This window comes from Streptomyces sp. NPDC019443 (assembly GCF_044389785.1).
Lineage (GTDB): Bacteria > Actinomycetota > Actinomycetes > Streptomycetales > Streptomycetaceae > Streptomyces.
Map to the genome: position 1 here is coordinate 54,942 of NZ_JBIRYJ010000002.1, position 57,671 is coordinate 112,612.

The 57,671-nt window shown below is 68.3% G+C and carries 44 protein-coding genes (1 of these 44 only partly in view); 24 read left to right on the plus strand and 20 right to left on the minus strand.

Translation table 11 applies throughout. The annotated features are described in order from the left end of the window. Positions 1-85 precede the first annotated feature (85 nt). Complete coding sequence (locus tag ACH492_RS06435; protein ID WP_398983453.1) at positions 86-3,292, minus strand: tetratricopeptide repeat protein; 3,207 nt, start codon at positions 3,290-3,292, stop codon at positions 86-88. 148 nt (positions 3,293-3,440) lie between these two features. On the opposite strand from ACH492_RS06435, the gene ACH492_RS06440 reads away from it, so the two are divergent. The 5 genes from ACH492_RS06440 (at position 3,441) to ACH492_RS06460 (ending at position 12,452) form a co-directional block, all read left to right on the plus strand. Then, entirely contained in the window at positions 3,441-5,492 is a 2,052-nt protein-coding gene (locus tag ACH492_RS06440; protein ID WP_398983455.1) for a thioredoxin domain-containing protein, read from the plus strand. A gap of 180 nt (positions 5,493-5,672) precedes the next feature. Beyond that, positions 5,673-6,935, plus strand: a complete 1,263-nt coding sequence (locus ACH492_RS06445; protein WP_398983457.1) for a glycosyltransferase — start codon at positions 5,673-5,675, stop codon at positions 6,933-6,935. After that, positions 6,932-8,608, plus strand: a complete 1,677-nt coding sequence (locus ACH492_RS06450; protein ID WP_398983459.1) for an ArnT family glycosyltransferase — start codon at positions 6,932-6,934, stop codon at positions 8,606-8,608. The genes ACH492_RS06445 and ACH492_RS06450 overlap by 4 nt, the downstream gene beginning before the upstream one ends. Further along, on the plus strand, positions 8,605-9,840 hold the full coding sequence (locus tag ACH492_RS06455) for a glycosyltransferase (protein WP_398983461.1): 1,236 nt from the start codon (positions 8,605-8,607) through the stop codon (positions 9,838-9,840). The genes ACH492_RS06450 and ACH492_RS06455 overlap by 4 nt, the downstream gene beginning before the upstream one ends. After that, complete coding sequence (locus ACH492_RS06460) at positions 9,840-12,452, plus strand: galactose oxidase-like domain-containing protein (protein WP_398983463.1); 2,613 nt, start codon at positions 9,840-9,842, stop codon at positions 12,450-12,452. Before ACH492_RS06455 ends, ACH492_RS06460 begins: the two co-directional genes overlap by 1 nt. A 136-nt stretch (positions 12,453-12,588) precedes the next feature. Here ACH492_RS06460 and ACH492_RS06465 read toward each other — a convergent pair whose 3' ends face one another. Beyond that, positions 12,589-13,224, minus strand: a complete 636-nt coding sequence (locus ACH492_RS06465) for a TetR/AcrR family transcriptional regulator (RefSeq protein WP_398983465.1) — start codon at positions 13,222-13,224, stop codon at positions 12,589-12,591. A gap of 85 nt (positions 13,225-13,309) precedes the next feature. Next, a complete protein-coding gene (locus ACH492_RS06470; RefSeq protein WP_398983467.1) occupies positions 13,310-13,987 on the minus strand; it encodes a hemolysin III family protein in 678 nt (225 codons plus the stop codon). Positions 13,988-14,268: 281 nt separating this feature from the next. Between ACH492_RS06470 and ACH492_RS06475 the strand changes: the two genes are divergently transcribed. The 5 genes from ACH492_RS06475 to ACH492_RS06495 all read left to right on the plus strand — a co-directional run bounded on the left by ACH492_RS06475 (position 14,269) and on the right by ACH492_RS06495 (position 29,542). Further along, a complete protein-coding gene (locus ACH492_RS06475; RefSeq protein WP_398983469.1) occupies positions 14,269-16,092 on the plus strand; it encodes a phosphoenolpyruvate carboxykinase (GTP) in 1,824 nt (607 codons plus the stop codon). A gap of 420 nt (positions 16,093-16,512) precedes the next feature. Then, complete coding sequence (locus ACH492_RS06480) at positions 16,513-18,168, plus strand: FG-GAP repeat protein (protein WP_398983471.1); 1,656 nt, start codon at positions 16,513-16,515, stop codon at positions 18,166-18,168. A 35-nt stretch (positions 18,169-18,203) separates the two neighbouring features. Further along, on the plus strand, positions 18,204-21,869 hold the full coding sequence (locus ACH492_RS06485; RefSeq protein WP_398983473.1) for a LamG domain-containing protein: 3,666 nt from the start codon (positions 18,204-18,206) through the stop codon (positions 21,867-21,869). Between the two features lie 256 nt (positions 21,870-22,125). Continuing rightward, positions 22,126-28,842, plus strand: a complete 6,717-nt coding sequence (locus ACH492_RS06490) for a polymorphic toxin-type HINT domain-containing protein (protein ID WP_398983475.1) — start codon at positions 22,126-22,128, stop codon at positions 28,840-28,842. A 115-nt stretch (positions 28,843-28,957) separates the two neighbouring features. Continuing rightward, entirely contained in the window at positions 28,958-29,542 is a 585-nt protein-coding gene (locus ACH492_RS06495; RefSeq protein WP_398983477.1) for a hypothetical protein, read from the plus strand. Between the two features lie 129 nt (positions 29,543-29,671). Here ACH492_RS06495 and ACH492_RS06500 read toward each other — a convergent pair whose 3' ends face one another. Both ACH492_RS06500 and ACH492_RS06505 read right to left on the minus strand, forming a co-directional pair. Then, positions 29,672-30,067 carry a hypothetical protein gene (locus ACH492_RS06500; protein WP_398983479.1) on the minus strand — a complete coding sequence of 132 codons (396 nt, stop codon included), beginning with the start codon at positions 30,065-30,067 and terminating at the stop codon, positions 29,672-29,674. Between the two features lie 103 nt (positions 30,068-30,170). Continuing rightward, a complete protein-coding gene (locus tag ACH492_RS06505) occupies positions 30,171-31,382 on the minus strand; it encodes a pyridoxal phosphate-dependent aminotransferase (protein ID WP_398983481.1) in 1,212 nt (403 codons plus the stop codon). A gap of 249 nt (positions 31,383-31,631) precedes the next feature. Here ACH492_RS06505 and ACH492_RS06510 point away from each other — a divergent pair, with 249 nt between their 5' ends. Continuing rightward, positions 31,632-32,423, plus strand: coding sequence for a maleylpyruvate isomerase family mycothiol-dependent enzyme (locus ACH492_RS06510; protein ID WP_398983483.1), 792 nt, complete (start codon positions 31,632-31,634; stop codon positions 32,421-32,423). A gap of 16 nt (positions 32,424-32,439) precedes the next feature. Here ACH492_RS06510 and ACH492_RS06515 read toward each other — a convergent pair whose 3' ends face one another. The 4 genes from ACH492_RS06515 to ACH492_RS06530 form a co-directional block, all read right to left on the minus strand. Continuing rightward, positions 32,440-32,871 carry a protein phosphatase gene (locus ACH492_RS06515; RefSeq protein WP_398983485.1) on the minus strand — a complete coding sequence of 144 codons (432 nt, stop codon included), beginning with the start codon at positions 32,869-32,871 and terminating at the stop codon, positions 32,440-32,442. Between the two features lie 106 nt (positions 32,872-32,977). Beyond that, positions 32,978-33,628, minus strand: a complete 651-nt coding sequence (locus ACH492_RS06520) for a DUF4360 domain-containing protein (RefSeq protein WP_398983487.1) — start codon at positions 33,626-33,628, stop codon at positions 32,978-32,980. Between the two features lie 258 nt (positions 33,629-33,886). Next, the gene (locus tag ACH492_RS06525; RefSeq protein WP_398983489.1) at positions 33,887-34,120 is read right to left on the minus strand and encodes a chaplin; all 234 of its coding nucleotides are present in this window, start codon (positions 34,118-34,120) and stop codon (positions 33,887-33,889) included. Positions 34,121-34,384: 264 nt separating this feature from the next. Then, positions 34,385-34,795 carry a rodlin gene (locus ACH492_RS06530; RefSeq protein ID WP_398983491.1) on the minus strand — a complete coding sequence of 137 codons (411 nt, stop codon included), beginning with the start codon at positions 34,793-34,795 and terminating at the stop codon, positions 34,385-34,387. 408 nt (positions 34,796-35,203) lie between these two features. Here ACH492_RS06530 and ACH492_RS06535 point away from each other — a divergent pair, with 408 nt between their 5' ends. Continuing rightward, entirely contained in the window at positions 35,204-35,839 is a 636-nt protein-coding gene (locus ACH492_RS06535; protein ID WP_398983493.1) for a vitamin K epoxide reductase family protein, read from the plus strand. 75 nt (positions 35,840-35,914) lie between these two features. Here the strand turns inward: ACH492_RS06535 and ACH492_RS06540 are convergent, their stop codons facing one another. Next, on the minus strand, positions 35,915-36,325 hold the full coding sequence (locus tag ACH492_RS06540) for a rodlin (RefSeq protein WP_398983495.1): 411 nt from the start codon (positions 36,323-36,325) through the stop codon (positions 35,915-35,917). Between the two features lie 278 nt (positions 36,326-36,603). On the opposite strand from ACH492_RS06540, the gene ACH492_RS06545 reads away from it, so the two are divergent. Continuing rightward, entirely contained in the window at positions 36,604-36,843 is a 240-nt protein-coding gene (locus tag ACH492_RS06545; RefSeq protein ID WP_356226692.1) for a chaplin, read from the plus strand. Between the two features lie 169 nt (positions 36,844-37,012). On the opposite strand, the gene ACH492_RS06550 is transcribed toward ACH492_RS06545, so the two are convergent. Both ACH492_RS06550 and ACH492_RS06555 read right to left on the minus strand, forming a co-directional pair. Further along, positions 37,013-37,207, minus strand: coding sequence for a hypothetical protein (locus tag ACH492_RS06550; protein WP_398983497.1), 195 nt, complete (start codon positions 37,205-37,207; stop codon positions 37,013-37,015). A gap of 198 nt (positions 37,208-37,405) precedes the next feature. Continuing rightward, complete coding sequence (locus tag ACH492_RS06555) at positions 37,406-37,606, minus strand: hypothetical protein (protein ID WP_398983499.1); 201 nt, start codon at positions 37,604-37,606, stop codon at positions 37,406-37,408. A gap of 249 nt (positions 37,607-37,855) precedes the next feature. On the opposite strand from ACH492_RS06555, the gene ACH492_RS06560 reads away from it, so the two are divergent. From ACH492_RS06560 to ACH492_RS06570, 3 genes are all read left to right on the plus strand, one after another. Further along, on the plus strand, positions 37,856-38,356 hold the full coding sequence (locus tag ACH492_RS06560; protein ID WP_398983501.1) for a DUF5949 family protein: 501 nt from the start codon (positions 37,856-37,858) through the stop codon (positions 38,354-38,356). Between the two features lie 134 nt (positions 38,357-38,490). Further along, the gene (locus tag ACH492_RS06565) at positions 38,491-39,354 is read left to right on the plus strand and encodes a serine protease (protein ID WP_398983503.1); all 864 of its coding nucleotides are present in this window, start codon (positions 38,491-38,493) and stop codon (positions 39,352-39,354) included. Positions 39,355-39,397: 43 nt separating this feature from the next. Beyond that, positions 39,398-40,027 carry an alpha-ketoglutarate-dependent dioxygenase AlkB gene (locus ACH492_RS06570; protein WP_398983505.1) on the plus strand — a complete coding sequence of 210 codons (630 nt, stop codon included), beginning with the start codon at positions 39,398-39,400 and terminating at the stop codon, positions 40,025-40,027. On the opposite strand, the gene ACH492_RS06575 is transcribed toward ACH492_RS06570, so the two are convergent. Both ACH492_RS06575 and ACH492_RS06580 read right to left on the minus strand, forming a co-directional pair. Beyond that, complete coding sequence (locus ACH492_RS06575) at positions 40,028-41,641, minus strand: amidohydrolase family protein (RefSeq protein WP_398983507.1); 1,614 nt, start codon at positions 41,639-41,641, stop codon at positions 40,028-40,030. 160 nt (positions 41,642-41,801) lie between these two features. Continuing rightward, positions 41,802-43,097 (minus strand): amino acid deaminase, encoded by a 1,296-nt coding sequence (locus ACH492_RS06580; protein WP_398983509.1) that lies wholly within the window; start codon positions 43,095-43,097, stop codon positions 41,802-41,804. Positions 43,098-43,240: 143 nt separating this feature from the next. Here ACH492_RS06580 and ACH492_RS06585 point away from each other — a divergent pair, with 143 nt between their 5' ends. The 4 genes from ACH492_RS06585 to ACH492_RS06600 all read left to right on the plus strand — a co-directional run bounded on the left by ACH492_RS06585 (position 43,241) and on the right by ACH492_RS06600 (position 47,195). After that, on the plus strand, positions 43,241-44,425 hold the full coding sequence (locus ACH492_RS06585) for a sugar kinase (protein ID WP_398983511.1): 1,185 nt from the start codon (positions 43,241-43,243) through the stop codon (positions 44,423-44,425). Beyond that, positions 44,422-45,204 (plus strand): IclR family transcriptional regulator, encoded by a 783-nt coding sequence (locus ACH492_RS06590; protein ID WP_398983513.1) that lies wholly within the window; start codon positions 44,422-44,424, stop codon positions 45,202-45,204. Before ACH492_RS06585 ends, ACH492_RS06590 begins: the two co-directional genes overlap by 4 nt. Continuing rightward, positions 45,201-45,611: a RidA family protein gene (locus ACH492_RS06595; RefSeq protein WP_398983515.1), complete on the plus strand. Its 411-nt coding sequence runs from the start codon at positions 45,201-45,203 to the stop codon at positions 45,609-45,611. Before ACH492_RS06590 ends, ACH492_RS06595 begins: the two co-directional genes overlap by 4 nt. A 111-nt stretch (positions 45,612-45,722) precedes the next feature. Then, the gene (locus ACH492_RS06600) at positions 45,723-47,195 is read left to right on the plus strand and encodes a GntP family permease (RefSeq protein ID WP_398983518.1); all 1,473 of its coding nucleotides are present in this window, start codon (positions 45,723-45,725) and stop codon (positions 47,193-47,195) included. Between the two features lie 63 nt (positions 47,196-47,258). On the opposite strand, the gene ACH492_RS06605 is transcribed toward ACH492_RS06600, so the two are convergent. Then, positions 47,259-48,599, minus strand: coding sequence for a M14 family metallopeptidase (locus ACH492_RS06605; protein WP_398983520.1), 1,341 nt, complete (start codon positions 48,597-48,599; stop codon positions 47,259-47,261). 315 nt (positions 48,600-48,914) lie between these two features. On the opposite strand from ACH492_RS06605, the gene ACH492_RS06610 reads away from it, so the two are divergent. Further along, a complete protein-coding gene (locus tag ACH492_RS06610) occupies positions 48,915-50,240 on the plus strand; it encodes an Nramp family divalent metal transporter (protein WP_398983522.1) in 1,326 nt (441 codons plus the stop codon). A 74-nt stretch (positions 50,241-50,314) separates the two neighbouring features. Here the strand turns inward: ACH492_RS06610 and ACH492_RS06615 are convergent, their stop codons facing one another. From ACH492_RS06615 to ACH492_RS06635, 5 genes are all read right to left on the minus strand, one after another. Next, positions 50,315-52,015 (minus strand): chitinase, encoded by a 1,701-nt coding sequence (locus ACH492_RS06615; protein ID WP_398983524.1) that lies wholly within the window; start codon positions 52,013-52,015, stop codon positions 50,315-50,317. A gap of 170 nt (positions 52,016-52,185) precedes the next feature. Continuing rightward, positions 52,186-52,644 carry a hypothetical protein gene (locus ACH492_RS06620; protein ID WP_398983526.1) on the minus strand — a complete coding sequence of 153 codons (459 nt, stop codon included), beginning with the start codon at positions 52,642-52,644 and terminating at the stop codon, positions 52,186-52,188. After that, the gene (locus tag ACH492_RS06625) at positions 52,644-53,075 is read right to left on the minus strand and encodes a DUF3592 domain-containing protein (protein ID WP_398983528.1); all 432 of its coding nucleotides are present in this window, start codon (positions 53,073-53,075) and stop codon (positions 52,644-52,646) included. The genes ACH492_RS06620 and ACH492_RS06625 overlap by 1 nt, the downstream gene beginning before the upstream one ends. A 2-nt stretch (positions 53,076-53,077) precedes the next feature. After that, a complete protein-coding gene (locus tag ACH492_RS06630) occupies positions 53,078-53,650 on the minus strand; it encodes a hypothetical protein (RefSeq protein WP_398983530.1) in 573 nt (190 codons plus the stop codon). A 23-nt stretch (positions 53,651-53,673) separates the two neighbouring features. Continuing rightward, positions 53,674-55,221, minus strand: a complete 1,548-nt coding sequence (locus ACH492_RS06635; RefSeq protein WP_398983532.1) for a Flp family type IVb pilin — start codon at positions 55,219-55,221, stop codon at positions 53,674-53,676. Positions 55,222-55,925: 704 nt separating this feature from the next. On the opposite strand from ACH492_RS06635, the gene ACH492_RS06640 reads away from it, so the two are divergent. The 3 genes from ACH492_RS06640 to ACH492_RS06650 form a co-directional block, all read left to right on the plus strand. After that, positions 55,926-56,786 carry a hypothetical protein gene (locus ACH492_RS06640; protein WP_398984782.1) on the plus strand — a complete coding sequence of 287 codons (861 nt, stop codon included), beginning with the start codon at positions 55,926-55,928 and terminating at the stop codon, positions 56,784-56,786. Between the two features lie 151 nt (positions 56,787-56,937). Next, positions 56,938-57,642, plus strand: coding sequence for a Flp pilus assembly protein CpaB (gene cpaB, locus ACH492_RS06645; RefSeq protein ID WP_398983533.1), 705 nt, complete (start codon positions 56,938-56,940; stop codon positions 57,640-57,642). A 7-nt stretch (positions 57,643-57,649) separates the two neighbouring features. Further along, positions 57,650-57,671: the 5' portion of a CpaE family protein gene (locus ACH492_RS06650; RefSeq protein ID WP_398983535.1), read on the plus strand. 1,277 nt of this gene lie beyond the right edge of the window; the window shows 22 of its 1,299 coding nt (coding positions 1-22); its start codon is at positions 57,650-57,652; its stop codon lies off the right edge, out of view.

The window sequence follows — 57,671 nt, forward strand, 5'->3', positions numbered from 1 at the left end:
GAAAATCCAGCCCGTGGGGGTCCCCCCGGACGAAGTCTGGGGGGAGTTTGAGGCGTGGGGTCCGGGGCGGAGCCCCGGCGGAAGGCTACGTCGCCGCGGGCACCGGGACGCCCATCACCTCGCGTGCGTGGCGGTTCGGGACCATCCCCAGGTGCCAGGCCTGCCAGCCGTCCTCCAAGTGAACGCCCCGTTCCAGCATCACCGCCAGCGCCTCCGCGCAGTCCTCCAGCTTGCCGTCCCGCGACGCGTGCGTCGTCCCCATCAGCTGGGCCAGTTCCTCCTGGGCCACCACCGTGCCGACCTCGATACCGCCCGGCGATGCGAACGGCAGGAGCGTGCAGCGCAGGAATCTGGCCCAGTCGGCGCCCCGGTCGTCCTGGTACGAGGCGAACAGGGCCGCCGCCTCGTCGCACAGCGCCAGCGCCTGCCCCGGGCGGTTGTTGCCCGCGTCGATCAACGCCAGCTCCAGGCAGGTCCAGGCCTCGCCATGGGCAACGCCGATGCGACGGAAGTCGGCGCGGGCGTCCACCAGGAGCTGGCGGGCGAAGCCCGAGTTGCGCAGGTTGCCGGTCTGAGCCGCCCGCTGGTCCCGGGTGACACGGCCCGAGTGGTGGCGGGCGCAGGCCAGGCCGTACACGTCGCGCATCCGGGAGAACATCGTGCGGGCCCGCTCCAGCTCCCGTACCGCCTGGTCGCGGTCGCCGCGCTCCTCCAGCGCCTGGCCCAGGTAGTACAGCGTCCATGCCTCGCCGCGCGCGTCCTCGTTGTCGCGGTGGCGGGACAGTGCCTGGCCCAGCTGGTCCACCGCGGGGGCCGGGTCGCCGTCCACCAGCCTGGCCCGGGCCAACTGCGTCAGCGCCCAGGCCTCACCGCGTCCGTCGCGGGTGCGGCCGTACAGATCGAGGGCCGCGCGCAGCTCCGACTCGGCGCGCGGGACATCGCCCATCCGCAGGCACACCTGGCCCAGTTGGAAGTGCGTCCACGCCTCGCCGTGCAGCGACTCGCCCTCCCGGTGCAGGGTCAGCGCCGTCGCCAGCAGCGTCAGCGCCTCCGCGAGATTGGCCCGGTCGCGCTCCACCGCGGCCAGCGCGTGCAGCGACCACGCCCGGTCCTCGGCCTGCTCGTCGGAGGACTGGAGCTCGATCGCCTCGTGCAGCTTCGCCGCGGCCTCGGTCAGATTGCCCTGGTGGTGCAGGGTGATGCCGAGAGAGCAGAGCGCGAGTGCGGTGCCCGAGTCGTTCTGCGCCTCGCGGTAGAGACCGACGACGGACGACAGTGTCGTACGGGCCTTGTCGAGCTCGCCGAGCTGTCGGGCCGCGATGCCGGTACGCCAGCGCACGGAACGTTCAAGCAGGCCCTGGTCCACCGCCTGCGACAGCTCGCTGATCTCGCCGAGCCGGTACAGGTCGCCGCGCAGCAGGCAGTAGTCGCACAACGCGCCCAGCAGATTGAGCACAGTCTGCTGGTTGACGCCCTCCGCGTGCCGCAAGGCCGAGGTGATGAAGCTCGACTCGTCGTCCAGCCAGCGCAGCGCCGCGTCCAGCGAGGCGAAGCCGTGCGCGCCGAACTGGCCCGCGCGCGTGGACATCTTGCCGTCGACCATGCGGATCACGGCCCCGGCCAGGTCCGCGTAGTTCTGGATGAGCCGCTCCTGCGCGGCCGTACGCTCAGCGGCCTCCTCCTCGTCGAGGAGACGGGCCCGGGCGAAGGACCGTACGACGTCGTGCAGCCGGTAGCGGCTGGCCCGCACATGGTCGATCAGTCCCGCGTCGGCCAGGCCCCTGAGCAGCCGCTGCGCCTCCTGCTCGTCCGTGGCCAGCAGCGCTGCCGCCGCCGCCGCGCCCAGCGACGCCCGCCTGGCCAGCGCGAGCCGGCGCAGCAGCCGCCGCGCCTGCTCGGACTGGTCGGTGTAGCGCAGCCACAGCGCCCGCTCGACCGGGCCCACCGGACCGTACGCGCCGAGATCGGCCGCCAGCTGATGCGCGGTCCGCGGGCCCAGCGAGGAGCCGGCGATACGCAGCGCGAGCGGCAGCCCGCCGCACAGCTCCCGTACCTCGTCGGCCGATTGGGCGTCATACGGCCCGGACAGGGGCTCCTCGGCCGAGGCCCGCAGCAGCTCCTCCGCCCCCGCCGCGTCCAGGGCGTCGACCGGCAGCTGGTGCACCCACGCCGGAATGTCCGCCGGCAGGTCGAGCCGCTCGCGCGCGGTCACCAGCACCAGGCTGTCCGAACGCTCCGGCACCAGGGTGCGCACCTGCGCCGGGTCGCTCGCGTCGTCCAGCACCACCGTCACCGGCAGCCCGGTCAGATGCTGGTGGTACAGCTCGCCCAGCCGCCGCACCTGCTGATCGGCCGACGAACGCTCCCGGAACAGCAGCTGTTCGCGCGGTGCGCCCAGCCGGTTCAGCAGGTGCAGCAGCGCATCGCGCGTGGAGAGCGGATGCTCGCTGTCGCCGCGCAGATCGACCACGCACGCGCCGCGGAACTGATCCTTGAGATGGTGCGAGGCCCGCACGGCGAGGGTCGTGCGCCCCGATCCCGGCGCGCCGTACAGCACCACGACCGTCGGCCGGGTCTGCGTCGACGCGCGGGCGGCGTGCACCCACTGCGAAATCTGCGTCATCGCGTCCCGGCGGCCCGCGAACGGCCCCTCCGGCTCCGGCAGATGCCCGAAGGACTGCTCCAGCACCGACCGACTGCGCGCCGCCGCGCTCCGGTCCGCGCCGCGCAGCTGCGGCACCACGGTGGTCTTCTTCGCGGTACGGGTGGAGGAGACCAGCATCCGCTGCTGGTCCAGGAACGGGCGGATGCCCCGCACCTCCAGCGCCGTCAGCCACTGCAACCGCAGCTGCTCGGTCCCGCCCGGCTGCCCCAGCGCCCCGGCTCTGCGGTGGGCGGCCGGCCAGTGCGAGGCGGTCACCTTGGCGACGGTGGTCGCAGCCCCGGCGACGGCGACGACAGCCCCGGCGCCGAGCGCGGTACCTGTCGCCGTTCCCAGCGCGACGTCCGCACCGATCGCCGCGGCCGCGGCAATGGCCGTGACCAGAAAGGGAGTTGAGAAGTTCTGTCGGCTGAACTGCGCGGACAGCGGCTGCTGCCCGGCCTCCGCGTCCACCAGAGCCTGCTCGTACGCGGCGTACTCCTCGCCCGCATTCGCCGCCATGCTGTCCAGGGCGGCCCGAGCGCGTGCCAACAGCACGCCCGAGTCCGACCGCCCGCCCGAGCGCCGTACCTCTTCCTCCACGGCGCGTACCAACAGCCGCTCGGCTTCCGCCCGATGGCTGTCCCGCATATGGGTCCCCCTCCGAGAGCCTTCCGGTTCCGTTCCGGTTCCGGTCCCGTCTCCGGTTCCGGTTCCGTTCCGGCGACAAGTGTCCTGCGTGCGGCGCGTCAGCGCGAGAGAGTCTGACGATCATCCGCACCTGAGAGAGGATGGGACTATGCCGAACCGCCTCGCCCATGAGACTTCCCCCTACCTCCTCCAGCACGCCGACAACCCGGTCGACTGGTGGCCGTGGTCGGGCGAGGCCTTCGACGAGGCAAGCAGGCGCGGGGTACCCGTGCTGCTCAGCGTCGGCTATTCGAGTTGCCACTGGTGCCATGTTCTAGCGGTCGAAAGTTTCGAAGATGAACAAACTGCCGCCTTCATGAACGAGCACTTCGTCAACATCAAGGTCGACCGCGAGGAGCGGCCCGACGTCGACGCGGTCTATATGGAGGCCGTGCAGGCCGCCACCGGGCAGGGTGGCTGGCCCATGACCGTCTTCCTCACGGCGGACGGCGAGCCCTTCTACTTCGGTACGTACTTCCCGCCCGAGCCCCGGCACGGAATGGCCTCCTTCCGGCAGGTCCTCGAAGGGGTCGCGGCCGCCTGGGCCGACCGGCGGGACGAGGTCGACGAGGTCGCGGGGAAGATCGTCCGGGATCTGGCCGGGCGCTCGCTCGCGTACGGCGGTGAGGGAGTGCCGGGCGAGGAGGAGCTGGCGCAGGCGCTGCTCGGGCTGAGCAGGGAGTACGACGAGCGGCACGGCGGCTTCGGCGGCGCGCCGAAGTTCCCGCCGTCGATGGTCGTCGAGTTCCTGCTGCGGCACTACGCCCGGACCGGGGCCGAGGGTGCACTGGAGATGGCCGTGGAAACGTGTGGGGCGATGGCCCGCGGCGGGATGTACGACCAGCTCGGCGGCGGCTTCGCGCGGTACTCGGTGGACCGCGAGTGGGTGGTGCCGCACTTCGAGAAGATGCTCTACGACAACGCCCTGCTCTGCCGGGTGTACGCGCATCTGTGGCGGGCGACCGGTTCCGAGCTGGCCCGGCGGGTGGCGCTGGAGACCGCGGACTTCATGGTGCGGGAGCTGCGCACGGCCGAGGGAGGGTTCGCCTCGGCGCTCGACGCGGACAGCGCCGTCGGAGACGGATGGGGGCACCCCCAGGCCGAAGGCTCTGGGGGAGGTACGGGCAAGCATGTCGAAGGCGCGTTCTATGTGTGGACGCCGGAGCAGTTGCGCGAGGTGCTGGGGGACGAGGACGGGCGGCGGGCCGCCGAGCTGTTCGGGGTGACGGAGGAGGGCACATTCGAGGAGGGTGCCTCTGTCCTTCAACTCCCGGACGGGGAGGTCGAATCGTCGATCAGGGAGCGGCTGCTTGCGGCACGGGCGCAGCGGCCGCGACCCGAGCGGGACGACAAGGTGGTCGCCGCCTGGAACGGCCTCGCGATCGCGGCGCTCGCTGAGGTCGGCGCGTACTTTGAGCGGCCGGATCTCGTCGAGCGGGCCACCGAGGCCGCCGATCTGCTGGTGCGGCTGCACATGGACAGCGGGGCGCGCCTCGCCCGTACCTCCAAGGATGGCCAAGTCGGTGCGAATTCAGGGGTGTTGGAGGACTACGCGAATGTCGCGGAGGGTTTCCTGGCGCTCGCGGGCGTGACGGGCGAAGGCGTTTGGCTGGATTTCGCCGGCTTTCTGCTGGACATCGTCATCGACCAGTTCGTGGCCGAGGGCGGGGCGCTGTACGACACCGCGCACGACGCCGAGCGGCTGATCCGCCGCCCGCAGGACCCGACGGACAGCGCGACCCCGTCCGGCTGGACGGCGGCGGCCGGGGCGCTGCTTTCGTATGCAGCCCACACCGGCTCCGAGGCCCATCGCACCGCCGCGGAGGGCGCGTTGGGTGTGGTGAAGGCGCTCGGGCCGCGGGCGCCGCGTTTCATCGGCTGGGGGCTCGCGGTCGCGGAGGCGCTGCTGGACGGGCCGCGCGAGGTGGCGGTGGTCGGCCCTCAGGACGACGAGGCGACACGGGAGTTGCACCGTACGGCGCTATTGTCGCAGGCCCCGGGCGCGGTGGTCGCGGTCGGCGAACCGGACAGCGAGGAGTTCCCGCTGATTGGGGACCGCCCTCTGGTGGACGGCAGCCCCGCCGCGTACGTGTGCAAGCACTTCGTTTGTGACGCCCCTACCGCGGACGCATCCGCACTTGCCCGAAAACTCGCCAATTGACGGCTCAACTTCAGTTTTTATCAGGCAAGCACCGGACTTTAACCTTCCGCCTATAGGGTCCTCGGCACGAGGAGTGGCCGAGGGTGCGCACTGGGGAGTGCCGCACCGAGGCTGACAAAGGTGTGTCGCCGGCCAGGGGGGTCCTGGTGCCGGGGCGCAGGTCCAAGGGGGGACCTTTCGGTGCTCATATCGGTGTTCGTTGTTGCCATTTCCGTGGCGCTGTTCTGGATGGCGGCTTTCACGCTGTGGTGGCAAATGCATGCCTGGCGTACGCCCGAGATACTCGCGGCGACCCGGTTCGACCGGCCCGACGGCGGCGTCGGGCTCTCTTTCTCCCTGCTTCTGCCGGCCCGCCACGAGCAGGCCGTGCTCGAGCACACCATCGAGCGGCTGCTGGAATCCAGCCACTCCAACTTCGAGATCATCGTGATCGTCGGCCACGACGACCCGGAGACCGCGGCGGTCGCCGAGCGTTCGGCCGCGCGCGATCCGGTGCGGGTGCGGGTCATCACCGACACGCATGAGGTGAAGAACAAGCCCAAAGCCCTCAACACCGCGCTGCCGCACTGCCGCGGCGACATCGTGGGCGTCTTCGACGCCGAGGACCAGGTCCACCCCGAGCTGCTCGCCCACGTCGACCACGCCTTCACCTCCACCGGCGCGGACGTCGTCCAGGGCGGCGTACAGCTGATCAACTTCCACTCCAGCTGGTACAGCCTGCGCAACTGCCTGGAGTACTTCTTCTGGTTCCGCAGCCGCCTGCATCTGCACGCACAGAAGGGCTTCATCCCGCTCGGCGGCAACACCGTCTTCGTCCGTACGGCTGTGCTGCGCGAAGCGGACGGCTGGGACCCCAACTGCCTTGCCGAGGACTGTGACCTGGGCGTGCGGCTCTCGTCCGTCGGCAAGAAGGTCGTCGTCGCGTACGACAGCGACATGGTCACCCGCGAGGAGACCCCCGGCACGCTGATGAGCCTGCTCAAGCAGCGCACCCGCTGGAACCAGGGCTTCCTGCAGGTCTACCGGAAGAAGGACTGGAAACAGCTCCCGGGCTTCGGACAGCGGTGGCTCGCCCGCTACACCCTGATGACGCCATTCCTGCAGGCCTTCTCCGGCGTGATCATCCCGATCAACGTGGCCATCGCGCTCTTCCTCGACGTCCCTGTCGGGATCGCCATCGTGACCTTCCTGCCGCTGATCACGGCCATGGTCACGGTCGTCTTCGAGATCGTCGGACTGCACGACTTCGGCAAGCAGTACGGCCTTCGCGTCCGGACCGTCCACTACCTCAAGCTCATCGTCGGCGGCCCCTTCTACCAGGTCCTCCTGGCCGGCGCCGCGATACGCGCCGTCTGGCGGGAGCAGCGGGGACGCAACGAGTGGGAGCTGACCAGTCATGTCGGCGCGCATCTCACCGAGACCCGAGAGGACGCCCACCGGTGACCACAACCCTGCCTCCGGCTCCTGACACCGCCACTCCGGCCGCTGCCGCGAAGCCCCGGCCGACGGTGCCCGTTCATATCCGGCCCGTCATACGCTTCCGCAGCTCGCGGCCCGATCTGCTGCTGTGCTTCGGGCTGCTGGCCGTGATCCTGCTCGTCCAGGGCTGGAACATCACGCACTTCCCGACTCTCAGCGACGACGAAGGCACCTATCTCGCCCAGGCCTGGGCGGTCCAGCAGGGCGACGGGCTCGCGCACTACACGTACTGGTACGACCATCCGCCGCTCGGCTGGATCCAGATAGCCGCGCTCACCTGGATTCCGTCGCTGATCGCGCCCGAGACAATGACCGTGGCGACGATGCGGTTCGCGATGCTGCTGGTCAGCGCGGCGTGTGCGGTGCTGTTGTACGTGCTGGCGCGCCGGCTGTTCCTGCCGCGCTGGGCCGCCGGACTTGCCATGCTGCTCTTCGGGCTCTCCCCGCTCTCCGTGGTCCTGCAGCGCGAGATCTTCCTGGACAACATCGCGGTGATGTGGATGCTGCTGGCGTTCTGCCTGGCCGCGTCCCCCAGCCGCCATCTGTGGCACCACTTCGCCGCCGGGCTCGCCGCAGCGACCTCGGTGCTCACCAAAGAGACGATGCTGGTGGTGCTGCCCGCGCTGCTGGTGACGATGTGGCGGCACAGCCACCGGGACACCCGTAAGTTCGCGGTGACCGGCGCGATCACCGCATGTGCGCTGATCGGGCTCGCGTATCCGCTCTTCGCGCTGCTCAACAATGAACTGTTCCCCGGGCCCGGCCATGTGTCGCTGATCGACGGGATCACGTACCAGATGGGCCGCGAGGGCTCGGGCTCCATCTTCGATTCGGGCTCGGGCTCGCACGGCGTCTTCAGGTCCTGGCTCTACTACGACCGGGTACTGCCGCTCGGCGGACTCGCCGGGGCGGCTCTGCTGCTCGTGACCCTGCGCTGGTCGGTCACCGCCCGCGCGCTCGCCGGACCGGCGCTGGTGGTGGCGATCCTCGCGCTCGTAGCGATGAGGCCCTCCGGCTATCTGCCCGCGATGTACGTCATCCAGGCGCTGCCGTTCCTGGCGCTGGTGCTGGCGGGCGGCGCGGCGAGCGTGGCGCACGCGGTGCTGCGGCGGCGGCTGGAGGCTTCGCCCCCAGACCCCCACTCCCGCCAGGGCGCAGGGGGAGGGGTCCGGGGCGGAGCTCCGGCGGTACGGCGGACGGTCGCCGCCGCCCTCGCCCTTGCCGCCGCCGCATACGTCGTGCCGAGCTGGTACGCCGGAAACCGCGACGCCCTGACCGTAGACGCCAACGCCCCCTACCGGGCGGCCGCCTCCTGGATGCAGAACGAGGTCGCCGACCCCGCCTCCACCCGGGTCCTGGTCGACGACGCGCTCTGGCTGGACCTTGTGCACGACGGGTTCGAGCCCGGCACCGGCGCGATCTGGTTCTACAAGGCCGACCTCGACCCCGCGGTGACGAAGACGATGCCGCGCGGCTGGCGGGATCTCGACTATGTCGTCTCGTCGCCGACCGTCCGCCGCGACGCCGTCGACCTGCCCAACGTCAAGGCAGCACTTGAACATTCGAAGCCGGTCGCCGTCTTCGGCGACGGCGAGGACCGGATCGAGATCCGCCGGATCACCGGAGGCGAGCGATGACCACCACACCCCGTACGGGCGCCGAGGAACTCGGCGATCCGGAGCTCGGTGCCGCCCAGCTCGCCGAGCCCGGCGCTGTCACGGTCATCATCCCGACCTTCAACGAGTCCGAGAACATAAGGGAGTTGCTCCGCCAGCTCACCGAGTCAGTGCCGTCCCGGGTGCCCTGCGAGGTCGTCTTCGTCGACGACTCCACGGACGACACTCCGGATGTGATCCGCAGCGCCGCGCAGGACTGCCCGTTCCCGGTCGCCGTGTTGCACCGCGACGTCCCGACCGGCGGGCTCGGCGGCGCGGTCGTCGAGGGTCTGAGGGGCGCGGGCTCCGACTGGATCGTCGTCATGGACGCCGACCTCCAGCACCCGCCCGAGCTCGTGCCGGAACTCGTCGCGGCGGGGGAGCGGTCGGGCGCCGATCTCGTCGTCGCCAGCCGCTACATCCGCGGCGGCAGCCGCGCGGGCCTCGCCGGCGGCTACCGTATCGCCGTCTCGCGCGGGGCGACCTGGCTGACGAAGGCACTCTTCCCGCGCAGGCTGCGTGGCATCAGCGACCCGATGAGCGGCTTCTTCGCGATCCGGCGCAGCGCGGTGACGGCCGAGGCGCTGAAGCCGCTCGGATACAAGATCCTGCTGGAGCTGGCGGTGCGCTGCCGCCCCGAGACGGTCGCCGAGGTGCCGTTCGTCTTCCAGGAGAGGTTCGCCGGAGAGTCCAAGTCGACGGCGAAGGAAGGGATGCGCTTCCTGGGGCATCTCGTCGCGCTGCGTACGGCATCGCCGGCGGCCCGGATGGTGGCCTTCGGCCTGATCGGCCTCACCGGCTTTCTGCCGAACCTGCTCGGGCTGCATGTCCTGACCGCAGCCGGAATGCACTATCTGCCGGCCGAGATCGTCGCCAACCAGTTCGGCGTGATCTGGAACTTCCTCCTCATCGAGGTGCTGCTGTTCCGGGACCGCCGCAGGCACCGGCACTGGGCGGACCGGGTGGGCCGGTTCGCGCTGCTCGCCAACGCCGATCTGCTGCTGCGCATCCCGCTGATCGCGCTGTTCGTGGGCCGGATGGAGATGGCGGTGCTGCCCGCCACCACGCTGGCGCTGCTGACCACGTTCGTCCTGCGGTTCGCGGCGACGGAGGCGCTTGTCTATCTGCCGCGCAGTGGTGGGCGTCACCGGGACGAGGGAGGCGGCCGCAACAGCCGCGGCAGTCGAGGGAGCCGCAAGGAAAGGACCGTGTAATGCCGACCGAGTCAGCCACATCCGGGCCCTCGGGGCCAGAGACCGGCGCGTCCGAGCCGCGCATGCTGCGGATGCCGCGCGTCCGCGCTCCGCGCCGCATGCGAGCGGCGGCCGCCGCGCTGCGAAGCGGGAGACGCCGCACTGCGCCGCAAGGCGCGAGAAGCCGCGTCGCGCTGCAAGGCAGGAGACGCCGCGTCGCGCTGCAAAGCAGGAGACGCCGCGTCGCGCTGCTCGCCGTCGCCGCGCTCACCGGGGGGCTGCTGGTATCCGCCCCGCAGCAGGCTTCCGCCGGCCCGCCCAACCTGATCACCAATCCGGGCTTCGAGACGGCCGGCGTTGCCGACATGCCCGCCTGCTGGGAGAAGTCCGGCTGGGGCGACAACGACTTCACCTTCGAGACCGTCGCCGATGCCCACTCGGGCAGCAAGGCCATGAAGGTCTCGCTGAGCCGCCGGGTCGACGGCGACCGCAAGGCCCTGATCACCGAGGACGCGGTCTGCGCGCCCAAGGTGAAGCCGGACAGTCAGTACGACCTCTCCCTCTGGTACAAGAGCACCACCCCCGACACCGCCGTCACGCTCTTCCGGCACGACGTGACGGGCGGCTGGCAGTACTGGACGGACCTCAAGACCCTTCCGATGAGCGCTGGTTACGAGCGGGTCGAGGTCCGCACCCCGGCCGTCCCGCCCGGCACCGACCAGATCACCTGGGGCGTGTCCGTGTACGGCACGGGCTCGGTCACCACTGACGACTACGTCATGGAGGAAGTGACCGTACCCGCCCCCGACCCCGTCTGCACGGGGACGCCGGAGGAGTGCGCCAAGGGCCGCTGGGACGTCCTGCCGGTCCAGAACCCGGTGCGTTCCATGCATTCCGTGGTTCTGCACAACGGGAAGGTCCTGGTCATCGCGGGCTCCGGCAACGACGAGGCGCAGTTCCAGGCGGGCACCTTCACCTCCGCCGTCTATGACCCGGCCACCGGCGACTTCCGGACCATCCCCACCCCCGTGGACATGTTCTGCGCCGGCCATGTGCAGCTCCAGGACGGCAAGGTCCTGGTGATGAGCGGCAACAAGGGTTATCCGTCGGCCGACGGCACGATCGGCTACCAGGGGCTGAAGGACTCGTACATCTTCGACCCGGCGACCGAGACGTATACGAAGACGAACGACATGAACGGCGGCCACTGGTATCCGTCGGCGACGATCCTCGGCAACGGCGACGTCATCTCCTTCGGCGGTCTCAAGGAGGACTCGACGGGCAATGTGACGGCCGAGAAGTTCTCGGCGGCCCAGAACAAGTGGTTGCCGATGAACGAGGTCAACCAGACCTGGTCGTACTGGGGTCTGTATCCGTCGATGATCCTGATGCAGGACGGACGGCTCTTCTACTCCGGCAGCCATGTCTTCGGCAACGGCACCCAGGGCTCCGGCGCCTCCATCTACGACTACACCGCCAACACCATCACCGATGTGCCCGGTCTGCAGAACAAGGACCAGCGGGACGAGTCGGCGAGCGTGCTGCTGCCGCCCGCCCAGGACCAGCGGGTGCTGACGATCGGCGGCGGCAACAACGAGACCAACCCGGCCGCCAACCGCTTCACCGACATCATCGACCTCAAGGAGCCCAACCCGGTCTATACGCACGGTCCGTTGCTGCCGCAGGGCCAGGTCGACCAGGGGCAGGGCAAGCGGCCGCAGACCGGCGCCGAGGGCAAGATGTTCGTCTCTGCCGTGTTGCTGCCCGACGGGAAGGTCTTCGAGACGGGCGGCGGGCTGCACGACCGGGCCGACCCGGTGTACGAGGCGTCGTTCTTCGACCCGGCGACCAATACGTACGAGGAGGGTCTCGCGACGGACCCGATCCCGCGGACGTACCACTCCTCGGCCTTTCTGCTGCCGGACGGGCGGGTGATGGCGGTGGGCGACAACCCGGGCAACGGCACGTACAACCACAATGTGTCCGTCTACACGCCGCCGTATCTGCTCAAGGGCGCCAGGCCGGAGATCACTTCGGTGATCGACGGGCAGTGGACGTACGGCGACACCCAGCGGATCACGGTCGACCGGCCCATCGCCAAGGCGGAGTTGATCCGCCCGGCCGCGGTCACGCACTCCTCCGACCCCAACCAGCGGTTCCTGGATCTGCCGATGACGGTGGACGGCAACAACATCGACCTCAATGTCACCAGCAACCCCAATATGGCGCCGCCCGGCTGGTACATGCTCTTCGCGGTCGACGCGAACGGGATCCCGTCGGTGGCCGAGTGGGTGCATCTCGGGGGACCGGCGGCGATGGCGGCCGATGCCCCGTCCGCGCATGTCCATGATTTCGCGGACGCTCCGGCGAAGGCGCCGAAGAAGGCGCAGAAGAAGCGGAGTTCGGCGCCGGTGAGCCCGCAGATCGCGGGCTGCGACCGGCACTACGGCGCGGCCGGGGTCTGTGTCCCCACGGTGTTCCCACGGGAGGTGAAGGCGACGACGGCGGCGCGGTGCGGGTGGCTGGCGGCGCATGAGTACGGACGGCTGAAGGTGAACGGGAAGGACGACCCCTTGCGGCTCGACCCGAACAGGGACGGGGTTGCGTGCGGGAAGGGAGACGGGGCGAGGTAGCCCCGGGCGGATCGGGCACGCCCTTCGGGGCGTGCCCGAGGGGTCCGGGACGGAGCCCCGAATTCAGCCTCGTGGGGGTCCCCCCGGACGAAGTCCGGGGGAGTTTGAGGCGCGGGGCCCGGGACGGAGCCCCGGGTCAGAGCTTCAGCCCGCCCCGCATCGTCGTCAGCGCGCGGTCCACCAGCTCGACCAGATCGTCCTGGTGGTCCCGCGCCGCCCAGTACAGCATCACCTCGCGCAGCGCCCCGAGCACCGCCGCGGTGAAGACCCGTACGTCCAGGTCGTCGTGGTCCCGGCCGGTGCGGTCGGCGAGTGCGTGGACCAGCAGCTCGGACGTGGTGTCCATGGCCTCGGTCATCCTGGCCCGGACCGCCGGGACCTCCACCAGCAGCTTGCTGCGCTGCATGACCTCCTCGCGCTCGGCCTGGACGAAGGTCGACAGGCGGTGCGTGATCACATGCCGGATCGAGTCCAGCGGGTCCTCGTCGGCCGGACGCGCCCGCAGTTCCGCTTCCATGACCGGGTCGTATTCGTCGGTGAGAACGATGTCTTCCTTGGTCGGGAAGTAGCGGAAGACCGTGGACGGGGAGACCTCCGCGGCCTCCGCGATCTGCTCGATGGTGGTCGCCTCGTACCCCTGCTCCGAGATGAGCCGGTACGTCGCCCGGCGGATCGCGATCCGCGTCTTGAGTTTCTTGCGCTCGCGCAGGCCGAGCTGTGGCTGCGCTTCGGCGGGGGAATCGCGCGCGGGGCTACGTGTGGTGGCGGCCATGTCCGTCATTGTCCTGCATTGCGGCGGCGAGACATGGCGGCCAACCCGAGAGCCAATGTCAAATGACCGCAACTCTCAAAAGATGTCATGAGTGCTGGTAGGCGACCAGCGAGATGCCCACGTAGTGCACGATGAACGCCGCGAGCGTGAGCGAGTGGAAGACCTCGTGGAAGCCGAACCACCGCGGTGACGGATTCGGTCGCTTCATTCCGTAGATCACGCCGCCCGCGCTGTAGAGCAGCCCGCCGACGATCACGCAGACGAGCACCGCGATCCCGCCGGCGCGCATGAAGTCGGGCAGGAAGAAGACCGCCGCCCAGCCCATCGCGATGTAGCAGGGCGTGTAGAGCCAGCGCGGGGCGCCGACCCAGAAGACCCGGAAACCGATGCCCGCCACGGCCGCGGCCCAGACTGCCCACAGCAGTGCCTGCCCGGAGGAATCGGGGAGCAGCAGCATCGTCAGCGGGGTGTACGTGCCCGCGATGATCAGGAAGATATTGGCGTGGTCGAGCCTGCGCAGCACGGCTTCGCCGCGCGGGCCCCAGTTGCCGCGGTGGTAGAGGGCGCTCACGCCGAAGAGCAGGCACGCGGTGAAGACGTAGATCGCGCAGGCCACCCGGGCCCGCGTGGAATCGGCGAGTGCCGTGAGCACCAGTCCCGCGACCAGGACGGCGGGAAACATCCCCGCATGCAGCCAGCCGCGCAGCCTCGGCTTCACAGGGAGTGGCTCTATGTCGGTCACTTCGGGCGCGGCAGCATTCATGACGAGGATGGTACCTACGCAACCGTAGGTAACAGATGGGCCCGTGCCCCCTCGCCGAGTCATTCCTGCTGGCCTGCCCGAGCGGCCTTCAAGATGCGGATCGGGCTTCGAGTGGCGATGCTCACGTGAGAGGTCCTCTGGACATATGCGCATACTGCACGGATGATCAGATGAGTGCGGTCGGCACCGGATGAGCGCCAAGAAGCAACAAAGGGACCGAAGCATCCGGGTCGCAGCCCCCACGGGGCAACAACCTTCGAACCCCTCACTTAGGAGCGATCGTGGCGCGCGACATCGCGGCTCCCAGCACCGTCCCCACCAACCACCAGGAGCTCGTCTCCTGGGTCGACGAGATCGCAGCAATCACGCAGCCGGACAGCGTCGTCTGGTGTGACGGATCCGAAGCCGAGTACGAGCGCCTGTGTGAGGAGCTCGTCGCCAAGGGCACCTTCAAAAAGCTGGACCCGATCAAGCGACCGAACTCCTACTACGCCGCGTCCGACCCGAGCGACGTCGCCCGCGTCGAGGACCGCACCTTCATCTGCTCCGAGAAGGAGGAGGACGCGGGCCCGACGAACCACTGGAAGGCCCCGGCCGAGATGAAGGACATCTTCGCCGGTGAGGAGGGCATCTTCCGCGGCTCGATGCGTGGCCGGACCATGTACGTGGTGCCGTTCTGCATGGGTCCGCTGGGCTCGCCGCTGTCCGCCATCGGCGTCGAGATCACCGACTCCGCCTACGTCGCCGTCTCCATGCGCACCATGACCCGCATGGGACAGCCCGTCCTCGAGGAGCTCGGCTCGGACGGCTTCTTCGTCAAGGCCGTGCACACCCTCGGTGCCCCGCTGGAGCCGGGCCAGAAGGATGTCCCCTGGCCCTGCAACACGACCAAGTACATCTCGCACTTCCCCGAGACCCGCGAGATCTGGTCGTACGGATCGGGCTACGGCGGCAACGCTCTGCTCGGCAAGAAGTGCTACGCCCTGCGCATCGCGTCCGTCATGGCGCGCGACGAGGGCTGGCTCGCCGAGCACATGCTGATCCTCAAGCTCACCCCGCCGCAGGGCGAGTCCAAGTACGTCGCCGCCGCCTTCCCGAGCGCCTGCGGCAAGACCAACCTCGCCATGCTGGAGCCCACCATCTCCGGCTGGACCGTGGAGACCATCGGCGACGACATCGCCTGGATGCGGTTCGGCGAGGACGGCCGGCTGTACGCGATCAACCCCGAGGCCGGTTTCTTCGGCGTAGCGCCCGGCACCGGTGAGCACACCAACGCCAACGCCATGAAGACCCTGTGGGGCAACGCCGTCTTCACCAATGTCGCGCTCACCGACGACAACGACATCTGGTGGGAGGGCATGACCGAGGAGGCCCCGGCCCACCTCACGGACTGGAAGGGCAACGACTGGACGCCCGCGTCCGAGACCCCGGCGGCCCACCCCAACGCCCGCTTCACCGTGCCCGCCTCGCAGTGCCCGATCGCCGCGCCCGAGTGGGAGGACCCCAAGGGGGTGCCGATCTCTGCGATCCTCTTCGGCGGCCGCCGCGCCAGCGCCGTTCCGCTGGTGACGGAGTCCTTCAACTGGCAGCACGGTGTCTTCCTCGGCGCGAACGTCGCCTCCGAGAAGACCGCGGCGGCCGAGGGCAAGGTCGGCGAGCTGCGTCGCGACCCGTTCGCGATGCTGCCGTTCTGCGGCTACAACATGGGCGACTACATGGCCCACTGGATCAAGGTCGGGCAGCAGGCCGACGCGTCGAAGCTGCCGAAGATCTACTACGTGAACTGGTTCCGCAAGAACGACGCGGGCAAGTTCGTCTGGCCGGGCTTCGGCGAGAACAGCCGCGTGCTCAAGTGGATCGTGGAGCGCCTGGCGGGCAAGGCCGAGGGCGTCGAGACGCCGATCGGCATCCTGCCGACGCGTGAGGCCCTCGACACGAACGGCCTCGATCTGCCCGAGGAGGACCTCGACTTCCTGCTCAAGGTCGACAACGAGGTCTGGCGCGAGGAGGCCGCGCTGGTCCCCGACCACCTCAACACCTTCGGCGACCACACGCCGAAGGAGCTGTGGGACGAGTACCGCGCGCTGGTCGCCCGGCTCGGCTGACGCTCGTACTGAATCGTCGCGGCGGGCCAACTCGACATCCGCCCTGACCTGTGGGGTCACGCAGGTCCGCCGCGTCCCGGCCCCCGGACCCCCTCACGGCTCCGGGGGCCGGACCTTTCCATGAGGCGTGCTCGCGGAATTCAACATTCCAGCCGGAGTCGGATGCATGGCAGATGAAAGGGTGTTCCCGGAAAGCACCCGGAATCAGCCACTCCGACCCGGGCGATGGTCGCCGTCGGCTACTCCGGGCCGGAAATGCCTAGGCACCGCACATGGATTCCTGGACCACAACTCCGTTGTCGGCCAAATGGCGTTCTGGGCCGTCCTCAGCGCATGAGTCTTGTCACAAGCGACCCACCCGTTCAGGAACGTAAGCTCTCCAGGCTCGTGTGAAGGTCGTGTAAGGGCTGGGGTGGGGTTGTGAGTATTGAGGATGTGGTGCCACCGTGCGCGCCACTGGAACGCGCCGACACTATTCGGCGCGAGCCGGCGCCGGCGGGCTTATGGGGAAAGAACTACCGAGTCGGATACTGGATCGCCTGGCTGGCGGTTCTCGGATTTCTCATCACGGCTGCCGTAGCGTTCTTCGGTGACTCGGCCGCGTCGGCCGCCGGCACCTGCGGCGGCGGTGGCGGTGGCGAGTCGGACTACAACGGCGACGGCCTGAGGGACACGGCGATCGCAGATCCGGACGCGACGATCGGCGGCAAGGCCGGATCCGGAGCGGTCACGGTGATCTACGGCGGCACGACGGCCACAAGCGTGCAGATCCAGCAGGACCTGGCGTGGGTGCCCGGTGATGCGGAGGGCAAGGCGCAGTTCGGCCGGTCACTGGCCCACGGCGACTTCAACGCGGACGGCTGCAGCGACCTGGTGGTCGGCACGCCGTACAAGGACGTCGGCACGGCCCGCGACTCGGGCTCCGTGTATGTGCTGTTCGGTGCCGCGGGCGGACTGGGCACCGGCCAGGCATCGGTGACGTACGACCAGACCGGGGTGACGGCTTCTCAGGGCCCGGAGGCGGGAGACCTGTTCGGCTTCGCGCTGACCGGCGGGACCACGTCGACAGCGCTGCCGTTCCTGGTGATCGGCTCCCCGGGAGAGGACACCACGGCCGGCGCGGACGCGGGATTGATCCACTACATCAGCGGCAAGCCGCTGACGAACGTTGTCGTCTCCCAGGACAGCACCGGCGTGTGGGAGACCTCCGAGGCCAACGACCGTTTCGGGGCCTCGCTCGCCTCGACGGACCGCTACTTCACGGTGGGCTCGCCGGGTGAGTCGATATCCACCGCCGCCTTCGCGGGCGCCATCCATGTCTTTCGTCCGTCGCTGAACACCAGTGGCCTCCCCGACCCGGTATTCGGCCTCGGTCAGACGCCGGACGCGCCGGCCGGAACCGACAAGGACCTGTCGGCCGAGCCGTACGACCGCTTCGGCACCTCCCTGGCGATGGCACCGCACCGAATCTCCTCGGAGGCCTCGGCACTGGGCGCCGTACTCGTGGTGGGCGTGCCCGGCGAGGACATCGGCACCTTGACCGACGCCGGCCGCGTCGCGCTGTACCGCCTCAACCCCGACAAGACGGTGACGCGGACCCTGGAGAACCTGAACCAGGGCCTCACCGAAGTGGAGGGCGACCCCGCCGCAGGCGACTTCTTCGGGCAGCAGGTGGCCGTGGTCAACACCGCGCCGGCGCAGGTTGCCACGGCAGCCACGGTGAAGGTGGCCGTGGGCGTCCCCGGCAAGGAGGCCTCGGCCACGGCCGAGCACCTTGACAAGGGCGGAGTGCAGATCCTGCCCTTCGACGCCAACCCCGGTCCCACCGACGCGTGGCTCGATCCTGGCTGGGGCATCCCGGGCGTACCCGAGCACCAGATGTATGCCGGCGCCAGCCTGGCAGCGACGCCGCAGGCGCTGCTGGTCGGCGTCGTGAACCCGTCCGGTGACACACCGGGTTCGGTGTACGCCTTCGACTGGACGGTCGTCAGTGGCGGTGCTCCGACACGGACCTTCGCGCCCGGCCAGGACGGCCTGCCGGCCGGCGGCACAGCATTCGGCGCGGTGATCCGGTGATGGAAGGGAGTAGAGGGAGACGCGAGCACGTGCCCATGACCAGGTCAGGCGCGCGAGGGCGAAGAGGCCGCGCGGCGCTGGTGACCGGCGCGCTGACGGCGATGCTCGCCGCCGGTACGTACGCGCTGCCGGACACCGCCGAGGACGCGGCCGCCGAAGCGGCCGACGCGTACACGAAGGCTGTCACCGTGGCGGCCGAGACGGGTCACGCCCAGACCGAGCAGGTGGCCCTGGCCGCAGCCAGGCGGACTGGCAAGAGAGTTGAGGTCACGGGCCTGCGCCAGGAGCGGCGCGATGTGTTCGCCAACCCCAGGGGGACGTTCACCGCGCAGGAGTACACCCAGCCGGTCCGTACGCTCAAGCCCGGCGGCTGGGCACCGGTCGACGACACGCTGGTCAAGCGGCCGGACGGCGGCCTTTCACCGAAGGCGGCCACCGTCGGACTGGAGTTCTCGGGCGGCGGCGAAGGCCCGTTCGCCACGATGAGCCGAGCCGGCCGGGAGTACTCGCTGACCTGGCCGGGTGGAAAGCTGCCCGCCCCGAAGGTGGAGGGCAACACCGCCCGCTACGAGGAAGTGCTGCCGGGTGTGGACCTGGCCGTACGTGCCGAGATCGAAGGATTCGGTCACTACTTCGTCGTCAAGAACGCCGAGGCCGCCGCCAATCCCGAGCTGACCCGGATCGAACTCGGCCTGTCCGCCAAGGGGCTGAAGATCGAGAAGGACCCCGGCGGAGGTATGCGCGCCGTGGACGCGGCGGTCGGCGGCACCGTCTTCGAGGCAGCCAAGGCCGTGATGTGGGACTCGGCCCCGAGCCCCTCGGCGAAGACCACCCAGCCGGCCAAGGGCGCCGCCCGGTCGGCCGGTTCCGGCGCCCGCGCGACGGGAAGCACGGCTGGACCCACGGCTGGACCCGCGGCGCCCAAGGCCGCCCTGCAGGCAGTCGACGGCGGCCGGAAGGCATCCGTGGGCCTCACCGTCTCCAAGAACCGCCTCATCCTGACCCCGGACACCAAGCTGCTGCGCGGCAAGGACACGGTCTACCCCGTCGTGGTCGACCCGATTCCGCGCACCATCCACCGCTCCGCGTGGACGGGCATCATGTCCGGCATGCCGGGCGAGCAGGACTGGGCGTACTCGGGCAGCGCCGGCATGGGCAAGTGCCCCATCAACTACAACCCGACCACCTGCGCCGGCATCGGTGTACGGCGTCTGCTCTTCACGTTCCCGCTGTCCGCCTACAAGGGCAAGCAGATCCTCAGCGCCCAGTTCTCGGCCCGCGTGGAGCATGTGTACTGGGCCGACGCCAAGGCCGAACCCGTCGACCTCTACCGCATCGGCGGCAAGAACTACACGGTCACCAAGGCCAGCAGCTGGGGCAATACCAAGGACGACTGGTCGGACTATCTGGCCACGATGGACACGAAGATCTCGCCCACGACCTGCGGCGGCAGCGCCAACCTCAACATCAAGAACGGCGAGCTGCTCACCGAGGTCAAGGCGGCCACGGCCGACAGCTGGTCCAGCATGTCCCTCGGGCTGCGGGCCAAGGACGAGTCCGACTACCCCGGCTGGAAGCGGATCTGCGGCAACACCTTTCTGAAGATCGAGTACAACACCCCGCCCCGGCAGGTCGACTACAAGCTGATGTCGACCAACCCCGGCGGCGTGTGCAACTGGGATCCCGCGACCCGCAAGTACACCGATGTGCTGCCGCAGTTGCGCGCCGAGGCGCGCGACCCGGACCACGGCTCCGCGTACGCGGACCAGGTGAAGATGCAGTTCCAGGTGTTCTACAACGACGCCAACGGTGTCGAGCAGAACTACCTCGCGGAGACCGGCTACAAGTCGCCCAACGCGGGCACCGTATTCACCCACACCGTGACCCAGCCCGCCGGTAAACCCACGATCCCCGCGAGCACCCTGATCACCTGGCAGGCCCGGGCCTTCGACGGTGACGCCTGGGGCCCATGGAGTTCCGATGGCACCCCGCAGCGCTGCGCCATCATGCGCGACGCGGCCCGGCCCAAGGCGCCCAAGGTCGGCTCGCCCGAGTACCCGGACGACGACATGTGGCACCACGGCATCGGTACGGTCGGCAAGTTCACCTTCACCGCGTCCGACAAGGACGTGAAGGAGTATCGGTACGTCTTCGACGGCGAGGCCAGGAAGACGGTCACCGTCACTGGTGGCGCACCGGCCACCGTGACCTGGAATCCTCCCCGGGCCGGACGTCACTGGGTGACCGTCGAGGCCTATGACGGCGCCAACAACTCCAGTGTTCCCGCCCACCACGAGTTCCTGGTCACCGACGGCAAGCAGGCCGCGGGCCAGTGGAATCTGGACGACCAGCAGGGCAGCGAACTGGCCCAGGACAGCTCCGACAGCGGAAACCACCCGGGCCGCCCGGGCACCGGAGTCACCTTCGGGGCCGAAGGACCGGGCGGGGTGGCCGACGGCGCCGCGCACTTCGACGGCACCAAGAACGCCTACCTCGACTCGTGGGGCACGGTGATGGACACCGGCCGGAGCTTCTCCGTCAGCGCCTGGGTCAAGCCCACGGCCCTGACCAGGGACATGGCCGTCATCAGCCAGGACAGCACCGGTGAGCCGGGATTCGTGCTCGGATACGACGCCACGGACAAGGCCTGGTCGTTCTCCACGCCCGACATGGACGTCGATGCCATGACCAGCTGGAAGGCTGTCGCGCCCGCAGCCACGTACCCGGTCAAGGTCAACGAGTGGGTGCTGCTCACCGGTGTCTACGACGCCTACGCCACCGCCGGTCCCGAACTGCGGCTCTACGTCAACGACAAGGAGGCGGCCAAGACCGCGCGCCACACCGCCTGGTCCTCGATCCGCAGCCTGCAGATCGGCCGGGTCCTCGCCAAGCACGGCTACCGCGACAACTTCGAGGGCGACCTCGCGGAAGTACGTGCGTACGACCGGGTGCTGCCGCAGAGCCAGATCGCCCAGATCATCACGGTCAAGCCGCAGCGCAAGGGCTACTGGCCGCTGGAGGCCGTCGGCGCCGACGGCAACTCCGCCAATGTCCAGGCCGGCGGCCAGCCGCTGGCGCTGCACGGCGCGACCATCTACAAGCCCGCGGACGAGTTCGACGACGCGGCGCTGGTCGACGGCGGCAGCCTGGCCCTGGACGGTACCGACGACTGGGCCGGGACGGCCACCCCCGTCGTGACCGGCGCGGACAGCTACACCGTCGCCGTACGAGCCAAGCTCACCACCCCGGACGCGGAGAAGTCGCAGACGGTGCTCTCCCTGCCGGGCCGGAACGCGGACCGGATCACGGTGCGCTTCCAGGCCGCCACCAAGCAGTGGGAGCTCGCGCTGACCGATGCGGACAGCGGTACGGCGAAGGTCACCACGGTGACCGATGCCGATGCCGTACCCGGGGTCTCGCTGTCGGGAACCCACCTTGCGGTGGTCTACGACGCGGTCACCCACCAGGTGGATCTGTACGTCGACGGCCAGCCGGTCGCCACGGCGTCGGACAACGAAGAGCACTTCTTCGACCACACCACCTGGGCCTCCAGCGGTGGCCTCCAGGTCGGGCGCTCCGCGCTGTCCGGCGGCGGCGAGTACTTCGCCGGCTCGATCGACGAGGTGCGTGTGTACGCGGGCGCGGCGGACGCGACCGCGGTCGGCCGGATGAACCAGCTGACCGGCGACCCGGACCTGTAGGGAACGCAGTCGGTGCCCGTACGCGGCCGTCGATGACGACGGCCGCGTACGGGCAGTCCGCATTGGCCTTCGCCTCGTTCCACCTCTTTCCTTTCCTCTTCCCAGTGGAGTTGTAATGCCCCTACGTGGCAGATTGCTGGCCTCACGCATGCCCCGGCGTGCGCTGGCCGCAACCGTCCTGGGCGTGGCCTTGTCGCTCTCGGCCGCTTCCGCCCAGGCCTTACCCGCGAAACCCGACGGGGCCAAGCGCCCCGGAGTGCCCGGTAGTTCGGACCCCGCGAAGGGCAGGAACGCCAAGACCAAGCCCCGCCCCGCCGACCCGGCGAAGAAGGCGGCCGCCAGGACGCTGGACCCGGCGGCCTGGCCGCAGGCAGGCAGCACGGAGATCGCGCTCGCGGCCCCTGCCGCGCCCGCGAAGGGCGCCAAGTCGGCTGACAGCGGCGCCAGGTCCGCCGCAAGGGCCGGGGCGGCGGAGCCCGCCAAGTCCACCGTGGGCGGTCTTCCCGTCACGGTGACCACCCCGGCCACGGCGCAGGGCAAGCGCGCCGCGGGCGCGGCCGTCACCCCGTCCAGGGTCAAGGTCACCTCGCTGGGCCGGCAGGCCGCGGCGAAGTGGGGCAGCGCCGCGCTGCTCACCGTGGAGCGCTCCGACGGCGCCAAAGCGGCGGCCCCCGTCGGACTCTCCCTGGACTACGCCAAGTTCGCCGAGGGCGCGGGCGGCGGATACGGCTCACGGCTGCAGCTGATCGAACTGCCCGCGTGTGCCGCGACGCAGGCGCCGGGCAGCAAGGGCTGCCCCGCGACGCCCAAGCGCATTCCCTTCAAGAACGACCCCGCCACCCGGTCCGTGACCGCGCAGGTCTCCGCGGCCCCGGCGGCGGGCGGCGCCCCGGCCGTTTTCGCGGTCGCGGCCGGCGACTCCTCGTCGAAGGGTGACTACAAGGCCACCAGCCTCGCGCCTTCTGCGAGCTGGTCGGTCGCGAACTCCTCGGGCGGATTCTCCTGGAGCTACCCGCTGCGCTCAGTCCCGACGCCGGGTGGGCTGACGCCGGAAATGGCTCTCGGCTACTCCTCGCAGTCCGCGGACGGCCGTACGGCAGCCACCAACAACCAGGGCTCGTGGATCGGTGAGGGCTTCGGCTACGAGCCCGGTTACATCGAACGGCGCTACAAGTCCTGCGCCGACGACGGCCAGAAGACATCGGCCGAACAGTGCTGGGCTTTCGACAACGCCACGATCGTGCTCAACGGCATGTCCGGTGAGCTGATCCAGGACGACAAGACCAAGGAATGGCACCTCGCTTCAGAGAACGGAGCGAAGATCGCCAAGCTCACCGGCGCCGACAACGGTGACAACGACGGTGAGTACTGGAAGCTCACCACCACCGACGGAACCGAGTACTGGTTCGGGCTGAACAAGCTCCCCGGCTGGACCACGGGCAAGGAGACCACTACCTCCACCTGGACGTCCCCGGTCTTTGGCAACAACTCCGGCGAGCCCTGCTACAACGCGACGTTCACCAGCGCGCACTGCAAGCAGGCCTGGCGGTGGAACCTCGACCATGTCAAGGACACCCACGGCAATGTGATGTCGTACTACTACGGGTCCGAGACCAACCGGTATGCCCTCAACGGCAAGACGGACGTCAACGGCACCGAGTACATCCGCGGCGGGTACCTCAAGCGGATCGACTACGGCCAGCGCGACGGCGGCGTCTACACCACCAAGGCGCCGGCCCGCGTGGTCTTCAAGACGACCGAGCGCTGCCTGCCCACCGATGCCTTCGACTGCGCCGAGTCCAAGTTCACCACCGCCAACGCGGCGCACTGGCCCGACACTCCCGTCGACCGCTTCTGCAAGGCAGCCACCAAGTGCACCGCGACCCAGTCCTCCCAGACGTTCTGGACGACCAAGCGGTTGACCGGCATCACTACGCAGATGAGCTCCGGCACCGCTGCCGATGCCTATGCCGACGTCGATGCCTGGACGTTCACGCACACCTTCACCGACAACGGCGACGACACCAAGACCCTCTGGCTGAACAAGATCGACCATGAGGGCAAGGGAGGCGGCGGCAGCATCAAGATGCCGTCCGTCGAACTGCAGGGCGTGCACCTCAAGAACCGTGTCGCGAGCGACACGGACAACATCGACGCGATCCACCGCTTCCGCCTGGCCACCGTGCTGAGCGAGACCGGAGCCCAGCTCGACGTCACCTACGAACCGACCGAGTGCACCGCCTCCGCGCTGCCCAAGCCGGGAGAGTCGACGAAGCGCTGCTACCCGGTCGTATGGGCCCCACCGGGGAGCATCGAGCCTCGTACGGACTGGTTCCACAAGTACGTCGTCGCCGAGATCACCGAGACCGACCGCACCGGCGGTGCCGACGATCTCGTCACCCGGTACGACTACCAGGGCGACGCCGGCTGGCGGAAGTCCGAGCCCGACGGAATGACCGAGGCCAAGTTCCTCACCTGGAGCCAGTGGCACGGCTACGGCAAGGTCAAGGTCACCAGCGGCAACGGCCAGTCCATGACGACCCGCATCGACTACACGTACCTGCAGGGACTCGACGGCGACAAGCTGCCAGGCGGTGGCACCCGCCAAGAGGAGGTCACCGACTCCACCGGTACCAAGTACACCGGCCACAAGGAGTACACCGGCTTCCAGATCGAGGCCCAGACCTACAACGGCACCAAGGTCGCGTCCAAGGCGATCACCGAGCCGTGGAAGCACGACACCGCCACCCAGACCAAGTCGTGGGGTACCACCAAGGCGACCATCGTGCAGTCGGACCTCTCGCGCGGTTACACCGCGCTGTCCGGCGGCGGCTGGCGCAGCACGAAGGCGGTGTCCACGTTCGACACCTCCAACCGGACCGGCCGACTGCTGCGGACCGACGACTCCGCGGACCTGTCAACGGCGACTGATGACACCTGCACCCGTCTGACCTACGCGGACAACCCGGCCAAGAACCTCTTCACCCTGCAGTCCCGTACCGAGGTCGTGGCCACCGGCTGCGGCGCCGCCACCGACCGCAAGACGCAGGTCATCGGCGACACCCGCACCCACTATGACGAGCTCGCGTTCGGGGCCGCACCCACCAAGGGTGACGAGACCAAGGCCGAGCGGCTGACGTCCCACGACGGCACGACCGGCACCTATCAGGTGACGGGCACGATCACGTACGACGCCTTCGGGCGTCCCACGTCCGAGACGGACGCGGCCGGCTCCTCGGTGAGGACCCAGTACACCGACGTCAACGGACTGATCTCCAAGGTCAAGCTCACCAATCCGCTCGGTCACGCCGCCACGACCGACTTCGCGCCGGCGTGGGGCCTTTCCATCGGCCAGACCGACCCCAACGGCCGCCGTACCGAGGCGTCGCTCGACGCGCTCGGCCGCGTGTCCTCGGTGTGGTTCCCCGACCGGACCAGGACCCAGTCCCCGAGCGTCAAGTACACGTACGACGTCCGCCGGGACAAGCCCGTCTCCATCAAGACGGAGAAGATAGAGAACAGTGGCGGTTACGGCGTCGAGTACCAGTTGTACGACGCGCTGCTCCGTCCGCGACAGCTGCAGAGCGAGGGCCCGAACGGAACCCGGCTCGTCGGCGACACGTTCTACGACGGCACCGGCAAGGTCAAACTGGGCAACCAGACCTACAACGCCACCGGCGCACCCTCGAACGAACTGCTGATCGTCGCCAACGGCGAGACAGGTTCCCAGTTCCGCTACGAATACGACGGAATGGGCCGCAAGACGGCCGAGATCTTCCAGGTCGCGGGCGTCGAACAGTGGCGCACGAGCATCACGTACGACGGTGACCGTACTCATGTCGACCCGCCCAAGGGCGGCGTCCCCAGCACCACCATCACCAACGTGGCAGGTGCCTTGACCGAGCTGCGCCACTACCACGGCGAAAGCCCGGACCCGGACGGCCCGGCCTCCGGATACGACGCCACCAAGTACACCCACACGCCCGCCGGTGACCTGCAGACGGTCACCGACGCCAAGGGCAATGTCTGGCGCTACGAGTACGACCAGCTGAACCGCAAGGTCAAGAGCGTGGACCCGGACACGGGTACCACCACGGTCAAGTACGACGACGTCGACCGGCCCGTGTCCAGCACGGACAACCGCGGCAAGAAGATCTCCACGGTCTACGACAAGCTGGGCCGCCCCGTCACCACATGGGACGGCGATCCGACCACTGGTACCAAGCTCACCGAGACCAAGTACGACAAGGCGGGCTGGCTCGGCGAGGCGTACGCATCGCTGCGCTACACCAGCGCGACCGAGTACTTCTCCACCGTCACGCAGGACATGGACGCGATGTACCGGCCGCTGAAGACCGCGTACACGGTCCCGGCGTCGCAGGACAAGCTGGCCGGTACGTACGTCTTCACCACCACCTACAACGCCGACGGTACGGTCAACGGCCAGGGCATGCCGGCCGCGGGCGGCCTCACCGGCGAAGCCATCGCCTTCGGCTACGACGACCTGCAGCGGCCGAAGACGATGACCGGCAAGACGTCCTACGTCACCGACACCGTCTACTCGCCCACCAGCCAGCTCCAGCAGCTCGAACTGTCCACCGGCAGCGGCAGGAAGAACTGGCAGACCTTCCACTACGAGAAGGGCACCGACCGCCTCAAGCGCTCGGTCGTCGACATCGAAGGCGTCACCGGACCGGCCAAGAAGGCCGACTACTCGTACGACCAGTCCGGCAATGTGCTGTCCATCGCCGACTCGGCCGGCGCATCGCCCGACGTGCAGTGCTTCACGTACGACAGTGGCAAGCGCCTCTCCGAGGCGTGGACTCCGGCCGCCACCGTAGCGACCGCGACCGGATCGGGAACCGTCGGCAGCAAGCTCGACGCCTCGTCCCCGTCCGCCTGTGCCACGGCTCCCGGCACGTCTGCGCTGGGCGGCCCCGCCCCCTACTGGACGTCCTACGAGACGGACGCAATCGGCAACCGCACCAAGGAGGTCCGCCACGACACCGGCCTGAACGCGGCCAAGGACGTCACGCGCACCTTCACCTACGGTGACGGCCCTGCCGGTCCGCACGCCGTGACCAAGGTCGTCGAGAACACTCCCACCGGCGACAAGCAGTCGACCTACGGCTACGACGACGCCGGCAACACCGACGAGCGGACCCTGGGCGGAGACACCCAGAGACTCGCCTGGAACGCCGAGGGCAAGCTCGCCAAGACCACGGAGGCCGACGGAAAGACCACGGACTACATCTACGACGCCGACGGCAACCGGCTCACCCGCTCGGACGCCACCGGTACCACCGTCTACCTCCCCGGCCTGGAACTCCGCCAGGCCAAGGGCGGCACGGCCGTCGAAGCGACCCGTTACTACAGCTTCGCGGGCAGGACGGTCGCCATGCGGACGGACAACGGCGACCTCTCGTTCCTCGCCGCCGACCACCACGGCACCAACGAACTGTCCGTCAACGCCACAACAGGCGCCGTCTCCCAGCGGCGCCTTGACCCCTACGGCGCCGAGCGCGCCGAGCCGACCGGCCCCTGGACCAGCGAAAAGGGCTTCGTCGGCGGCGACATCGACACCCAGACGGGCCTGACGAACGTCGGAGCTCGCCAATACGACCCGGGCCTGGGCAAGTTCATCTCACCCGACCCGATCATCGATTTCACCCAGCCGCAGCAGGTCAACGGCTACGCCTACGGCAACAACAGCCCGGTCACGCTGTCCGACCCGAGCGGGCTCTGGATCTCCATTCCCAAGTTGTTCCAGTGGGCGATGAACTACATCAAGAAGTACTCGTCCAGCCACGCGGTCAGCAGTGCCGAGCAAGAACTGGGCCAGGCGGAGGCGAACTACAGCAAGACGAAGCAGAGGGTCAAGAAAGCAGCCGACGCGCTCAAAGACATCGCCATGGAGGAACTCGGGATCAACGCGGGTCTCGACTGCTTCTCCTCGGGCGACCTGGGGGCCTGCGGCGAGACCGCGCTCAATGTCGCCACCATGCTCATCGGCGGCCTGCCTGCCAAGCTGATCAAGAAGTACGGGTGGCGGCTGGACAAGGCCTGGGACCTCGGTAAGACGATCGCGGGTCACCTCGACGAGCTGGTCAGTGGCGCGATGAAGGCCTGGGACGAGTCGTCCAAGGTCCAAAAGGCCAAGGACAAGCTGGAGAAGGCCAAGGCAGCGCTGAAGAAGCAGGGTGAAACCTGCGATGTTTCGCACAGCTTCCTACCCGCGACGCCGATCCTTCTGGCAGACGGTTCCAGTAAACCGATCGAAGAGATCGAGCTCGGTGACAAGATCATTGCTACCGATCCCGAGACCGGCGAGACGGTGGCTCGCGAGGTCGTCGCCACGATTGTCACCGAGGACGACAAGACATTCGTCGATCTGACGATCAAGGCCGAGGGCGAAGAGGCGGCTGCCCTCGTCTCCACGACGACCCACCCCTTCTGGGTGGAGTCCGAAGGCACGTGGATCGACGCGGGAGACCTGCGGCCCGGCATGGAGCTGCGGACACCGGCCGGTGACACGGCCACCGTCACGGCGATCCGTCCCTACGAGAAGCGCCAGCGGACCCATGACCTGACGGTCAACGACATCCACACGTACTACGTGGTCGCGGAGCAGACTCCGGTACTGGTCCACAACTGCCCGAAGAAGAAGCCGACACAGCAGAAGCCCGACGAGGTAAAGACCGAGCTTCTCGAGGCCGGCGTCGAGGCTGTCCTCAACGGGCGCCCGCAGCGCCTGAAGCCTGACGGCGTCACCTTGGACACCTATGAGCGGCGTGCCTCAACGTCCGACCGGACCTGGCGGAAGTGGGGGCGAGCCGAGATCTACGACATTCCTGGCGGTGGCAACGATTACCGCGTCCTGATCAACAGCCATGGTGATATCGGCTGGATCAGGGGCCACAACTATGACAAGGTAATGCTTTTCAAGGCCAAGGGTCGGCCCCCGAAGCCCTGACTTAGAGGCCTCGTGAGGTCGCTTGAATGAGTGGCGGACCCCGTTTACCAAGTAGCGCTCGGTAAACGGGGTCTTGCCGTACAAGGACCTTACTGTCGAATGAGAGACTGGTCTCGTGAAATATGAGTTGATCTCGGAGCTTCTTCGTGGCGCGGGCCTGGAGGTACGTGAGCGGGCGGTGCCGAGTGGCCTGCTGCCGGTGACAGCAGCGTGGTTGGCCACGAGCTGTCGGCGTGAAGACGGTCGGCGCGGCGTCGTCGTCGACCTGGCCGACCCCGACTTGATCGAGAAGGCGAACGTCGGTTGGTTCGACTTGGCCTGCGAATTCGGTCTCTTCGATGCGGAGGGTGATTTCCTGGTCGGGGTCGATTACGCCGAGCGGGATGCGGTTCCCATTTTGCGCTGGATCAGGGTGAGGCTTCTCGACGGCTGGGACGTGGTTGGGCGAGGGGCTGCTTCCGGCATTCTTGGCTCGCAATCTGGATATCCGGGATTCGTCATGCTCTCGCTCGACGAAAACGTCATCCTATGCGGGACGACCTGGCAGGATTCAGTCGGTTCAATTGCGGTCCCTTTCCCGCATCGCGTGGCGATGATCCGCGAATTCCTTGGCAGGCACATTGCCGCTCCCAGGGTCGATCCCCACGAACGCGCGGAGGCTGAGCGCTGGTTCGCGCGGCACCCGGAAGAACCGGTCTGATCGCCCGGCGCGGTGTCGCGTCACGCGCGCAGTAGAGGGGCCCACCGAAAGAAGTCTTCGATGGGCCCCTCTGTGTACGGGAAGGTGGCACCCGGTCCGCGCGCCTCCGCGGCCCGCGAACCGGGGCCGTCAGTGGGCGCCGACCAGGCGGGGTTCGGCCAGGGCGGCGGTGTGTGCGTCCATCCGCTCGGCGGAGAGGATCGCGGCGGCGGTGTCGGCGCGGGATGCCGCGACGACGAGGGCGCGGCCCGCAAGGGCGAGTGCGCGTCGGTGCAGGGATGCGGGGTCCGCGCCGCTCAGGCGCGCGTGGCGGACGGGCGGGGTGCCGCGGAGGCGGGCGACCTGGGCCGCGATGCTTTCGGCGGCCGTGTCGAGGCCGAGCTCGTCGGTGACGGCGAGTAGCGCGGAGAGATGACCGGCGAGCTGGATGTCCAGCTCTTCCTCGCGGGTGCGGTGCGGGTACTGGGCGTCGTCGGCCATCGCGTGGACGGACCCACGACGTTGCGTGCGGATCGGCTCGTACATGGGGATGGCCTCCTGCTCACTGTCAGGAGACCATCCTAGCTTAGATCCTGTCTAAAGTTGAGCCGGGTCGGGACACTTTGCCCAGACCGCTCTCGCGGTCGGCTCAGGGCTGGCTGTAGCCGTCCAGGAACGTCCCGATCCGCGTCACCGCGTCCGCCAGATCCTTCGCCGCCGGCAGCGTCACGATCCGGAAGTGATCCGGCTCCGGCCAGTTGAAGCCCGTACCGTGCACGACCATGATCTTCTCGGTGCGCAGCAGGTCGAGCACCATCTGCCGGTCGTCCTTGATCTTGTAGACCTTGGGGTCGAGCCGCGGGAACAGATACAGCGCGCCCTTCGGCTTGACGCAGGTCACGCCCGGGATCTGGGTGAGCAGGTCGTACGCGACGTCCCGCTGCTCCAGGATCCGCCCGCCCGGCAGGACGAGGTCCTCGATCGACTGCCGGCCGCCGAGCGCCGTGGCCACCGCGTGCTGCGAGGGCATGTTCGCGCACAGCCGCATATTGGCCAGGATTGTCAGGCCCTCGATGTACGAGGCGGCGTGCGCCTTCGGGCCGCAGACCGCCATCCAGCCGGAGCGGTAGCCCGCCACCCGGTAGTTCTTGGAGAGCCCGTTGAAGGTCAGGACCATCAGGTCCGGGGCGATCGCGGCGGTCGGAGTGTGCGTGGCGCCGTCGTAGAGGATCTTGTCGTAGATCTCGTCGGAGCAGACGATCAGGTTGTGCCGGCGGGCGATCTCCGTGAGAGCGCGGAGCATCTCGTCGGAGTAGACGGCGCCTGTCGGGTTGTTCGGGTTGATGATCACGATCGCCTTCGTGCGATCGGTGATCTTCCGCTCGATGTCGGCGAGGTCGGGCATCCAGTCGGCCTGCTCGTCGCACCGGTAGTGCACGGCCGTGCCGCCCGCGAGGGATACGGACGCGGTCCACAGCGGATAGTCCGGGGCCGGTACAAGCACCTCGTCGCCGTCGTCGAGCAGCGCCTGCATCGACATCTGGATCAGCTCGGAGACGCCGTTGCCGAGGTAGATGTCCTCGACGTCCAGGTCGATGCTCTTCGTCTGGTAGTGCTGCATCACCGCGCGGCGCGCGGACAGCAGCCCCTTCGCGTCGCCATAGCCGTGCGCGCCGCCGAGATTGCGGAGGATGTCCTCGAGGATCTCGGGCGGGCACTCGAAGCCGAAGGCCGCGGGGTTGCCTGTGTTGAGCTTGAGGATGCGATGCCCTGCTGCTTCCAGCCGCATTGCTTCCTCGAGGACCGGGCCCCGGATTTCGTAACAGACGTTTGCGAGCTTCGTCGACTGGATCACCTGCATGTCGCTGAGCTTACGGGCGCGTAAAGCAGATCGCTTCCTGTTTTGGACCTCGCAGCGGCCCGGGAGGGCCACGAGCGGGTGGCTCGAATGTCCGGTTTGGCGCTTCGGCCGGTGAGAGCGGCCCGTTCCCTTCGAAAGGGGCGGCGGGACGGTCCGTACACCTGCGGTTTGCGCTGCGGGCGAGGGAAGGGGGCGGATCGATGTTGCCCTCGTCACCCTGTTGTCAGTGGTGCGGCCTACGGTGACGCCATGACTCTGCTGAGTTTTGACCGCTACTGCGCCGAAATCGTCACGCAGACCGACCTGTTGAGATCCCGCATCGGCGGCGCGGACCTGACGGCCCCGGTGCCCTCCTGTCCGGGGTGGAATCTCGGCCAGCTGATGCGGCACCTCGGCGGCGGGCACCGCTGGGTCGAGACGATCGTACGGACCAGGGCTACGACACCTCCCTCCGACGAGCGGCTGCGCGACCTGTCCGGCTACACGGACGAGGACCCGGCCGTGCTCGGCCCGTGGCTCGCCGAGGGCGCCGGGCAACTGGCTCAGACGCTGCGCGCCGCCGGGCCCGACGCGCAGATGTGGACCGCGGTGCCGGGTCGGACGCCGGTGTTCTGGGCCCGCCGCTTCGCGCACGAGACGCTCATCCACCGGGCCGACGCGACGCTGGCCGTCGGCGCGGAGTTCACGGCCGAGGAGGAGGTCGCCGTTGACGCCGTCGACGAGTGGATGGAGCTCGGCTCGCTGCCGCAGATCTTCGAGTACCACCCGGAGCAGCGCGAGCTGCTCGGCCCGAGCCGCACGCTCCACTTCCACGCCACGGACACCGCGCCGGAGTTGGGGGCGGAGTGGCTGATGGACCTCACGGGCGACAAGATCGCCTGGCGCCGCGCGCACGAGAAGGCGGCGGTCGCGGTGCGCGGCCCGTTGACGGAGCTGCTGCTGGTGGTGTACGGGCGGCGGCCCGCGCGGAGCGAGCGCATTGAGATCCTGGGCGATGCGGAGCTGCTCGACTTCTGGCTGGAGCGGGTCGGGTTCGGGTGACCGGCGGTTCTTCCGGTCAAGCGGCGAATCGGTGGACGTAGCGCTTCTGCCAGGGGGTCTCGACGGCGCGGGCGTCGTAGTTCTGCCGCACGAACTCCACGGCCCGGTCGGCCGGCACCCCGTCGAGCACGGCGATACAGGCAAGCGCGGTGCCGGTGCGCCCGCGGCCGCCGCCGCAGGCGATCTCGACGCGCCCGTCGGCGGCGCGGAGCCACGCCTCGCCGAGGACGGCCCGGGCGTCGGCGTCGCTGCTGGGCAGCCAGAAGTCCGGCCAGCGCAGCCAACGGGCTTCCCAAGGGACCTCGGGCGGCCGCTTGCCGAGCAGATGGACGGCGTACGTCGGCGTCGGACCGGGAGGGAGCGGTCGGCGCAGGCCGCGGCCTCGGACGAGGCGCCCGGAGGGGAGGCACAGGACGCCGGGGACGGTGGGCTGCCAGGTCTCGGTCACGGCCACACCGTAGGGCCTGCCGGCCCGGACAGGGCGGCCGGAGCGTACGCGCACCGTGCCGCACACGCCCCGGCCACGGAGAAGTCGGCCGGGGCGTCGCGTTCGCTCAGGACTCCTCGCATACCTTCCATGCGAGCCGGTAGATGGTGTTGATCTCACCGTCCGTGGAGTCCATAGTCATGAAGCTCGTCGTCTTCTTCGGATCCGAGGTTCCGGCGTTGACCCGGATTTCGGTGTTGATGTTGAAGTTACGCTTCACCCCGCACGGCGCCCACACCAGCTGACCCCATTCCGTGGAGTCGGTCGCCTGCCAGTTGTCGTCGAGTGGGCCCTTGAAGGGGTGATTTCTCGCCGCCGTGTCCGGAGAGCCCTGGAAGTAGTACGACGCTTTCTGGGTGGCAGTGGCACCGGACTGCAGACCCGCGAAGCCGCGGTAGTCGGCGCTGGCGATCGCGTACGTGAAGCCCTGCGGAACGTGCACGATGAGGTTGAGCTGGCAGTTCTTCCGGTAGTCGGTCGGCCCTGCGCCCACACCGACCTTCGCGAGGTACTCGCTGTACGTCACCGTGAAGGCGGTGTTGTCCTCGGACACGGCCACCGCGGCGGTGCCTGGGCGACACCCCGATCCGTTTACCGTCGCGATGTCGATCGTGATTTTGTCCGGGGGCGCGATGCTGACTGCGGAAGCGTTTTGTGCGGCAAGCAGTGAAGCGAGAAATGCCACTGCCGCGCCGCCCGCAATAAGTGTACGGGACATGATTCTCCCATCGGGAAATGTGAGGGGTTCACCCGGAGGCAAGCCCATAGAAGCGCATGGGCATGTCAACTCTTCAAACAGTTCCGAGTGCTTCTCGAAGAGCCGGATCGATGGGAATGGTAGGGACCAATGTGGGCGTTGAATAGGGCTGTTATCGGCCGCGGTCGAGGGGGCCTGAAGTGTGCGGAAGACCCCGGAGAGCGCTGCGGTGCTCTCCGGGGTCTTGTGCCGCTGCGGCCTGTGCGGGCTGCTGGGCTGTCAGGCGGCGCTGCAGACGCCGCCGAAGGCGGGGTTGAGCAGGGCAACCACATTGAGGGTGTTGCCGCAGGCGTTGACGGGAAGATGAACCGGAACCTGAATCACGTTGCCGGTGAGTACGCCCGGGGAGTCGGTGGCGACACCCTCGGCACCCGCGTCGGCCATGGCGGGCGCGGCGCCGCCCAGGGCCATGATGACGCCCGCGGCGACGGTTGCGACCTTCTTGTGCTTCATTTCGATCCTTTCGGCAGCGGTGTCATACGCAGGCGCGACCTTCGCGCTGCGCAGCCAGTTTCCTGTAGTGAACACCTCTGCGCATTTGTAACGATTGGTTTCCCATAAAGAAACCTCAACAAGGCTGCCAGTCCAGAAAGTCACTCGTATGCAGCACGCATAATTTGCCGAACTGCCGAGAGGATTCTCCAGGATTGCGAATCAGTGGCTCCAGGTGCGTATTTTGCATTTGTTGAAACAACTGACGCACCGAACATGAGCACGTTACTGGTTCTGCGTTCCGTTACCCGACAGGACGGGGATGTCGCTGAGGATGTGCGACAGCGGCTCGTCACCCTTGACCTGGGTGGAGTTCTCGGCGCACTGCTGGTTCTGCGGGGCCGAGAGAACCGGGATGTCCTGGACCGAGACCGGTACGACGCCGACGAGCGAGCCGACGTCCGCCTTCGCGGGAAGACCGACGCAGGGCTTGTTGAGCGAGCCCTGGACGAGGCCGATCTGCGGGCTCATTGCACCGCTGGTGCTGGAGTTGCCGAAGCTCTGAATGGCGTTGTTGCCGCTGGTCGACGTGGTGCCCTCATCGTCGCCGATGGCCATGGCCTGCGGCGCCATCGCCGCGCCGGCGCCAACCATCGAAGCGGTAACCATCGCGGCAGTCAGAATCTTCTTGATCACTGTTTGTCCCTCTTCGCTGTGAACGGCCGATCGTGGATCAGGCTGATCAACCGCGTCCGGGCGAGTTTGGTTCCGTGCGTTCACTCGAATGCCGGTATCGCGACGGCGCACTCCTGCGCGATATCGGCGGAGGGACTTCTTGAGGCCCTCCGCCGATGGTGCAGATCGTTGTGCCCGGATGCGCCATGACAATAGGAGGCATGGCTGCCCCACGACGCAGTGCGCCGTCGGCTGGAGGCGTACACCCGGAGCAGATATCGTGCACGGTCTGCACGTTCATTTGACCACGGCTCGATGATCTACAGGGCCCGGTTTCATCCGTTTGCCGAATGGACTTTGGCGGGCATTCGCCATTCTGGATTGAGGCACGGTCAGGTCCCCAGTTCGCTATCAGAACGGTGAAACCATATGACAATTACAGCGACCGGACCGGTGCCCCATGGGAGAAGGCGACGGGCTGTCGAGAGAGAAGTCGGCGGCAGTCGTGGCTTGGCGTGGCTTCTGGTGATCACGGGTGCGGCCGGGCTGCTGGCTTCGTGGGTCATCACGATCGACAAGTTCAAGCTGATCGAGGACCCGTCCTTCACGCCGGGGTGCAGTCTGAATCCGGTGGTGTCCTGCGGGAACATCATGAAGAGCGAGCAGGCGTCGGCGTTCGGGTTCCCGAATCCGATGCTCGGGCTTGTGGCCTACGCGACGGTGATCGCCATCGGTGTCGCGCTCTTGGCAGGTGCGCGTTACCGGCGCTGGTACTGGCTGGGTCTCAACGCCGGCTGCCTGTTCGGCGCCGGCTTCTGCAGCTGGCTCCAGTACCAGTCGCTGTACAGCATCAACGCGCTCTGCCTGTGGTGCTGTCTGGCCTGGGCCGCCACGATCGTGATGTTCAGCTACGTCACCGTGCACAACATCAAGCACCGGATCATCAGGGTCCCGGAGGGCCTGCGCAAGGGGCTGCTGGAGTTCCACTGGATGCCGCCGGTGCTGTGGACCGGCGGCATCGGGATGCTCATCCTGACCCGCTGGTGGACCTTCTGGACCAGTTGACCCGGACAGCGGCGTACGCAGACGCAGCGAAGTCCCCGGCAACTGGCGCCGGGGACTTCGGTCTGCCGCTGGGACTCAGCCGTTGCCCTCGCCATTGCCCGACAGGACGGGGATGCTGCTGAGGACGTGCGACAGCGGCTCGTCACCCTTGACCTGGGTGGAGTTCTCGCTGCACTGCTGGGTCTGCGGGGCGGACAGGATCGGGATGTCCTGGGCCGAGACCGGTACGACGCCGACGAGGGAGCCGACGTCGGCCTTGGCGGGAAGACCGACGCAGGGCTTGTTGAGCGAGCCCTGGACGAGGCCGATCTGCGGGCTCATGTCCCCGAAGGTCTCGGAGTTGCCGAACGTCTGCTGGGCGTCGTTTCCGCTCTGCGACATCGTACCGCCGTCGTCGCCGATGGCCATGGCCTGCGGCGCCATTGTCGCTCCCGCGGCCGCCACGGAAAGGGTAAGTGCCGCAGTCGTCATAACCTTCTTGAGCATGATCCGTCCTTCTGTTGCATGGTCGCGTGGTCGCGTCGATGCCCGCTACTGGAGCGCCCTGGAGAACTACTCCCTCGGGAGGTTGGTTCTCCGGGTTCACCCAAATGGCCCGTACGACGCGACGCGCCGGCAAGCGGATCACATATTGCGCTGCTAATAAGGGCGTTGGGCCGAACAGGGGGTACCGACGTCGTGAGCCGTGTCATCTGTGGGGGGCAATCCGTTTCGATTCGTGTGAGCCCTACGTCGGGCAAAACATCGAACAGAAGGTGCTATCCATGAATTCTGTCAAGAAGGCCGCCCTGGTTCTCGCCACCGCTGGTCTCGCTGCCGGATCCGCTGCCGGATCCGCCTTCGCCGACGCCGGCGCGACTGGCGTTGCCCAGAACTCACCGGGTGCGCTGTCCGGCAACCTGGCGGAGGTCCCGCTGCACCTGCCGGTCAACCTGTCGGGCAACAGCGTCAATGTCATCGGCGCCCTCAACCCGGCCTTCGGCAACATCGCGGAAAACAGCTGACCGCGCTTCGCATCGGGGTGGTGTCGCCGGTACTGGCCGGTGGCACCACCCCGGCATTGTGTCCCTGGCCTGGACGCACAGAACGGCCGGCCTGGACGCACAGAACGGCAGGGGGTGCAGCCGCTGACGGCTGCACCCCCTGCCGAACGCGCTGTCAGAGAACGCCGGTTCAGCCACCCAGCTCGACGCCACCCAGCAGCGGGGTGACTTCGGCGGCAGTCTTGAGGGCCTGCTGCGGGGTGGCGCCCTTGACGCTGTTGAGGCCGGTCGCGGTGTCGGCGGCCGAGTTCACCGCGGAGCGCCCGTCGGTCAGATCCAGAGCCGATGCCGAGCCGAGGGTCTCAAGGCCACCGTTGAGGCTCATGGGAGGCATGGGCGTCGTACTGGCGGCGAAGGCGGGAGACGCCCCCATCGCCACGACGGAACCGGCAACGACTGCGGCAACCCGCGAGTACTTCATCTTTTCGCATCCCTTTCTCCGGCCGCGTTCGTCGCCGCCGTCGTCATGGGTAACGAGTTCCGGCTGCAGCGGAAACCCCCGCATTCCACGGCCTGGGCGGGATCAGACCGGGTGCCGGTCATGGAGCCAGCCTCTGCGCTGAGGCGGCTGACCGGATCGGCCGTCGGGTTCGCCGCCCGACTGGGCCGGATAGTGGGCGAGCAGGCTCCACTCCATGTCGGGCAGGCCTGGCAGCGTGCGGTCGGCGGCAGCCCACTCCCGTACGAGCTGTTCGTAGATCGGGGTCCCGGTCGGTGAACTCACCGGGTTCGGCACTGTGGCCGTCTGGACGCGCTGCCATCGGGCAGATGCGGTAGTCCTTGCCATAAGTCGGCCAACGCGCGCCCGCGGGGCGAAGTCACTGCCGTGGTACGGAGGTGGAGTACGGCGGGAACGGATTTTCGCCCTCTGTGAGGCACGATGCGGAATTGCGGATCTGGCGACTGATGCCTTCGGCCATCCAGGTGAACGGGTGGAGTGAAGGGCGTGGGCAGGGCACTAGGGTGCCGGACCATGACCACAGCCCGCTCTTCCAAGAACGCTGTTCGGCGCAGCCAGTTGGGCACCCTTTCGGTGCTCGCATGGACCGGTGACCCCGATGAGGGGCATGACATGCCTTATCTGCTCGCCTACTCCCTCGGCGACGGCGCCGACGGTGCACAGGCTGGGGAGGCGGCCGTGCTGGCGGTGATCGAGGAGGTCGGGCTCTCGGCCGGTGGCGACATGGCCGACAAGACCCGCTCACCCAGTTCCCCGATCAGGCTGCTCGTCGAAGGCGGCCGGGCCGTCCTCAACATGCCCTACCTGAGCGCCCAGTGCCCCGCCCCGCGGGAGTGGCTTCGTGCCGCGGAAGAGCGCGGTCATGCGCACCTCCTGATCGCCAGCCGCCCCTGGCCGGACGCGGTACCGGGCAGGCCCGTCACCGAGGAAGCGCTGCAGTCCTACCTCGGCGACGAGCGGACGCTCACCACCGCGGCCCACGTTCTGCTGCCGGTGAGCCAACTACGCGGCTGACAGCTGCAGTTCCCCTTGTACGACGGAGCGCCTGACCGGAATCCGTCCCTTGTCGACCGCGGCTGATCCCCTAACAATGCGCATGACAAACCGAAGGAATTCTTCGGTCAGAAGTCGCAAGAGGGGACCCCCACATGAACAAGCCTCTCGCCGGCGCCCTGCTCGTCCTCGGACTCCTCGGGGCAAGCACGGCACCCGCGGTCGCGGCCGCCGGCCAGGACGCGGCGTCGCGCGCCACGGCCACCGCTTCCCAAGTCGACGCCAGAGCAGTCGACTTCGCCGGGACGGTGGCGCTCAGTAACTGTTCCGGATCGGTGGTGCGCATGCCGGCCTCGGAGCCCGACGACCCCGCCCTCGTACTCTCCAACGGGCACTGCATAGAGAGCGGATTCCCGGCCGCGGGAGAGGTCATCGTCGACCAGCCGTCCAGCCGCAGCTTCGGCCTGCTCAACTCCGCGGGCAGCAGAGTCGCCACACTGCGGGCCAGCAAGATCGCGTACGCGACGATGACGGACACCGACGTCTCGCTGTACCAACTCACCAGCACCTACCAGCAGATACAGAGCCGGTACGGCATCAAGGCGCTCGAACTGGGCGCCGCGCACCCGGTGCAGGGCACCGCCATCAAGGTGGTCTCCGGGTACTGGAAGCGCATCTACAGCTGCAACATCGACGGCTTCGCGTACCGCCTCAAAGAAGGTGAGTGGACCTGGAAGGACTCGGTCCGCTACACCTCCAGCTGCGACACCATCGGCGGCACCTCGGGCTCGCCCGTCATCGACAACGCCACCGGCAAGGTCGTCGCCGTCAACAACACGGGCAACGAGGACGGCCGGCGCTGCACCGACAACAACCCGTGCGAGGTGGACGAGAACGGCACGGTCACGGTCCGCCACGGGATCAATTACGCCCAGGAGACGTACGGGATAGTCCCCTGCGTCGGCCTCGACAACAAGATCGACCTGGGTCGGCCGGGCTGCGTGCTGCCCAGGCCGTGAGCTGATTCGGCAGCATGTTCGATTATCTGGGTACCCTGGAGGTATGCCAGCACACCTCCAGGGTTCGCTCTTCGATCAGACCGACGAGATCCGGCTCGGTCCGCTGAAGGACGTACGGCGGACCGTGCTCGGGGACGGGGCGTGGATCGACGTGCTCCCCGGGTGGCTCGGCGGTGCGGACGCCCTCTTCGAGGAGCTCGCCGCCGGCGTGTCGTGGCGTGCCGAGCGGCGGCAGATGTACGAGCACGTGGTGGCGGTGCCGCGGCTGCTCGCCTTCTACGGGGTGCGGGATGTCCTCCCGCACCCCGTCCTGGACGAGGCCCGCGCTGCCCTTTGCGCGCATTACGCCTCCGAGCTCGGAGAGCCGTTCACCACGGCCGGGCTCTGCTACTACCGGGACGGCCGCGACAGCGTGGCCTGGCACGGCGACACCCTGGGGCGCGGCTCCCGGGAGGACACCATGGTCGCCATCCTGTCGGTCGGCGCACCGCGCGATCTGGTGCTGCGGCCTCGCACGGGCGGCCGCGCCCCGCTGCGCCGGCCGCTGGGGCACGGCGATCTGATCGTGATGGGCGGCTCCTGCCAGCGGACCTGGGAGCACGCCGTGCCGAAGACGGCGCGCGCCGTGGGGCCGCGCATCAGCATCCAGTTCCGGCCGCGGGGAGTGAGCTGACTACGCGGGCGTGCGGTCCGTCCGGCGGACCGAGCGGCCGGCCAGCACGTCCGTACGCGATCCGTCCTCGATCACGAACTTGCCGTCGATCAGCACATGCGGAATGCCGACCGGCAGCGTACGAGGGGCCTCGAAGGTCGAGCCCGCCGCGACCGTGTCCGGATCGAACAGCACCAGGTCGGCGCGGTAGCCCTCGCGGACCAGACCGCGGTCCGGCAGCCGCAGTCGGGCCGCCGGGCGGGAGGTGAGGTGGGCGACCGTCTCCTCCAGGGTGAGGATGCCCAGCTCCCTTGCGTACCGGCCGAGATAGTGCGGGAAGGTGCCGTACGCCCGCGGGTGCGGCTTGTAACCCTGCAGGATGCCGTCGCTGCCGCCGGTGTGGATCCGGTGGCGCATGATCTGCCGGACGTTCTCCTCGTGGCCGACGTGCTGGAGGATCGTCGAGCCGAGACCGTCGCTGATCAGCAGCCGGCGGGCGGTGATCCACGGGGCCTCGCCGCGCTGGGCGGCCGACTGCGCGATCGTCTTGCCGACGCAGCTCGCGAGCCCCGGGTCGCTCACGCCCGAGATCTCGATCGTGTCCCATTCGATGGGCACGCCGTGGCATCCGTCCGCGCCGATCTCCTCCATGTGGTGGCGGATCTTCTCGGCGGTCTCGTCGTCCTGGAGGCGGGCGAGCACCGCCTCCGGACCACCCTCGCTCGCCCAGCTCGGCAGCATCGCGACGAGCGTGGTGCAGCCGGGGGTGTACGGGTACGTGTCGAGGCTGATGTCCGCACCGGCGTCCAGCGCCTGGTCGAGAAGGGCGAGCAGATCCGGCGCCTTGCCTTTGTTCACGCCGAAGTTCATCGTGGCGTGCGCGAGATGGAGGGCACAGCCGGCGTCGCGGGTGAGGGAGATCATCTCCTCGTACGCGTGCAGGGCGCCTGCGCCGTACGAGCGGTGGTGCGGGCAGTAATAACCGTCGTAGCGGGCCACCACCCGGCACAGCTCGGTCAGTTCGGAGTCGCCCGCGTACATGCCGGGGGTGTAGGTCAGGCCGGACGACATGCCGACCGCGCCCTGTTCCAGGCCCTCTGCGACGAGCTGCTTCATGCGAGTGAGCTCTTCGGCGGTGGCGGGGCGGTCGTCCCAGCCCACGGCGTACATCCGGACGGTGCCCTGCGGGACGAGGTATGCGGCGTTGACCGCGATGCCGCGGTCGAGGCGGTCCAGGTACTCGCCGACCGTACGCCAGTCGAAGTCGATGGAGGTGTCCCCGGGCGCACCGCCGTTCCAGCCGGTGATGGCTTTGCGGACCGCGTCGAGGGTGCGGTCGTCGACCGGCGCGTAGGAGAGGCCGTCCTGGCCGAGGACTTCGAGAGTCACGCCCTGCGCGGCCTTCGCCTCGTGCGCGGGGTCACGGAGCAGCGCGAGGTCGCTGTGCGCGTGCATGTCGATGAAGCCGGGGGACAGGGCGAGGCCGTGCGCGTCGAGGGTGCGGCGGGCGCTGAGGCGGGGGCCGCGGTCTCGCCGGATCTCGGCGATGCGGCCGGCGTCGACGCCGACGTCTGCGCTGTAGGGGGCACCGCCGGTGCCGTCGATGACGCGGGCGTCGCGGATGACCAGGTCCATGGGTGTCACCTTTCAGCGGCGGGGCCTGTTCCCCTGCCCTCCCCTTCCCGAACCGGGGCTCCGCCCCGGACCCCGCTCCTCGCTCGAAGGGCGTACGGAGGTCCGGGGGCTTGCCCCCAGTTGCGGGAAGGGGCGGGGTGGGGGAGCAGCCCCCGCAGAGTCAGAAGAACGTGCGGATGTAGTCCGTGACCGTCCCGTCCGCCTCCACCAACGGGATCAACTGCCATTTGTCGAAGCTCGTGCACGGGTGGGACAGGCCCATACCGATCCAGTCGCCCACCTCCAGCTCCGCCTCCTCCGTCGTACGCACCCAGCCGTGCTGGTCGGACAGGCCGCTCACCGTGATGCCGTGCGCCGGCCGGATCTCGCCGGTGCGGGCGTCGCGTACGACCTGGGCCTCGGGGAGATCGAGGTCGTACGCCGCGTCGCGCTTGCCCGCGTTGACGAAGGCCTGCTCCGGCGTGGGGCGGGAGACGACCTGGGCCCAGAGGCGGAAGGCGGGCTGGAGGGCGCCCTCGTCGGGGACGCGGTTGAAGGGCGTGAGGTGGCGGTAGTGGCCGTCGTCGTGCGAGACGTATGCGCCGGAGCGGAGCAACTTCAGTACGGGGAGGGAGAGTTCGGGGATCTCGGCGAAGACGTCCGCGACCGCGTCGAACCAGGCGCTGCCGCCCGCGCTGACGACGATCTCTTCCGTCTCCGAAAGGGCGGCGAAGCGGCCGGCCTTGTCGAAGTCCGCGGCGAGGGAGACCAGGCGGTGCAGCCAGGCGCGGACGCGGTCGCCGTCGGCCTGGGGGACCTCGCCCTCGTAGCCGGCGACGCCGACGAGGCGGAGGGTACGGGTGGCGGCCACGGCGTCGGCGACCGCCGCGCAGTCGGATTCCGTACGTGCTCCGGTGCGGGCGGCCTCGCCGGCGCCGAGTTCGACGACGACGTCGAGGGGGCGGGTGCTGCCCGCGGACCGGAGAGCCTCGTCCATCAGCTCGACGCCGCGTACGGAGTCGACGTAACAGATGAAGCGGAAGTCGGGGTCGGCCTCCAGCTCGTGCGCGAGCCAGCGGAGGGCGGCGGGGTCGACGACCTCGTTGGCGAGGAAGATCCGCTGGATGCCGTAGGCGCGGTAGACGCGGGCCTGGTGGGGGACGGCGGCGGTGATGCCCCAGGCGCCGTAGGCCAGTTGGCGGGCGAAGAGCTGGGGGGACATGGAGGTCTTGCCGTGTGGGGCGAAGGCGAGGCCGTGGCGCTCGGAGTACGTCTCGAGGAGGGCGAGGTTGTGCTCGACGGACTCGGCGGAGAGGGCGAGGACGGGGGTGGTGAAGCCGCCGGTGAAGAGGTTGCGGCGCTCGGCGGCGAGGTCGCCGACGGTGAGGCCGGCGGTTGCGGCGTCCGGGGGAAGTGCCTTGAAGCGGTGGTCGACCGGTTCGTCGGCGAGTCGTCCGACTGCGTTGTCGGCTGCCATGGGGCCTCCTCGAGGTCGCCTGCCTTGATTGCGTTGCATCATGCGCAACGGTCATTGCGTACTTCGCTTAGCGCTGTCTAACATCCCAGCCAACGCCGGGTCAATGATGTCCGGCGGCCGACCAATGAGGAGCTCGAGCGATCGTGACCGCGACCGTGACCGCGACGGCGACCGTGCCCGGACCCGTGGACATCGTCTGTCTTGGCGAGTCCATGGTCACGTTTGTGCCCACGGCTCCGGGCCGCCTCGCCGACGTGCCGTCGTTCGTACGCGGCATCGGCGGAGCCGAGTCCAATGTGGCGTGCGGCCTGGCGGCGTCCGGGCACCGCGCGAAGTGGGTCGGCCGGGTGGGCGCGGACGGGTTCGGCGAGCATCTCGTCGCGGCGATCGCGTCGTACGGCGTCGACACGTCGGCGGTCCAGCGTGATCCGAACCGGCCGACGGGGATCTACTTCCGTACGGCGGGCGAGCGGGCGACAGGCACGGCGGGCGAGGAGCCGGACCGCGCGGAAGTCGTCTACTACCGAGCCGGTTCGGCGGCGTCGGCGATGTCACCGTCGACGATGCGGTACGAGGACCTGTGGTCCGGGCGGATCCTGCACCTGTCCGGCATCACGGCGGCCCTCTCCGGGGACTGCCTGTCCCTGATGCGCGCCCTCACGACGCGGAGCCCGAGCCGTCCGCTCGTCTCGTTCGACGTGAACTACCGCGTCAACCTGTGGCAGGACGCGGCGGACCCGCGGGTGCTCCTGGACCTGGCGCGGGGTGCGGACATCGTCTTCGTCGGCGAGGACGAGGCGGAGGCGGCCTGGGGTGTACGGGGCGCGGTGGCGATCCGCGAGGCGCTGCCGGAACCGGAGGTCCTGGTGGTGAAGAGGGGCGCGCGGGGGGCGGTGGCGTACGCCCGCTGCGCGGAGCCTTTCCGCTACCCGCCCCGGCCCGAACCGGGGGCTCCGCCCCCAAACCCCCGCGCTTCAAACGCCCTCGGGGCTGGTCTTCCCCCCGACACCGTCACGGACGAGCCCGCGCCCCGCGTCGACGTCGTCGCACCCGTCGGTGCCGGGGACGCCTTTGCAGCCGGGTTTCTCTCCGCCACCCTGCGAGGGCTCTCAGCCCACCAACGGCTGCGATACGGGCATCTCATGGCCGCCGCCACCCTCACCGTCGCCGGGGACCTCGCCGTGCCGCCCGCTCGGGCGTATGCCGACCGACTGGTCACACTCGACGCGCGTGACTGGGGGAGACTGCGACTCGGCCCCGGCTGGACCGCGACCGCGGAGCAGCACCCGCAGGGCACGCAGGACCCGCAGGAGGTACGTATCCCATGAGCCAGACCGTCGACCGCGCGCTGAGCATCCTTCCGCTGCTCGCCCAGGGACCAGCCGACCTCGGACAGGTCGCCGAGCGCCTCGGTGTGCACAAGTCCACCGCGTTGCGGCTGCTGCGTACGCTCCACGAGCACGGACTCGTCTACCGCCAGCAGGACCAGCGCTACCGCCTGGGCGCCCGGCTCTTCGCCCTCGCCCAGGAGGCCGTCGAGAATCTCGACGTACGCGAGATCGCCCACCCCCACCTCGTCGCGCTCAACGAGCAGATCGGACACACCATCCACCTCGCCGTGTACGAGGAGAGCGAAGTCCTCTACATCGACAAGGTCGAGAGCCGCTATCCCGTCCGGATGTACTCGCGGATCGGCAAGCCCGTGGCCATTACCGTCGCCGCGGTGGCGAAGCTGCTGCTCGCCGACCTTCCCGAGGCCGAGCGGCGCACCGTCGCCGAGAAGCTCGACTACCCCATGTACACATCCCGTTCGATCCCGAACTCCGCCGCGTTCCTCAAGGAGCTCGCCGTCGTCCGCGAACAGGGATGGGCCACCGACCTCGGCGGCCACGAGGAATCCATCAACTGCATCGGCGCCCCCATCCGCGGTGCGGACGGCCGCGCCGTCGCCGCCATGTCGGTCTCCGCGCCGAATGTCGTCGTCACGGCCGAGGAACTCCTCACTCTCCTCCCGGTGGTGCGCCGCACGGCCGACGCCATCAGCCGGGAGTACTCAGGCGCTGTATCCCCTCAGCAAAAGACTGGCCCGCAGAAGGAAGTCTCATGACCGAGAAGACCGCGATCACCCCCGCCACGCACACCGCCCCGCCCGCCAAGTTCTCGCACGGCGTCCGCAAGGGGAACATCCTCCAGGTCGCCGGTCAGGTCGGTTTCCTGCCCGCCGTCGAGGGACAGCCGCCGACGCCCGCCGGGCCGACCCTGCGCGAGCAGACCCTCCAGACCCTCGCCAACGTCAAGGCGGTCCTCGAAGAGGGCGGCGCGGGCTGGGACGACGTGATGATGATGCGCGTCTACCTCACGGACGTGGACCACTTCGCCGAGATGAACGCGATCTACAACACGTACTTCGAGGAGCAGGGCCTCAAGGCGCCCGCCTCCGCCCGTACGACGGTGTACGTCGGCCTCCCCCAGGGCCTCCTCATCGAGATCGACGCCCTGGCAGTCCTCGGCTGACCTCCGGTTGATCTTGCTCTACCCCGCACTTCACGGCGCGGCGCGCTTCCCCGAAGCGCCGCGCCGTGATCCCCCACACCCAAAATCCCCCGAACAACGAGGTCCCCCGCCATGCTCATAGCCGCTGACTCCCCACCACCAGCCCCGCCCCACACCGGCGGACTGCTCCTGCTCATCGACGGCACCGCCGGTCTGCTGACCGTCGCCGCCCTCGGCATCGCGCTCCTCCTCTTCCTGATCATCAAGGTCAGGCTGCAGCCGTTCGTCGCGCTGCTCGCCGTCTCCATAGCCGTCGGCCTCGCCGCCGGTCTCTCCGTCACCGAACTCTTCGGCACCGTCCAGAGGTCCGCCGCCGTCTCGGTCATCGAGCAGGGCATGGGCGGCATCCTCGGGCACGTAGCGATCATCATCGGACTCGGCACCATGCTCGGCGCGATACTCGAAGTGTCCGGCGGCGCCGAGGTGTTGAGCGGCCGTCTGCTCCACCTCTTCGGCGAGAAGCGCGCCCCGCTCGCCATGGGCCTCACCGGCCTGATCTTCGGCATCCCGGTCTTCTTCGACGTAGGCATCTTCGTCCTCGCGCCGATCGTGTACGCCGCCGCCAAGCGCTCCGGCAAGTCGATCATCCTCTACGCGATGCCGCTGCTCGCCGGTCTGTCGATGACGCACGCCTTCCTGCCGCCGCACCCCGGCCCGGTCGCCGCCGCCGGACTGCTCCATGTCTCGCTGGGCTGGGTCATCCTGATGGGCATCGTCGTCGGCCTCCCGGCGGTCCTGGCCGCCTGGGTCTACGCCGCCTGGATCGGCAGGCGCCTGTTCGTCGAGGTCCCGCAGGACATGGTGGAGGCCGCGGAGGACGCGAAGGCCGCCGTCGCCGCCGAGCAGTCCGCCGCCGGACGCACCGCGCAGGAGCGTCCGGTCTCCCTCGGCACGGTCCTCACCATCATCGGCACGCCGCTCGTCCTGATCCTCGCCGCGACGTTCTCCTCCATCGCGCTGGACCCTTCCACGCTGCGCTCGGTCATCGAGTTCTTCGGCAGCCCCTTCGTCGCACTGACGATCGCGCTGCTGATGGCGTACTACCTGCTCGGCTTCCGGCGCGGCTGGTCCCGCAAGTCCCTGGAGACCGTGTCGACCTCCTCGCTGAAGCCGGTCGGCAACATCCTGCTCGTGGTCGGCGCGGGCGGCGTCTTCGGCGCCGTACTGAAGGCCAGTGGCGTCGCCCAGGCGCTGTCCGACACCTTCAACGACATCGGTCTGCCGATCATCGTGCTCGCCTATCTGATCTCGCTGGTGCTGCGCGTGGCACAGGGCTCGGCAACGGTCGCGATCGTCACCACGGCCGGCATCGTGCTGCCACTGGTCGAGGGCGGTGACCACTCGCAGGCCTTCCTGGCGCTGGTCATCATGGCTATCTCGGCCGGCTCGATCTTCGCCTCGCACGTCAACGACGGCGGCTTCTGGATCGTGGCGAAATACTTCGGGATTTCGGAGCGGGACACGCTGAAGTCGTGGACGGTCCTGGAGTCGGTGCTGTCTGTCGCGGGCTTCGCCGTCGCGGCGGCGCTGAGTCTGGTGGTCTAGCGCGGGGACACGTACGTAAGAGGGCGCCCCGGGACGACACTGTCCCGGGGCGCCCTCCGTCCGTCAGCTCGCGCAGTACTGCTGCTCCTTGCCAATCGACCGATACATGCAATCTGAATTTTCCAGAAGCTGCAGAACCGCGTCCCGGTTGCGGCTCGTCTCGCGCTCGATCACCTCGTCGGGCGGGTAGAAGCCGCCGCCGCCGAAGCCCGTCGGGTACATCTCGAAGGTGTACGCGAAGATCTTCTGGTTGCCCCACAGCCAGTCGTCGATCGAACCGTCCGTGATGTAGAGGTCGCTCGACTGCTCGGGGGTGTAGCCGTTGCTCGCGGCCATCTTCTTGCCGACCGCGGCGAAGGCGTCCCGGTCGTCCTGGGTCAGACCGGGGGCGGTGTCGGCGTTCGTGTAGCCGTACGGCCAGAGAACCAGCTCGCTGTACGTGTGGAAGTCGATGCCCGCCTTGATCTGCTGCTTGCCGCCGACGACCCGGCTGCGGGTGAAGTCGGCGACCACCTTGACCTCGGGCGCGGACTCGGCCCGCGCGCCGCGGAACGTCTCGGAGCTCGGGGAGCCCGAAGAGCCGTTGCAGCAGCCCCACTTGAAGTTCCAGTTGCGGTTGGGGTCCGTGCCGATCGCCGAGGAGCCGGAGTTGGGCTGGCGGTTCTTGCGCCAGCTGCGGTAGGAGCCGGTGGCGATGTCGTACTCGCCGCCGTCCGGGTTGACGTCCGGGATGATCCAGATCTCGCGGTTGTTCACGGCGTTGGTGACCCGCGAGTCGGTGCCGTAGTCGTCGCCGAGTTCGCGCACCAGATACAGCGCCATCTCGACGGTGAGGTGCTCGCGCGCGTGCTGGTGGTGCGTGAAGAGCACCTCGGGCTCGTTCTCGTCCGTCGCGACGTTGTCGCTGATCTTGATCGCGATGATGTCCCGGCCCTGGTAGCTCTTGCCGATGACGCGCTTGCTGATGATGTTCGGGTGCGCGGCGATCCGCTGGTTGATCTCGGCGTTCATCTCGGCGTAGTTGTGATAGCGCGCGTCGGCCGACGGGAAGTCGAATGGCTCGACGGCCCGTCCGTTGGTCCTGGCCGGCGGCGCGGGCAGCGCCTCGATTTGGTAGCCGAGTGCGCGCAGCCGCTTCGCCTGGGTGGCGGTGGCGCTGACGACGGCCGAATGGGCGTCCGCCTCGTCCACCGATACACCGGTGGCGGCGAGTGCGGTACGGGCCGCGGCGTCGGCCGCGCCATGGATCTCGTACTGCCGGATCTGCTCCTCGGCGGGGGCGGCCGGTGAGGGCGCGGCCTTCGGGTCCGGGGACGCGGCCTCGGCCGTGAAGGGGGCGGCTACTGCGAGCGCCAGCAAGGCCGCGAGGGTCGCGGTCTTTCTGCCGCGAATGCGAAGTCGCATGCTGTCTCCTGGGTGGGGAGTGTGGGGGGTTGTTCAGGTGCGACGCCATGTCGTGTGCGGGTGTTCGGGCTGATGTTCGGTCTGTTCGGTTGTTGGGACCGGTTGTTCGGTTGTTCGCGCACATCGTGGGGCCATGGCATGGCCCGGTCAAGGGGCCACCTTCAGCCATACCTTCGCCCGCGGAAAATATCGGCATATATATGGCGGAGCCCAAGCCCGAAGAGCGCGGGGCCGCAGACCCTCTTGCGCGATCTCTTCCGTCCCGCTTTGGTGACCCAGTCACATCCTGGGGCGAGTGGGAAGGCGGCCAAGCTCATGGCAGGCACCACCGACGGCAGTACTGACGAATCCATCTCCCTTCCGCGCAAGTCGAGTTGGAAGTACATCGGTCCCGGAATCGTCGTCGCGGCGACCGGGGTCGGAGCGGGTGACCTCGTCGCCACGCTCATCGCCGGCAGCAACTTCGGCTACACACTCCTGTGGGCCGCCGTGATCGGCTGTGTCGTCAAGATCTCCCTCGCCGAGGCGGCCGGCCGCTGGCATCTGTCCACCGGGCGCACGCTCTTCGACGGCTGGGCCAGCCTCGGCCGCTGGAGCACCTGGTTCTTCGTCGTCTACGTCGTCGTCTGGGGCTTCGTGTACGGAGCCGCCGCCATGTCGTCCAGCGGCCTGCCCCTCCAGGCGCTCTTCCCCGACGTCATGGGCCTGAAGTGGTGGGCGATGCTGACCGGCGTCGTCGGCCTGGTCTTCGTCTGGTTCAACAAGTACGACGTCTTCGAAAAGGTCATGACGGTCCTGGTCGGCGTGATGTTCGTGGTCACCGTCTATCTGGCGATCCGGGTCACGCCGAACCTCGGTGACGCCTTCGCCGGACTGCTGCCGGTCCTCCCCGACGAGAAGGACTCGATTCTCAACACCCTCGGCCTGATCGGCGGCGTCGGCGGCACCATCACCCTTGCCGCGTACGGCTATTGGGTCAACGCCAAGGGCTGGACCAACGCCGGATGGATGAAGGTGATGCGCTTCGACAACCGCGTCGCGTACCTCACCACCGGCATCTTCGTCGTCGCGATGCTGTTCGTCGGCGCCGAGCTGCTGCACTCCGCCGGCGTCGCCATCGCCAGCGGCGACAAGGGCCTGATCCAGCTCGGCGACATCCTGGAGAAGGAGTACGGCGACGCGACCGCGAAGCTGTTCCTCATCGGCTTCTTCGCCACGTCCTTCACCTCGCTGATCGGCGTATGGCACGGCGTGAGCCTGATGTTCGCGGACTTCGTCGAGCGCTACCGCAAGGACCGTGCGGGCGCGGGTGAACAGGCCGTCACCGGCGAGGAAGTGGCCTCGGGCGCCCGTGAGAAGTCGGTGCCGTTCAGGGCGTATCTGCTGTGGCTGACCTTCCCGCCGATGATCCTGCTGTTCCAGGGCCAGCCGTTCCGACTGGTGATCATTTACGGAGTGCTGGGCGCCGCCTTCATGCCGTTCCTCGCCCTCACACTGGTCTGGCTGCTCAACTCCGGGCGTACGCCGAGGGAGTGGCGCAACGGCATGCTGAGCAACGCGATGCTGGTCATCGCGGGCCTGCTGTTCCTGGTGCTGTGTGTGAAGCAGATCGCCGACCAGCCGTGGGCCCAGTTCTTCTGATCCACCCGGCACTGTGGAAAAACGGGTCAGCAGCGCCGCCGGGGGAGCGGCGGCGCTGCTGAATCACTCTCGTACTACGGGAGGCCGTGCACGTGCGGTCCCACCGCGTTCGACCAGGCGTTGCCCGACTTCGCGTCCCAGTTCGTGGACCACGTCATCGCACCGCGCAGCGACGGGTACGTCTTCGACGGCTTGAACGATCCGCAGTTCGTGCCCCGGGCCAGGCAGTCCAGGGCGTTGTTCACGATCGTGGGGGAGACATAGCCGCTGCCCGCGCCGCTGGTCGAGGCAGGCAGGCCGAGCCCGACCTGGGACGGCGCGAGACCGCCCTCCAGCTGGATGCAGGCGAGCGCGGTGAGGAAGTCCACCGAGCCCTGCGAGTAGACCTTGCCGTCGCAGCCGAGCATCGAACCGCTGTTGTAGTACTGCATGTTGACGACGGTCAGGATGTCCTTGATGTTGAGCGCCGTCTTGAAGTACTCGTTCGACGTCGACTGCATGTCGATGGTCTGCGGCGCCATCGTGATGACGAGCTTCGAGCCCGCCTTCGACGAGAGGGACCTGAGCGCCTGCGTCATATAGGTGGCGTTGAGGCCGTTCTCCAGATCGATGTCGACGCCGTCGAAGCCGTAGGTCTGCATCAGTGAGTAGACGGAGTTGGCGAAGTTCGTGGCGGAGGCCGAGTCGTTGATCGTCACGGTGCCGTTCTGGCCGCCGATCGAGATGATCACGGACTTGCCGGCGGACTGCTTGGCCTTGATGTCGGCCTTGAACTGGTCGACGGTGTAGCCGCCGAGCCCGGCCGAGTCGAGGTTGAAGGTGACACCGCCAGGTGTGCCGGTCGCGTCGGCGAAGGAGACCGCGATGATGTCGTAGTTGGCGGGCACATCGCTGATCTTCTGGACGGTGGCGCCGTTGTTGAAGTTCTGCCAGTAGCCGGTCACCGCGTGCTTGGGCACGGTCCCTCCGCCCCCGCCGCCGGTGCCCGAGGTGGTACCGGTCACCGCCGCGGACTTCGCGGACTCACCGGCCGCGTTGGTCGCGGTCACCTGGAACTGGTACGAGGTGGAGGCGCTCAGTCCGGTCGCGGTGGCCGAGGCCCCGGTCACCGACTGCACCTTGGTGCCGTTCTGGTAGAGGTTGTAGCCCGTCGCGCCCGACACCGGGCTCCAGGACAGGGCCACGGACGACGAGGTCACGGCCCCGGTGCTCAGCCCGGCGGGCGTGGGCGGCACCACCGGGTCGGGGTCACCGCCGCCGCCACCGTCCGGACCGAAGACGCTGACATCGTCCGCGTAGTACGCGGCCTGGCCGTACCAGCCGTGCGTGTACACGGTGACGGAGGTGGTGCTCGCGCCGGTGGTGAAGCGGGTGGTCAGCTGCTTCCAGCCGGAGGAGTCCGGTGTCCAGGTGGAGACGTCGGTGGTGCCGGTGCCGGTCGCGCCGAGGTAGGTGTAGCCGCCCTGCACCCAGGCGCTGAGTGTGTACGTCGAGTTGGGCTTGACGGCCACGGTCTGCGTGCACTTGGCGTTGTCCTGCCCGGCGGGGGTCGCCTTGAGGGCGGAGGCGCCGCCGTGCACGGGGGAGGAGGTGGTGGCGCCGCTGCCCCCGGAACAGGTCCAGTTGGTGAGTCCGGACTCGAAGCCGGCGTTCTTGGCGACATTGACGTCGGCGGCCTGCGCGGTCCCTGTGGCGCCCATGAGGGTGAGACCGGTCCCGACGGCCAGCGCCAGCGCTCCGCCGAGCCATCTCCGTGAGCGTGTGGTGCGGTCCACTTGCTGCCTCCGGTGGGGGAGTTGGGGGTGTGGAGGGGAATGGGAACGGTGGCCACCGCTGGGCGTACAAACTGGTCCAGACCAATAGGGTTGTCAAGACCTCTGGCAGTCTTGATACGCAAAACAGCGCCGCCGGCACCCCGAAGGTGCTGACGGCGCTGTAGCGCGGGTCAGTTGCCGCTCTGCAGCCGGTCGGCGCAGAGCCCGATCGTGCAGCCGACGGCAAGCACGGCAACCGACAGGAAGACCGCCAGGGCGGTGAGGCTGATCCAGGGAGTCGTCAAGGCGAGGGCGTACGTCACGAGCTGGGCGGTGACCGGCACCAGGAGGGCGGCAATGAGGTGCCGTGCCCGCGAATCCCGGTAGGGCTTGGGGTGGATTCGGGCCGCGGCCCAGACCGCGAGCGCGATGGCCACGGCGTTCGGCAGATGACTGAGCAGCAGTTCGCCGCCAAAACTCTCCGGCTCGTCGGTTGAAGCGAAGGCGCCGTGGATGTAAGTGACATGCAGGTACGAGGTCACGGCCAGCACGATGATCCCGGCGGCCCAGGACCGCATCATGGCGAACATGCCGGCGCTACTGCCCTCGTCCCGGCCGGCGGGTGCGCCCGGATAGCCGTAGCGCGTCATCACTGACCTCCAAAGACGTTGAAGAGAAGAACCGTGGTGAATCCGATCGTCGCCATCCCGCACCCGGCCACCAGCGCTGTGCACTGCAGAACCGGCGACCAGCTGCCACGGCCCGCAATGGTCGCGGTCTTCCGGGGGTTCTCCGGGTCGTAGGTGACCGTGACGGGACTCCCGGTCTTCATGCCCCAGCCCGCGAGGTCCTCGAACTCCACCTCAGTGCCGTCGGCCGTGCGGAAGACGAAGAAGTGGCGCTTGGCGTCCGAGCGGTTGTACGGCTCGGTCTCGACTCGTACGCACTCGCCCGCCGTCCGCGCACCACGGCGCAGCGTCCGGGCCAGCGTTGCCAGTCGGCGGACGTACTTCACCGTCAGGCTGCCGAAGAGAACGGTCAGAAGACCGAAGACGAGGTACTCGCCGCCGGGGACCTGCATGCCTAGCGCACCTCGACCGAGTCGATGATCTTCTTCAGGTCGGCGTCGTCGAGCTTGCCTTTCTGGGCGTCGATGCGGACCGCGAAGGTCTTGTCCTTGGAGTCCAGGCCGGTCACGATGACGCCACCGATCCGCGTGCCCTTGGGCGGGGTGTTGGCTTCCCCCGTCGAGCTGAACTCGAAGTCGATGCGCTTGGCATCGTCGGTGCCGGCGACCTTGACGTCCTGCTGCCCCTTGAGCGTGGAGCCGAGCTGGACACCGGCCTTGGCGCCGATGGCTGCCTCTTCCGCGGAGTCCGCATTGGTGAAGTCGAGCTGCACGCTGATCACGCCGACGGCCTTGCCGGCCTCGGTGAGGGTGGCCGCCGCCGCGTTGAACTTGCTGCGCTCGGCGTCGCCCTGCTCGGTGAAGCCTGGGGGACAGGAAACGCTGACGCTCGAGGTCTTCAGCGTCTTCCAGCCCTCGGGAACGGTGCTCGCTGCCCAGTCTTCACCACCGCAGCCCGTGAGGATCGCGCTCGCGAAGATCCCCGCGCCCAGCGCAGCGGCGGCGCGCCTGACAGTGGTCGTCATCATCTGTGCATACTCCTGTCGCCGGGTTACTTCGCACAGTAGCTGTACGGAACATAGGAACGCTGATCGTTCCTGGGGGCACCCAGGAACTGAGCGTCGTTGAGCATCTCCTCCTTCTTCTCGGTGCTCACCGAGAAGCCGAGGCTGAGCCCCAGGTTCAGCTCGAATCCGTACTCCGCCGCGTCGGTCTGCCCCGTGTAGACCGTCTTGCTGGACTTGCCCTTGTCGAAGAGGAGCTGACCGAACGGGTCGTCGGCGCCCGGGCGCGTGGTCGGCGCGTGGTCGTCGAACATGTAGGTGAACGGGGCGGCATTGTCGCCGTAGCCGTCCAGCCACTTCTCCCCGACAGCGCGGTCGGCGTCGCCCTTGGCGCCGGGATCGAAGGTGACCGAGTTGGTCACGACTTCGATGCCCGTTTCGTCGTCGGTGCCCTTGACGCCGCCGCTGCCCCCGCGCTTGTCGTCGTCCTTCTTGCCGTTGTCGCCGCCGACCTTGACACCGTCCTTGGTCGCACCCTTCTCAACCGTGCGCGTCATGTCGATCCGGATCAGCTTGCCGGTCTTCTTGTCGTGGGTGACGGTGATGGTGCCGGTCTGGGTGGTGGACGCAGAGGACTCGCCGCTGATCGGGCCCGCCTCGTAGCCGACCTTGGTGCCGTACTCGATGGACGAGGAGTATGTGTACGACTCGGTGCCCTTGTACTTGTTGTCGGTCCAGGTCACATCGGGAGTGAACTTGAAGTTGCCACCGAGCGTGGCGCTCAGCTTCTTCTCGTCCCCGGCCGAGAGTTTCAGTCCGCCCGCGGCCGAGGCCTCCAGGCCCAGCTTCCCGTAGGTGATCTGCCGGTCCCCGCCGAGGCCCTTCTTGACGCGGTCGTACGTCTCCTCCTCGTCCTTGAGCGGGCCCTTACCGAACAGGTACAGCACGCTGTCGCCGACACTCGCCTCTGCCCCGCCCGGGGACTTGCGGCGCATGTCGTACATCTTGAGCTTCTCGATGTCGTCGCGGAACCGCTTGGCCTCGTCGTCGCTCTCGAACACCCAGGTGTCACCGTTGGTCACCTTGATTCCCACTCCGAGCTCGACCTTGTCGGCACCGAACTTGCCGACCTTGGCTCCGGGCTTCCAGTCCTTCTTGGCGGCGATGGAAGCGGCGTCGGTGAAGGTCACATAGACGAGCTCGTCCTTGTCGTCGACCTTGCCGTCCTTGTTGACATCCGTGTTGGCCTTGAACCTCTGCTCTTGGAACCCGTACTCCTGGCCCCACTCGATGAAGAGGATCTTCGCCTTGGCGCCGGCCTTGTCGGTGATCGAGGAGATCTGGCAAAGCGGCGGCTCGTAGTCGGCATCGGTGGCCAGGTCCCCGGACCCCGGCTTGCCGCTGTCACAGTTGCTGCCGCCCGTCAGCCGGCAGATCTGAGCACTGATCCCGCCGGCGAGTTGTTGCCCGACGCCGGTCCCTCCCAGGGCAGCAACGATCGCGGTGACGACGACGATCGAGCCCAGATACTCGGTTGCGGTCGCGCCCCGGTCATTCCGCCTGAATAACAGCGGTATGCCACCCTTCCCAAACATGCGACGCCCCTCTGCCCTGGGTTGGTTCCCGTGCCTCTCCGGCACGAAGCTGCACGATTGGCCACCGGCCGCGAGCAGCATAAGGAGACAGGGGGAGCCCCGGCGTGGGCCCCGGGACCCAATTCCGGTCCCAGGCGAATGCCTGCGAACAGGCCCCGGCGGGCCCAGGGCGCGGGTGTCAGCCGGTGATGACGACGGACTCGACGGCCCAGCCGATCGCCGCGTGGAGGCTTGCCGACGCTGCTGGCATCCGTCGGTGTCGGTGAACTCGAAGACGTGGGTCCACTCGTCGGGGTATTACCAGAAGGAAGCCGACGACTTCCGGAACAAGTTCGAACAGTCGCGCTTCAGTGATCCATTTGATCTGCCGGCAGGAGCGCCAGGAGCGAGAACTGCGAATTCGCCTCAGTTACAGGTAAGTTACCCATCGGTGCGTCGGACCGCTTCCTCCCGAGTTTGTCGAGCATTCAATTTCCTCAGCGGTCACGGAGGCCTGCGCCACAGGACCTTCACGAGCCACTTGTCCGGGTTTGGCCGCTAAGGGCGCTTGTTGGCCGCCCTGGGGGGCGGGAAGAGTGTTCTCTCGCGCCATAAGGGGTGGATAAAGTGCTGGTGCAGTACCGCAGAGCAGTGATGATCTGACGTACTGCGAGACCACGGCAGCCGGAGTGAACGGGGAACTCGACGTGCCGACAGCGATTGCGGTGACCAGCGCTGATCTCGTGCTGCCACCGACTGATCAACAAACGCCCACGGCAGCTGTGTTACAGGCACCAGAGGCGCAGCCGCTGGAATCCGCGCTCATGGACATGCGGGTCCTGCTGGACCAGCACGGATACGTCATCGCGGTCTATCCGTCCTCGGTTCCGATCGCCCTCCAGCAGCGTCTGCACACCATCCGCTCCGTGATGGAGAGCGACCGCATCGCCCTCCTCAAGCTGGACCTGCCGCCGCTCGCCGTCGCCGTACTGGTCCGTCAACTGCGCCAGCTCTCCATCTGCGACTTCAGTCCGGGAGTGATCGCATCCGCCGCGCGGCTGCTGTCCCACTACATCCACGCAGGCGCGCTGCTCAACTCGGTCGCCAAGCTCGACCGGGTCCCGGTCAGCCTCAAGTCGCACGCCAAGTCCTGGGTGCCGGGAACCCAGTTCGGCGTACTGGCCAACCCGAACCCGCAGCTGATCAAAATCGGAACGGGCTCCCTGGCCGGACCGGAGTTCGGGACCCAACTACTGGTGGCCAAGGGCCAGTTGCAGTCCGACTGGCCAATTGCGAGCCTTGCGCCTGCCTGGCAGGTGCAAGGCGTACAGGAGGCCGCCCTCCCCTCCGACTCCCCGCGCTGGTGGGGGACCAGCAAGCTGATCGAGTTCGCCGCTTATCTGCCGGACATCTCCGTGCTCTATCAGTTGGTGTCGTCTGTGCGGAGGGAGGAGTGCCACTGGTGCGGAATGGAGCTCATTGGTGACCGCTGCGGCTTCTGCACTGCCCCACTGCCCTCTCACGAGAACCAAACCGACGCGCCAGGTGTCCTGAACCAAGGGGCGCCCCTGCATCGGGGGGCGTAGGAGTCCACCAGATCCACAACGGACGCGAGAACCGCTCGACTCGCAACACCCGCAACGGACCGGCTACCGCAGACCACGACAGCACCAAGCGCGCACGACTGAGTCGTACCATGCCCGATTCGTCTACGTCCCTAACGAGGTTGTTCGTTCCATGAATTCCCGCCAGCGCCGCGGCGTCATACTCCTGCTCCTGTCGGTCCTCTGCGCTTTCGGTGCATTCGCCGGCGTGCTCTCGGTGATCAGTGATGTGAACTCGAAGGTGGGGCCCGAGGCATCGGCGTACCGGGTGAAGTCCGATGTTGCTCCCTATACGCAGCTGAACTCCGGGCAGTTCGAGAAGATCTCGATGCCGAAGCGCTGGCTTTCGGACAACGCAGTGACCGATCTCGCCGAGGTGAACGGGAAGATCGCGGTCACCCAGCTCCGCAAAGGCTCCCTGCTGCAGACCGACATGATTGTGAAGCGCCCTGCTCTCCAGCCCGGTGAGCAGGAGATCGCCATCATGATCGACGCTGCGACTGGCGTTGCGGGCAAGATCACCCCGGGTGCCGCGGTGAACATCTTTGCCACCTTCGCGGGGGCGAAGGAGGGCGAGCCGGCCATGTCGAAGATCATCGTGGCAAACGCCCACGTCATAGACGTCGGCCGGCTGACGGCTCTTGAGCCCAAGAACGACGACCAGCGTCAGGCCTCCGAGGCCGTGCCGATCACGTTCGCGTTGAGTACCAAGGACGCACAACGCGTGGCATACGCGGAGTCATTCGCCGACCACGTACGCCTCGCTCTCATCGCGCCGGGCAGCGACACCACGATCCGTCCGGGCGAGCGCAACTACACCCTCGACGGGGACAAGTGAGGCTTGGATGACCACCAGAATCCTCCCGG

Coding starts and splice junctions, on each gene's coding strand:
- ACH492_RS06540 (WP_398983495.1), bottom strand. CDS start 36,325: ATGCTCAAGAAGGTTATGACGACTGCGGCACTTACCCTTTCCGTGGCG.
- ACH492_RS06505 (WP_398983481.1), bottom strand. CDS start 31,382: ATGCAGGTGATCCAGTCGACGAAGCTCGCAAACGTCTGTTACGAAATC.
- ACH492_RS06605 (WP_398983520.1), bottom strand. CDS start 48,599: ATGCGACTTCGCATTCGCGGCAGAAAGACCGCGACCCTCGCGGCCTTG.
- ACH492_RS06545 (WP_356226692.1), top strand. CDS start 36,604: ATGAATTCTGTCAAGAAGGCCGCCCTGGTTCTCGCCACCGCTGGTCTC.
- ACH492_RS06575 (WP_398983507.1), bottom strand. CDS start 41,641: ATGGACCTGGTCATCCGCGACGCCCGCGTCATCGACGGCACCGGCGGT.
- ACH492_RS06440 (WP_398983455.1), top strand. CDS start 3,441: ATGCCGAACCGCCTCGCCCATGAGACTTCCCCCTACCTCCTCCAGCAC.
- ACH492_RS06520 (WP_398983487.1), bottom strand. CDS start 33,628: ATGTCCCGTACACTTATTGCGGGCGGCGCGGCAGTGGCATTTCTCGCT.
- ACH492_RS06550 (WP_398983497.1), bottom strand. CDS start 37,207: ATGAGCCTCAACGGTGGCCTTGAGACCCTCGGCTCGGCATCGGCTCTG.
- ACH492_RS06500 (WP_398983479.1), bottom strand. CDS start 30,067: ATGTACGAGCCGATCCGCACGCAACGTCGTGGGTCCGTCCACGCGATG.
- ACH492_RS06485 (WP_398983473.1), top strand. CDS start 18,204: ATGACCAGGTCAGGCGCGCGAGGGCGAAGAGGCCGCGCGGCGCTGGTG.
- ACH492_RS06635 (WP_398983532.1), bottom strand. CDS start 55,221: ATGTTTGGGAAGGGTGGCATACCGCTGTTATTCAGGCGGAATGACCGG.
- cpaB (WP_398983533.1), top strand. CDS start 56,938: ATGAATTCCCGCCAGCGCCGCGGCGTCATACTCCTGCTCCTGTCGGTC.
- ACH492_RS06630 (WP_398983530.1), bottom strand. CDS start 53,650: ATGATGACGACCACTGTCAGGCGCGCCGCCGCTGCGCTGGGCGCGGGG.
- ACH492_RS06620 (WP_398983526.1), bottom strand. CDS start 52,644: ATGACGCGCTACGGCTATCCGGGCGCACCCGCCGGCCGGGACGAGGGC.
- ACH492_RS06535 (WP_398983493.1), top strand. CDS start 35,204: ATGACAATTACAGCGACCGGACCGGTGCCCCATGGGAGAAGGCGACGG.
- ACH492_RS06465 (WP_398983465.1), bottom strand. CDS start 13,224: ATGGCCGCCACCACACGTAGCCCCGCGCGCGATTCCCCCGCCGAAGCG.
- ACH492_RS06590 (WP_398983513.1), top strand. CDS start 44,422: ATGAGCCAGACCGTCGACCGCGCGCTGAGCATCCTTCCGCTGCTCGCC.
- ACH492_RS06510 (WP_398983483.1), top strand. CDS start 31,632: ATGACTCTGCTGAGTTTTGACCGCTACTGCGCCGAAATCGTCACGCAG.
- ACH492_RS06580 (WP_398983509.1), bottom strand. CDS start 43,097: ATGGCAGCCGACAACGCAGTCGGACGACTCGCCGACGAACCGGTCGAC.
- ACH492_RS06435 (WP_398983453.1), bottom strand. CDS start 3,292: ATGCGGGACAGCCATCGGGCGGAAGCCGAGCGGCTGTTGGTACGCGCC.
- ACH492_RS06625 (WP_398983528.1), bottom strand. CDS start 53,075: ATGCAGGTCCCCGGCGGCGAGTACCTCGTCTTCGGTCTTCTGACCGTT.
- ACH492_RS06560 (WP_398983501.1), top strand. CDS start 37,856: ATGACCACAGCCCGCTCTTCCAAGAACGCTGTTCGGCGCAGCCAGTTG.
- ACH492_RS06470 (WP_398983467.1), bottom strand. CDS start 13,987: ATGAATGCTGCCGCGCCCGAAGTGACCGACATAGAGCCACTCCCTGTG.
- ACH492_RS06570 (WP_398983505.1), top strand. CDS start 39,398: ATGCCAGCACACCTCCAGGGTTCGCTCTTCGATCAGACCGACGAGATC.
- ACH492_RS06595 (WP_398983515.1), top strand. CDS start 45,201: ATGACCGAGAAGACCGCGATCACCCCCGCCACGCACACCGCCCCGCCC.
- ACH492_RS06455 (WP_398983461.1), top strand. CDS start 8,605: ATGACCACCACACCCCGTACGGGCGCCGAGGAACTCGGCGATCCGGAG.
- ACH492_RS06525 (WP_398983489.1), bottom strand. CDS start 34,120: ATGAAGCACAAGAAGGTCGCAACCGTCGCCGCGGGCGTCATCATGGCC.
- ACH492_RS06565 (WP_398983503.1), top strand. CDS start 38,491: ATGAACAAGCCTCTCGCCGGCGCCCTGCTCGTCCTCGGACTCCTCGGG.
- ACH492_RS06460 (WP_398983463.1), top strand. CDS start 9,840: ATGCCGACCGAGTCAGCCACATCCGGGCCCTCGGGGCCAGAGACCGGC.
- ACH492_RS06610 (WP_398983522.1), top strand. CDS start 48,915: ATGGCAGGCACCACCGACGGCAGTACTGACGAATCCATCTCCCTTCCG.
- ACH492_RS06600 (WP_398983518.1), top strand. CDS start 45,723: ATGCTCATAGCCGCTGACTCCCCACCACCAGCCCCGCCCCACACCGGC.